Origin of the sequence: Streptomyces daghestanicus, assembly GCF_020521275.1 — a bacterium.
Taxonomy (GTDB): Bacteria; Actinomycetota; Actinomycetes; order Streptomycetales; family Streptomycetaceae; genus Streptomyces; species Streptomyces griseoviridis.
Genome location: NZ_BNDX01000002.1, coordinates 737928 through 791895, shown reverse-complemented (window position 1 = coordinate 791895; position 53968 = coordinate 737928). Strand labels below are relative to the sequence as shown.

57 protein-coding genes, 1 pseudogene and 1 riboswitch (1 of these 59 running past the window's edge) are annotated in these 53968 nt (G+C 73.8%); of the genes and pseudogenes, 35 read left to right on the top strand and 23 right to left on the bottom strand.

Annotated features, from left to right (window positions below; translation table 11 throughout):
* The 4 genes from Sdagh_RS03830 to Sdagh_RS03815 form a co-directional block, all read right to left on the bottom strand.
* A protein-coding gene (locus Sdagh_RS03830; protein WP_190011030.1) for an acyl-CoA dehydrogenase family protein crosses the window boundary here: on the bottom strand, positions 1–169 show its 5' end (the start). It extends 905 nt beyond the left edge of the window; 169 of the gene's 1074 nt are visible here — the first part of the coding sequence; it begins with the start codon at positions 167–169; its stop codon lies off the left edge, out of view.
* Positions 166–1347 (bottom strand): acyl-CoA dehydrogenase family protein, encoded by a 1182-nt coding sequence (locus Sdagh_RS03825; protein WP_189421558.1) that lies wholly within the window; start codon positions 1345–1347, stop codon positions 166–168. Before Sdagh_RS03825 ends, Sdagh_RS03830 begins: the two co-directional genes overlap by 4 nt.
* Positions 1344–2315 (bottom strand): NADPH:quinone oxidoreductase family protein, encoded by a 972-nt coding sequence (locus Sdagh_RS03820; protein WP_189421557.1) that lies wholly within the window; start codon positions 2313–2315, stop codon positions 1344–1346. Before Sdagh_RS03820 ends, Sdagh_RS03825 begins: the two co-directional genes overlap by 4 nt.
* A gap of 84 nt (positions 2316–2399) precedes the next feature.
* Positions 2400–2972 carry a helix-turn-helix domain-containing protein gene (locus tag Sdagh_RS03815; protein ID WP_189421556.1) on the bottom strand — a complete coding sequence of 191 codons (573 nt, stop codon included), beginning with the start codon at positions 2970–2972 and terminating at the stop codon, positions 2400–2402.
* Positions 2973–3050: 78 nt separating this feature from the next.
* Between Sdagh_RS03815 and Sdagh_RS03810 the strand changes: the two genes are divergently transcribed.
* From Sdagh_RS03810 to Sdagh_RS03790, 5 genes are all read left to right on the top strand, one after another.
* The gene (locus Sdagh_RS03810; RefSeq protein WP_226534505.1) at positions 3051–4007 is read left to right on the top strand and encodes an NAD(P)/FAD-dependent oxidoreductase; all 957 of its coding nucleotides are present in this window, start codon (positions 3051–3053) and stop codon (positions 4005–4007) included.
* 143 nt (positions 4008–4150) lie between these two features.
* Complete coding sequence (locus Sdagh_RS03805) at positions 4151–5689, top strand: ATP-dependent DNA ligase (RefSeq protein ID WP_189421555.1); 1539 nt, start codon at positions 4151–4153, stop codon at positions 5687–5689.
* Positions 5690–5828: 139 nt separating this feature from the next.
* Complete coding sequence (locus Sdagh_RS03800; RefSeq protein WP_189421554.1) at positions 5829–6317, top strand: NUDIX hydrolase; 489 nt, start codon at positions 5829–5831, stop codon at positions 6315–6317.
* 76 nt (positions 6318–6393) lie between these two features.
* The gene (locus tag Sdagh_RS03795; RefSeq protein WP_190011028.1) at positions 6394–7779 is read left to right on the top strand and encodes an NADP-dependent succinic semialdehyde dehydrogenase; all 1386 of its coding nucleotides are present in this window, start codon (positions 6394–6396) and stop codon (positions 7777–7779) included.
* Between the two features lie 26 nt (positions 7780–7805).
* Complete coding sequence (locus tag Sdagh_RS03790) at positions 7806–8045, top strand: DUF6213 family protein (protein WP_189421552.1); 240 nt, start codon at positions 7806–7808, stop codon at positions 8043–8045.
* On the opposite strand, the gene Sdagh_RS03785 is transcribed toward Sdagh_RS03790, so the two are convergent.
* Positions 8033–8719 (bottom strand): thiaminase II/PqqC family protein, encoded by a 687-nt coding sequence (locus Sdagh_RS03785; RefSeq protein ID WP_190077888.1) that lies wholly within the window; start codon positions 8717–8719, stop codon positions 8033–8035. The genes Sdagh_RS03790 and Sdagh_RS03785 overlap by 13 nt on opposite strands.
* Here Sdagh_RS03785 and Sdagh_RS03780 point away from each other — a divergent pair.
* Genes Sdagh_RS03780 through Sdagh_RS03770 form a run of 3 tightly spaced genes read left to right on the top strand, consistent with a single transcriptional unit; the run spans position 8699 to position 11719 of the window.
* Positions 8699–9979, top strand: a complete 1281-nt coding sequence (locus tag Sdagh_RS03780) for a type III polyketide synthase (RefSeq protein ID WP_264201178.1) — start codon at positions 8699–8701, stop codon at positions 9977–9979. The genes Sdagh_RS03785 and Sdagh_RS03780 overlap by 21 nt on opposite strands.
* A complete protein-coding gene (locus Sdagh_RS03775; protein ID WP_190077887.1) occupies positions 9976–11190 on the top strand; it encodes a cytochrome P450 in 1215 nt (404 codons plus the stop codon). Before Sdagh_RS03780 ends, Sdagh_RS03775 begins: the two co-directional genes overlap by 4 nt.
* A gap of 7 nt (positions 11191–11197) precedes the next feature.
* Positions 11198–11719, top strand: coding sequence for a cupin domain-containing protein (locus Sdagh_RS03770; protein ID WP_189421548.1), 522 nt, complete (start codon positions 11198–11200; stop codon positions 11717–11719).
* A 40-nt stretch (positions 11720–11759) separates the two neighbouring features.
* Here the strand turns inward: Sdagh_RS03770 and Sdagh_RS03765 are convergent, their stop codons facing one another.
* Positions 11760–12986: an acyl-CoA dehydrogenase family protein gene (locus Sdagh_RS03765; protein ID WP_189421547.1), complete on the bottom strand. Its 1227-nt coding sequence runs from the start codon at positions 12984–12986 to the stop codon at positions 11760–11762.
* Positions 12987–13157: 171 nt separating this feature from the next.
* Between Sdagh_RS03765 and Sdagh_RS03760 the strand changes: the two genes are divergently transcribed.
* Positions 13158–13799, top strand: coding sequence for a TetR/AcrR family transcriptional regulator (locus tag Sdagh_RS03760; protein WP_189421546.1), 642 nt, complete (start codon positions 13158–13160; stop codon positions 13797–13799).
* A 15-nt stretch (positions 13800–13814) separates the two neighbouring features.
* On the opposite strand, the gene def is transcribed toward Sdagh_RS03760, so the two are convergent.
* Positions 13815–14360 (bottom strand): peptide deformylase, encoded by a 546-nt coding sequence (gene def / locus Sdagh_RS03755; protein WP_189421545.1) that lies wholly within the window; start codon positions 14358–14360, stop codon positions 13815–13817.
* Positions 14361–14523: 163 nt separating this feature from the next.
* Here def and Sdagh_RS03750 point away from each other — a divergent pair, with 163 nt between their 5' ends.
* From Sdagh_RS03750 to Sdagh_RS03730, 5 genes are all read left to right on the top strand, one after another.
* Positions 14524–15762 carry a MurT ligase domain-containing protein gene (locus Sdagh_RS03750; RefSeq protein WP_189421544.1) on the top strand — a complete coding sequence of 413 codons (1239 nt, stop codon included), beginning with the start codon at positions 14524–14526 and terminating at the stop codon, positions 15760–15762.
* Positions 15763–15791: 29 nt separating this feature from the next.
* Positions 15792–16520: a type 1 glutamine amidotransferase gene (locus Sdagh_RS03745; protein ID WP_189421543.1), complete on the top strand. Its 729-nt coding sequence runs from the start codon at positions 15792–15794 to the stop codon at positions 16518–16520.
* A 179-nt stretch (positions 16521–16699) separates the two neighbouring features.
* The gene (locus tag Sdagh_RS03740) at positions 16700–17725 is read left to right on the top strand and encodes a 6-phosphofructokinase (protein WP_189421542.1); all 1026 of its coding nucleotides are present in this window, start codon (positions 16700–16702) and stop codon (positions 17723–17725) included.
* Positions 17726–17903: 178 nt separating this feature from the next.
* Entirely contained in the window at positions 17904–18857 is a 954-nt protein-coding gene (locus tag Sdagh_RS03735) for a cytochrome c oxidase assembly protein (RefSeq protein ID WP_190077886.1), read from the top strand.
* Positions 18858–18912: 55 nt separating this feature from the next.
* Entirely contained in the window at positions 18913–19083 is a 171-nt protein-coding gene (locus Sdagh_RS03730) for a hypothetical protein (RefSeq protein WP_189421540.1), read from the top strand.
* Between the two features lie 6 nt (positions 19084–19089).
* Here Sdagh_RS03730 and Sdagh_RS03725 read toward each other — a convergent pair whose 3' ends face one another.
* Genes Sdagh_RS03725 through Sdagh_RS03710 form a run of 4 tightly spaced genes read right to left on the bottom strand, consistent with a single transcriptional unit; the run spans position 19090 to position 23168 of the window.
* Positions 19090–20283: a sensor histidine kinase gene (locus Sdagh_RS03725; protein WP_189421539.1), complete on the bottom strand. Its 1194-nt coding sequence runs from the start codon at positions 20281–20283 to the stop codon at positions 19090–19092.
* A complete protein-coding gene (locus tag Sdagh_RS03720) occupies positions 20280–22013 on the bottom strand; it encodes a sodium/solute symporter (RefSeq protein WP_189421538.1) in 1734 nt (577 codons plus the stop codon). Before Sdagh_RS03720 ends, Sdagh_RS03725 begins: the two co-directional genes overlap by 4 nt.
* A gap of 27 nt (positions 22014–22040) precedes the next feature.
* The gene (locus Sdagh_RS03715) at positions 22041–22400 is read right to left on the bottom strand and encodes a hypothetical protein (protein ID WP_189421537.1); all 360 of its coding nucleotides are present in this window, start codon (positions 22398–22400) and stop codon (positions 22041–22043) included.
* 3 nt (positions 22401–22403) lie between these two features.
* Positions 22404–23168, bottom strand: a complete 765-nt coding sequence (locus Sdagh_RS03710; RefSeq protein ID WP_190077885.1) for a LytR/AlgR family response regulator transcription factor — start codon at positions 23166–23168, stop codon at positions 22404–22406.
* Positions 23169–23245: 77 nt separating this feature from the next.
* On the opposite strand from Sdagh_RS03710, the gene Sdagh_RS03705 reads away from it, so the two are divergent.
* The 3 genes from Sdagh_RS03705 to rocD all read left to right on the top strand — a co-directional run bounded on the left by Sdagh_RS03705 (position 23246) and on the right by rocD (position 25916).
* Positions 23246–23749, top strand: coding sequence for an Lrp/AsnC family transcriptional regulator (locus Sdagh_RS03705; protein WP_189421535.1), 504 nt, complete (start codon positions 23246–23248; stop codon positions 23747–23749).
* 125 nt (positions 23750–23874) lie between these two features.
* Positions 23875–24699 (top strand): dimethylargininase, encoded by an 825-nt coding sequence (gene ddaH, locus Sdagh_RS03700; RefSeq protein ID WP_189421534.1) that lies wholly within the window; start codon positions 23875–23877, stop codon positions 24697–24699.
* Positions 24696–25916, top strand: coding sequence for an ornithine--oxo-acid transaminase (rocD, locus tag Sdagh_RS03695; RefSeq protein WP_189421533.1), 1221 nt, complete (start codon positions 24696–24698; stop codon positions 25914–25916). Before ddaH ends, rocD begins: the two co-directional genes overlap by 4 nt.
* A gap of 382 nt (positions 25917–26298) precedes the next feature.
* Here rocD and Sdagh_RS03690 read toward each other — a convergent pair whose 3' ends face one another.
* On the bottom strand, positions 26299–26754 hold the full coding sequence (locus tag Sdagh_RS03690) for an RpiB/LacA/LacB family sugar-phosphate isomerase (RefSeq protein ID WP_189421532.1): 456 nt from the start codon (positions 26752–26754) through the stop codon (positions 26299–26301).
* A 116-nt stretch (positions 26755–26870) separates the two neighbouring features.
* Between Sdagh_RS03690 and Sdagh_RS03685 the strand changes: the two genes are divergently transcribed.
* The 3 genes from Sdagh_RS03685 to Sdagh_RS03675 are packed head-to-tail and all read left to right on the top strand — an operon-like array spanning position 26871 to position 28939.
* On the top strand, positions 26871–28391 hold the full coding sequence (locus tag Sdagh_RS03685; protein WP_189421576.1) for an MFS transporter: 1521 nt from the start codon (positions 26871–26873) through the stop codon (positions 28389–28391).
* Positions 28392–28394: 3 nt separating this feature from the next.
* The gene (locus tag Sdagh_RS03680) at positions 28395–28616 is read left to right on the top strand and encodes a helix-turn-helix domain-containing protein (RefSeq protein WP_190077884.1); all 222 of its coding nucleotides are present in this window, start codon (positions 28395–28397) and stop codon (positions 28614–28616) included.
* The gene (locus tag Sdagh_RS03675; protein ID WP_189421531.1) at positions 28583–28939 is read left to right on the top strand and encodes a hypothetical protein; all 357 of its coding nucleotides are present in this window, start codon (positions 28583–28585) and stop codon (positions 28937–28939) included. Before Sdagh_RS03680 ends, Sdagh_RS03675 begins: the two co-directional genes overlap by 34 nt.
* 8 nt (positions 28940–28947) lie before the next feature.
* On the opposite strand, the gene Sdagh_RS36400 is transcribed toward Sdagh_RS03675, so the two are convergent.
* Positions 28948–29307: a flavin reductase family protein gene (locus Sdagh_RS36400; protein ID WP_229879888.1), complete on the bottom strand. Its 360-nt coding sequence runs from the start codon at positions 29305–29307 to the stop codon at positions 28948–28950.
* Positions 29308–29687: 380 nt separating this feature from the next.
* On the opposite strand from Sdagh_RS36400, the gene Sdagh_RS03665 reads away from it, so the two are divergent.
* The 4 genes from Sdagh_RS03665 (at position 29688) to Sdagh_RS03650 (ending at position 33824) form a co-directional block, all read left to right on the top strand.
* The gene (locus tag Sdagh_RS03665; RefSeq protein ID WP_189421529.1) at positions 29688–30725 is read left to right on the top strand and encodes an SPFH domain-containing protein; all 1038 of its coding nucleotides are present in this window, start codon (positions 29688–29690) and stop codon (positions 30723–30725) included.
* Complete coding sequence (locus Sdagh_RS03660) at positions 30722–31633, top strand: NAD(+)/NADH kinase (RefSeq protein WP_190077883.1); 912 nt, start codon at positions 30722–30724, stop codon at positions 31631–31633. The genes Sdagh_RS03665 and Sdagh_RS03660 overlap by 4 nt, the downstream gene beginning before the upstream one ends.
* Positions 31634–31808: 175 nt before the next feature.
* A complete protein-coding gene (locus tag Sdagh_RS03655) occupies positions 31809–32537 on the top strand; it encodes a lysophospholipid acyltransferase family protein (RefSeq protein WP_190077882.1) in 729 nt (242 codons plus the stop codon).
* A gap of 249 nt (positions 32538–32786) precedes the next feature.
* Positions 32787–33824 carry an NAD-dependent epimerase/dehydratase family protein gene (locus Sdagh_RS03650; protein ID WP_226534501.1) on the top strand — a complete coding sequence of 346 codons (1038 nt, stop codon included), beginning with the start codon at positions 32787–32789 and terminating at the stop codon, positions 33822–33824.
* Positions 33825–33872: 48 nt separating this feature from the next.
* Here the strand turns inward: Sdagh_RS03650 and Sdagh_RS03645 are convergent, their stop codons facing one another.
* The 7 genes from Sdagh_RS03645 to Sdagh_RS03615 all read right to left on the bottom strand — a co-directional run bounded on the left by Sdagh_RS03645 (position 33873) and on the right by Sdagh_RS03615 (position 40190).
* Positions 33873–35480 (bottom strand): alpha/beta hydrolase, encoded by a 1608-nt coding sequence (locus Sdagh_RS03645; protein WP_189421526.1) that lies wholly within the window; start codon positions 35478–35480, stop codon positions 33873–33875.
* A 154-nt stretch (positions 35481–35634) separates the two neighbouring features.
* A complete protein-coding gene (locus tag Sdagh_RS03640) occupies positions 35635–36402 on the bottom strand; it encodes an urease accessory protein UreD (protein ID WP_190077881.1) in 768 nt (255 codons plus the stop codon).
* On the bottom strand, positions 36399–37076 hold the full coding sequence (gene ureG, locus Sdagh_RS03635) for an urease accessory protein UreG (RefSeq protein WP_189421524.1): 678 nt from the start codon (positions 37074–37076) through the stop codon (positions 36399–36401). Before ureG ends, Sdagh_RS03640 begins: the two co-directional genes overlap by 4 nt.
* A gap of 97 nt (positions 37077–37173) precedes the next feature.
* The gene (locus tag Sdagh_RS03630; protein WP_189421523.1) at positions 37174–37851 is read right to left on the bottom strand and encodes an urease accessory protein UreF; all 678 of its coding nucleotides are present in this window, start codon (positions 37849–37851) and stop codon (positions 37174–37176) included.
* On the bottom strand, positions 37851–39572 hold the full coding sequence (locus tag Sdagh_RS03625) for an urease subunit alpha (protein WP_189421522.1): 1722 nt from the start codon (positions 39570–39572) through the stop codon (positions 37851–37853). Before Sdagh_RS03625 ends, Sdagh_RS03630 begins: the two co-directional genes overlap by 1 nt.
* The gene (locus Sdagh_RS03620; protein WP_190011013.1) at positions 39565–39876 is read right to left on the bottom strand and encodes an urease subunit beta; all 312 of its coding nucleotides are present in this window, start codon (positions 39874–39876) and stop codon (positions 39565–39567) included. The genes Sdagh_RS03625 and Sdagh_RS03620 overlap by 8 nt, the downstream gene beginning before the upstream one ends.
* 11 nt (positions 39877–39887) lie before the next feature.
* The gene (locus tag Sdagh_RS03615; protein ID WP_189421520.1) at positions 39888–40190 is read right to left on the bottom strand and encodes an urease subunit gamma; all 303 of its coding nucleotides are present in this window, start codon (positions 40188–40190) and stop codon (positions 39888–39890) included.
* Between the two features lie 529 nt (positions 40191–40719).
* Here Sdagh_RS03615 and Sdagh_RS03610 point away from each other — a divergent pair.
* From Sdagh_RS03610 to Sdagh_RS03600, 3 genes and pseudogenes are all read left to right on the top strand, one after another.
* Positions 40720–41085: pseudogene (locus tag Sdagh_RS03610) on the top strand (IS110 family transposase); the annotation flags it as partial.
* Positions 41086–41538: 453 nt separating this feature from the next.
* Positions 41539–41675: riboswitch (cyclic di-AMP (ydaO/yuaA leader) on the top strand.
* 3 nt (positions 41676–41678) lie between these two features.
* A complete protein-coding gene (locus tag Sdagh_RS03605) occupies positions 41679–42152 on the top strand; it encodes a C40 family peptidase (protein WP_189421519.1) in 474 nt (157 codons plus the stop codon).
* 121 nt (positions 42153–42273) lie between these two features.
* The gene (locus Sdagh_RS03600) at positions 42274–42939 is read left to right on the top strand and encodes a DUF6328 family protein (protein ID WP_226534498.1); all 666 of its coding nucleotides are present in this window, start codon (positions 42274–42276) and stop codon (positions 42937–42939) included.
* 41 nt (positions 42940–42980) lie between these two features.
* On the opposite strand, the gene Sdagh_RS03595 is transcribed toward Sdagh_RS03600, so the two are convergent.
* Positions 42981–43457, bottom strand: coding sequence for an ATP-binding protein (locus tag Sdagh_RS03595; protein WP_226534496.1), 477 nt, complete (start codon positions 43455–43457; stop codon positions 42981–42983).
* A gap of 213 nt (positions 43458–43670) precedes the next feature.
* Between Sdagh_RS03595 and Sdagh_RS03590 the strand changes: the two genes are divergently transcribed.
* Entirely contained in the window at positions 43671–44534 is an 864-nt protein-coding gene (locus tag Sdagh_RS03590) for a helix-turn-helix domain-containing protein (RefSeq protein ID WP_189421518.1), read from the top strand.
* Positions 44535–44543: 9 nt separating this feature from the next.
* Positions 44544–44777 (top strand): DUF397 domain-containing protein, encoded by a 234-nt coding sequence (locus Sdagh_RS03585; RefSeq protein WP_190011011.1) that lies wholly within the window; start codon positions 44544–44546, stop codon positions 44775–44777.
* 49 nt (positions 44778–44826) lie between these two features.
* Here the strand turns inward: Sdagh_RS03585 and Sdagh_RS03580 are convergent, their stop codons facing one another.
* Positions 44827–45954, bottom strand: a complete 1128-nt coding sequence (locus Sdagh_RS03580) for an 8-amino-7-oxononanoate synthase (RefSeq protein ID WP_189421516.1) — start codon at positions 45952–45954, stop codon at positions 44827–44829.
* A 198-nt stretch (positions 45955–46152) separates the two neighbouring features.
* Between Sdagh_RS03580 and bioB the strand changes: the two genes are divergently transcribed.
* The 4 genes from bioB (at position 46153) to Sdagh_RS03560 (ending at position 50092) form a co-directional block, all read left to right on the top strand.
* Positions 46153–47244 (top strand): biotin synthase BioB, encoded by a 1092-nt coding sequence (gene bioB, locus Sdagh_RS03575; protein WP_190077892.1) that lies wholly within the window; start codon positions 46153–46155, stop codon positions 47242–47244.
* Complete coding sequence (locus Sdagh_RS03570) at positions 47237–48541, top strand: adenosylmethionine--8-amino-7-oxononanoate transaminase (RefSeq protein ID WP_190077880.1); 1305 nt, start codon at positions 47237–47239, stop codon at positions 48539–48541. Before bioB ends, Sdagh_RS03570 begins: the two co-directional genes overlap by 8 nt.
* A gap of 7 nt (positions 48542–48548) precedes the next feature.
* On the top strand, positions 48549–49277 hold the full coding sequence (bioD, locus tag Sdagh_RS03565) for a dethiobiotin synthase (protein ID WP_190077879.1): 729 nt from the start codon (positions 48549–48551) through the stop codon (positions 49275–49277).
* A gap of 128 nt (positions 49278–49405) precedes the next feature.
* Positions 49406–50092 (top strand): class I SAM-dependent methyltransferase, encoded by a 687-nt coding sequence (locus Sdagh_RS03560; RefSeq protein ID WP_189421513.1) that lies wholly within the window; start codon positions 49406–49408, stop codon positions 50090–50092.
* A 132-nt stretch (positions 50093–50224) separates the two neighbouring features.
* Here the strand turns inward: Sdagh_RS03560 and Sdagh_RS03555 are convergent, their stop codons facing one another.
* On the bottom strand, positions 50225–51454 hold the full coding sequence (locus Sdagh_RS03555) for an MFS transporter (protein ID WP_190077878.1): 1230 nt from the start codon (positions 51452–51454) through the stop codon (positions 50225–50227).
* 251 nt (positions 51455–51705) lie between these two features.
* On the opposite strand from Sdagh_RS03555, the gene Sdagh_RS03550 reads away from it, so the two are divergent.
* Both Sdagh_RS03550 and gap read left to right on the top strand, forming a co-directional pair.
* On the top strand, positions 51706–52701 hold the full coding sequence (locus tag Sdagh_RS03550; RefSeq protein WP_370594867.1) for a GlxA family transcriptional regulator: 996 nt from the start codon (positions 51706–51708) through the stop codon (positions 52699–52701).
* Between the two features lie 144 nt (positions 52702–52845).
* Positions 52846–53841, top strand: coding sequence for a type I glyceraldehyde-3-phosphate dehydrogenase (gap, locus tag Sdagh_RS03545; protein ID WP_189421511.1), 996 nt, complete (start codon positions 52846–52848; stop codon positions 53839–53841).
* Positions 53842–53968: the final 127 nt, after the last annotated feature.

Below are 53968 nucleotides of genomic sequence, written 5' to 3'. Positions count from 1 at the left end.
GGCCGGCCAGGCCCATGGCCTCGGTGAGGGACTTCCACGCGGTCAGGTCGTGCGGGGTGTCCGTCTCGGTGCGGGCGATGACACCGGCCGCGTCACAGTGGTCGGTGAGCAGGTCCCGGACGGCGGCGCGCAGCGCCTCCTCTTCCTCCGAGTACAACAGGTCGCTCATCGGGCGAGGTCCTTCCAGGCGACGTCCTTGTCGGTGCGCGGCTCGGCGGGCAGGCCGAGGACGCGTTCGGCGACGATGTTGAGCAGGATCTCGCTGGTCCCGCCCTCGATGCTGTTGCCCTTGGAGCGCAGGTAGCGGTAGCCGGCCTCGCGGCCGGTGAAGTCGACCAGTTCGGGGCGGCGCATGGTCCAGTCGTCGTAGAGGAGGCCCTCCTCGCCGAGGAGATCCACCTCCAGGCCGCTGATCTCCTGGTTGAGGCGGGCGAAGGCCAGTTTCATGCCGGCGCCCTCGGGGCCGGGGTGGCCGACGGCGAGCTGCTGGCCGAGGCGTTCGCCGGTGAGCCGGGCGACCTCGGCCTCCACCCAGAGGGTGAGCAGGCGCTGGTGCAGGTCGTGGGTGCGCAGCTCGGGGCGTTCACGCCACGTCCGGGCGACCGGGCCGATCATGCCGCCCTCGCGGGGCAGGCGCCGGCCGCCGATGGCGACGCGTTCGTTGTTCAGGGTGGTCTGCGCGACACGCCAGCCGTCGCCGACCTCGCCGAGGCGCCGGGTGTCGGGGATGCGCACACCGGTGAGGAACACCTCGTTGAACTCGGCCTCGCCGGTGATCTGCCGCAGCGGCCGGACCTCGACACCGGGGTCGGTCATGTCACAGACGAAGTAGGTGATGCCCCGGTGCTTGGGCAAGTCCGGGTCGGTGCGGGCGATGAGGATGGCCCAGCGGGCGAGATGGGCGCTGGAGGTCCACACCTTCTGCCCGTCGACCACCCAGTCGTCGCCGTCCCGCACCGCGCGGGTGCCGAGCGCGGCGAGGTCGGAGCCGGCGCCGGGCTCGCTGAACAGCTGGCACCACACCTCCTCACCGGTCCACAGCGGGCGCAGGAAGCGCTGCTTCTGCTCGTCGGTGCCGTACTTCAGGAGGGTCGGGGCGGCCATGCCGAGGCCGATGCCGATGCGCCGGGGGTCGTTGTCGGGGGCGCCCGCGGCGGCCAGTGCGGTGTCCACGACGGGCTGGAGGGTGCGGGGCGCGCCGAGGCCGCCGAGGCCCTCCGGGAAGTGCACCCAGGCGAGTCCGGCGTCGAAGCGGGCCCGCAGGAAGTCGAGGCGGTCGGTGGACGCGGGCGGGTGCGCGGCCAGCAGATCCCGGGTGCGCTGCCTGAGTTCCGCTGCGTCGGTCATGCGCCGGCTCCCTTCTCCAGGACGACGGCCACCCGGCCGGTGGTCACACCGTCGGCGACCCGCTGGACGGCCCCGGCGGCGCCGTCCAGCGGCACCCGCTCGCTGACCAGCGGCTTGACCGTGCCGCGCGCGGCCAGTTCGGTGAGCCGCTCGTGGCACTCCAGGACGAGGCCCGGGTTCCTGGTGTTGTACAGACCCCAGTGCAGGCCGAGCACGGCGTAGTTCTTCACCAGGGCGTGGTTCAGGGCGGCGGCGGGGATCTCGCCGCTCGCGAAGCCGACGACCACGATCCGGCCCTCGAAGGCGACGACCTTCGTGGACTGCTTGAAGGCGGCGCCGCCCACCGGGTCGTAGATCACGTCGGCACCGCGCCCGCCGGTGGCCTCCTTGACGGCGGCGATGACGTCCTCGTTCGTGCGGTCGATGACCAGGTCGCAGCCGAGCGCGCGGGCGACGGCGGCCTTCTCCGGGCCGCCGACCACGCCGATGACCGTGGCCCCGGCGGCCTTGCCGAGCTGCACGGCGGCGCTGCCGACCCCGCCGGCGGCGGCATGCACCAGCAGGGTCTCGCCGGCCGCCAGGCGGGCCCGGCGGTGCAGTCCGAACCAGCCCGTCTGGTAGCCGATGTGCAGGGCGGCGGCCTCGGCGTCGTCCAGGGCGTCCGGCGCGGGCAGCAGCGCGGCGGCGTCCGCGACGGTGTACTCGGCGAAGCCGCCGCGCGGCAGCAGCGGGGTGGCGATGACCCGGCGGCCGTCCTCGGTCTCGGCGCAGACCTCCACGCCCGGGGTGAACGGCAGCGGCGGCCTGACCTGGTACTGGCCCCGGCACAGCAGCGCGTCCGGGAAGTTGACGTTCGCGGCGCGGACCCGGAGCAGGACCTGTCCCTCGCCCGGGGCCGGCGGGGGGACCTCCGCGAGGCGCATCACCTCGCCCGGCTCGCCGTTCTCGTGCACCTGCCATGCCTGCATGCGGGGCCTCCACCGACTGCGTCGTCCGTCCGGGTCCACCGCATACTAAGCGGTCGCTTGCCGATCAGGGAACCGTCCCGGGCGTCACGATCGGGTGGACCGCGCCCGGACGTGCACCCGCTCGCCCTGCGACCCGAAGAGGCTGAGGAACTCCACCGGCTCCGGCCCGGCCGTCCCGAACCAGTGCGGAACCCGGGTGTCGAACTCGACGGCCTCCCCGGCACCGATCACCAGATCGTGCTCGCCCAGCACCACGCGCAACCGCCCGGACAGCACGTAGAGCCACTCGTATCCCTCGTGGGTCTGCGGGACCGGTTCCTCCTGCCGGGGCGGCACCAGCACCTTGAACGCCTGGAGGCCGCCGGGCTGGCGGCTGAGCGGCCAGTAGGTGCGGCCGTGGCGCTGGAGCGGCTTGGCCCGGACCCGCGGGTCGCCGACCGGCGGGGCGCCGACCAGCTCGTCGAGCGGCACCTGGTGGGCCTGGGCGATCGGCAGCAGCAGTTCCAGACTGGGCTTGCGCAGCCCCGACTCCAGGCGGGAGAGGGTGCTCAGCGAGATGCCGGTCGCCTCGGAGAGCGCGGCGAGGGTCACCTCGCGCTCCTTGCGGATCTGCCGCAGCCGGGGGCCCACACCGGCGAGAACGTCGTCCTTGGTCATGCACTTATTGCAGAACCGGCAAACGCATTTGTCAATCGGCTGCCGTCCGGGCGACTCTCGGTCACGGAGGTGGTCACCGTGACCGAAGCACAGAAGAAGCAGCGGAACGAGGCGTACGACGTGGTCGTGGTGGGGGGCGGGGCGGCCGGGCTGTCCGCCGCGCTGGTGCTGGGCCGGGCCCGGCGGCGGGCCCTCGTCGTGGACGCCGGGGAGCCGCGCAACGCGCCGGCCGCCCACATGCAGGGCTACCTGTCCCGGGACGGGATGCCGCCCGCCGAGTTCCTGGCGGCCGGCCGCGAGGAGGTCGCGTCGTACGGCGTCGAGCAGGTCCGGGACCGGGCGGTCACCGTGACCCGGGACGACGGCGGCTTCGCCGTGGAGCTGGCCGGCGGACGGTGCGTGCGCGCCCGGCGGCTGATCGTCACCACCGGGCTGAAGGACGAACTGCCGGAGATCCCCGGGGTGGCGGAGCGGTTCGGGCGGGACGTGGTGCACTGCCCGTTCTGCCACGGCTGGGAGGTGCGGGACGAGCGGTTCGGGGTGGTCGCGAGTACGCCGCTGAGCGTGCACCAGGCACTGATGGTGACGGGCTGGTCCGACGACGTCACTCTGTTCCTGCACACCGTCGAGGAGTCCGGGCTGTCCGACCAGGACCTGCGGCGGCTGGCCGCGGCCGGGGTCAAGGTGGTGCCCGGGGAGGTCGCCGGGCTGGTGGTCGACGACGACCGGATCACCGGCGTACGGCTGGCGGACGGCTCGGTGCACGAGCGGTCGGTGGTGTTCGTCGCGCCGCGGGCCGTGCCGCGGACCGGGCTGCTGGAGCAGCTCGGCGCGGAGCTGACGGAGACCCCGTTCGGGTCGTATCCGGTGGTGGACGCGAGCGGGCAGACCAGTGTGCCGGGGGTGTACACCGCGGGCAACGCGATGGGCTTCGGCGAACAGGTCGTACACGCGGTGAGCGGCGGCTACCGGGCGGCCTCCGCCGTCGTCGGCGACCTGATCATGTCGGACGTGGACGCGACGCTGGAGGGATGAGGGGCCGTTCCCCTCTCCGGCGAGGTCCGGCTCGGACGGCCGCCCGTCCGGACCCGGCCGCGCCTCGGAGGGATTCCGGTGAGAAACCCCGGGAGCCCGAGCCGGAGGTGTGAGCCCGCCCCTCCCGGTGCACCATGAAGGGCATGCTGCTCGCCCGGCTGGCCCAGGTGTCCCGGGAGGTCGCCGCCACCTCGGCGCGGTCCCGGAAGACCGCCCTGCTCGCGGAGTTGTTCCGGGAGGCGGAGGCGGCGGACGTCCCCGTGGTCATCCCGTACCTGGCGGGCCGCCTGCCGCAGGGGCGGATCGGCGTCGGCTGGAAGGTGCTGGGCCGGCCGGTCGCGCCCGCCGCCGAACCGGCGCTGACCGTGCGCGAGGTCGACGCCCTGCTCACCCGCCTCGCCGCCGTGTCCGGGCCCGGCGCGCTGGCCGAGCGGACCCGGCTGGCCGGGGAACTGATGGGCGCGGCCACCGAGGACGAACAGCGCTTCCTGCTGGGGCTGCTCACCGGCGAGGTCCGGCAGGGCGCCCTGGACGCGGTCGCCGTCGAGGGCCTGGCCCAGGCCACCGGGGCGGCCCCGGCGGACGTACGGCGGGCGGTGATGCTCGCCGGTTCGCTGCGGACGGTGGCCGAGGCCCTGCTCGCCGAGGGCCCGCAGGCGCTCGGCCGCTTCCGGCTCACCGTGGGCCGCCCGGTGCTGCCGATGCTGGCGCACAGCGCCTCCTCGGTGGCCGAGGCGGTCGGCAAGCTGGGCGGCTGCGCGGTCGAGGAGAAGCTCGACGGCATCCGCGTGCAGGTGCACCGCGACGGGGACGCGGTACGGCTGTACACCCGCACCCTGGACGACATCACCGACCGGCTGCCGGAGGTGCGGGCGGCGGCGCTGGGCCTGCCCGGCGAGCGGTTCGTGCTGGACGGCGAGGTCATCTCCTTCGGCCCGGACGGGCGTCCCCGGTCCTTCCAGGAGACGGCCGGGCGGGTCGGTTCGCGCACGGACGTCGCCACGGCCGCGCGGGCGGTGCCCGTCTCCCCCGTGTTCTTCGACGCCCTGCTGGTCGACGGCCGCGACCTGCTCGACCTGCCGCTGTCCGAGCGGCACGCGGAGCTGGCGCGGCTGGTGCCGGAGCCGATGCGGGTGCGGCGCCTGGTGACGGCGGGCCCCGAGGACGCGGGCGCGGCGGAGGAGTTCCTCGCCCGGACGCTGGCGCGAGGCCACGAGGGCGTCGTGGTCAAGGGCCTGGACGCCGCCTACAGCGCCGGGCGGCGGGGCGCCTCCTGGCTGAAGGTGAAGCCCGTGCACACCCTGGACCTGGTGGTGCTGGCCGCCGAGTGGGGCCACGGCCGCCGCACCGGCCGGCTCTCCAACCTGCACCTGGGCGCCCGTGCCGCCGACGGCTCCTTCGTGATGCTCGGCAAGACCTTCAAGGGCATGACCGACGCGATGCTGGCCTGGCAGACCGGGCACCTGACCGCGCTGGCCGTCGAGGAGCACCGCTGGGGCGTGACCGTCCGCCCCGGCCTGGTCGTCGAGATCGCCTACGACGGCCTCCAGCGCTCGACCCGCTACCCGGCCGGCGTCACCCTCCGCTTCGCCCGCGTGGTCCGCTACCGCGAGGACAAGCGCCCCGAGGACGCCGACACCGTCGAGACCCTGCTCGCCGCCCACCCGGAGATCGCGCCGTGAAGCCACCGGCGGCCGGCCGCCGGGTGCCTCCTGCGACCGGCCGCCGGTCCTCCCCGGGAACCGGCCGGCCAGTCCCCGCGGAGACCGCCCCGCCGGTCCTGCCGGACATCACCCGCCGCATCCCCCCGGAGACCCCCCGATGACTCCCCGCCAAGCCCGGCCCGTCAAGCGCAGCGCCGGTCTCCTGCTGTACCGCCGGGACCCGGAGGGCCGCCTCGAGGTCCTCCTCGGCCACATGGGCGGCCCGTTCTTCGCCCGGCGCGAGCAGGGCGCCTGGACGGTCCCCAAGGGGGAGTACGAGGACGGCGAACCGGCCTGGGACGCGGCCCGGCGCGAGTTCGAGGAGGAGCTGGGGCTGCCGCCGCCCGGGACCGCCGACGCCGTGCCCCTCGGGGAGGTGCGGCAGTCCGGCGGCAAGCTGGTCACGGTCTGGGCGGTCGAGGCCGACCTCGACCCGGCGACGGTCGTGCCCGGCACGTTCCGGATGGAGTGGCCGCCGCGGTCGGGCCGGGAGCAGGAGTTCCCGGAGCTGGACCGGGTGGCCTGGCTGCCGCTGGACCGGGCCCGCGAGGTGGTCGTCACCGCGCAGGCCGCGTTTCTCGACCGCCTGGCGGAGCACTCGCACTGACGACGGACCTCCGCGTTGCGGCGCCCGGCGCCCCGCGCGAAGGTCGAAGCACGACCCGCCCCCAGGGAGGCCAGCCATGCCCATCGCCACGGTGAACCCGGCCAGCGGCGAGACGGTCCGGACGTACCAGGCCATGGGCGAGGAGGAGATCGAACGCCGTCTCCAGCTCGCCGAGGCCACGTTCCGCACGTACCGGACGACCACGTTCGAGGAACGGGCCCGGCTGCTGCACCGGGCGGCGGACCTGCTGGAGGCCGACAGGGACGAGATCGGCCGGGTCATCACCACCGAGATGGGCAAGCCGGTCACACAGGCCCGCGCGGAGGCCGCCAAGTGCGCGAAGGCGATGCGCTGGTACGCCGACCACGCGGCGGAGCTGCTGGCCGACGAGGAGCCGGCCGAGGCGGACGTGAAGGACTCCGGCGGCTCCCGCGCGCTGGTGCGCTACCGGCCGCTCGGCCCGGTGCTGGCGGTCATGCCCTGGAACTTCCCCCTGTGGCAGGTCGTCCGGTTCGCCGCGCCCGCGCTGATGGCGGGCAACGTCGGTCTGCTCAAGCACGCCTCGAACGTGCCCGGGACCGCCCTGTACCTGGAGGACCTCTTCCACCGCGCGGGCTTCACCGAGGGCTGCTTCCAGACCCTGCTGATCGGCTCGGCGGCCGTCGACGACATCCTGCGCGACGAGCGGGTGAAGGCCGCCACCCTCACCGGCAGCGAGCCGGCGGGCCGCGCGGTCGCCGCCACCGCCGGGGAGATGATCAAGAAGACGGTGCTGGAGCTGGGCGGCAGCGACCCGTTCATCGTGATGCCGTCCGCGGACATCGACCGGGCCGCCGAGGTCGCGGTCACCGCGCGGACGCAGAACGCCGGGCAGTCCTGCATCGCCGCCAAGCGCTTCATCGTGCACGCCGATGTCTACGACGCCTTCACGGAGCGGTTCGTGGCGGGCATGAAGGCGCTGAGGGTCGGCGACCCGATGGAGGAGGACACGCAGGTCGGCCCGCTCTCCAGCGAGCGGGGCGTCGAGGACCTGGTGGAGCTGGTCGAGGACGCCGTGCGCGGCGGCGCGACGGTGCTCTGCGGCGGCGAGCGGCCCGACGGGCCCGGTTGGTTCTACCCGCCGACCGTGCTGGCCGGCATCGACCGGGAGATGCGCATCCACCGCGAGGAGACCTTCGGCCCGGTCGCCACGCTGTACCGGGTGGCCGACCTGGACGAGGCCGTCCTGATCGCCAATGACACCGACTTCGGCCTCAGTTCTAACGTCTGGACGCGTGACGAGGCGGAGGTCGACCGGTTCGTGCGGGACCTGGAGGCGGGCGGCGTGTACGTGAACGGCATGACGGCCTCGCACCCCGCGTTCCCGTTCGGCGGCGTCAAGCGGTCGGGTTACGGACGTGAGCTGTCCGGGCACGGAATCCGGGAGTTCTGCAACATCACCACCGTATGGCACGGAGCGTGACCCGTCCGCGACTACGATCCGTTCCTGTGACCCGCGAAGTGACCCTCCCCCTGATCGTCGACTCCCGCGGCACCCTCCAGGTGGCCGCGGCCGACGTGAGCAAGCTGCTGCGCACGGTCGGCGGGCGGTGGCTGCGCCTGGTGGAGACCGGCGAGGACGGCCGGCTGGACGAGGACACCGTGGCCGCCCTCACCATCGAGCTGGCCAAGCTCGCCGACCGGATCGACGTGGCCTGCATCGCGCACAGCAGCGGTCAGTCGACCTGACCTTCCCCAGGCCGCTCCAGCTCCCACAGGCTGTGCCAGAACAACGCCTCGTACGCCTGGAGCAGCCGCCCGTAGCGGTGCACGAGGTCCTCGTTGAGATGGCCGCCGTCCAGTCCCGCCTGGACGGCGGCCGTCGCCTTGTGTTCCAGGGCGGGGTCGGGCGCGGCGAAGAAGTCGAAGAAGGCGCACGCCTCGTCGGTGAAGCCGTAGTGGCGGCGCAGGGCGTCGGCGACGGTGGCGCAGTAGCTGCCCCAGGCGGAGAAGTTGGCGTGCACGGCGAGGACCGTCTCGGCGGGTGAGCCGTTCAGCGCGAGCCAGGCCACGTACGCGGGGTAGGACTGGCAGCCGGGCAGCGGCTCGTGGGCGACGGACCGGCTCTCCCCCACGCCGCAGGCCGCGGCGAACGCCTCCAGCTTCCCGGCGGCGACCGCCTCGCCCTCCGCGAGCGCGGTGAACCAGTCGGCGAGCGGCGGGGTCCCGGCGGTGCGGTGCGCCAGGTACGCGAAGGCCCGGCGGTCGGCGGCGATCACCCAGCGCTGCTCCAGGGCGAGCGCGGCGAGCGTGTCCCGGCTCGCCGCGCCCCGCGCGAGCAGCGGCACGAACCGGTTGGCCCGGGGGTCTGGGGCCAGCTTCCCGGTGGTCGTCTCCAGCAGCTGCCGTGCCGTCCGGGCCATGGTGTCCTCCGTCTTCCGCGCCGCGCCGCGCCGCCTCCACTCTCCCAGGCTCCCCGGGATGGAGTAACCCCGCGAGAGATCGGCGTCCCGCCGGGTGATCGTTGGAGGAACACCCCCAGGGGTGGACCACTTTCTGACCGGGGGGCGCAAGGGCCTTCCGGGAGGCGAAAGCAGGCACGGTTCATGGCGACTTTGTGCAGACCCTCGGTGTCCGTCCCAGAGCACGTGATCACGATGGAGGAGACGCTGGAGCTGGCGCGTGAGCGTCACGCCGACCACCCCCAACTGCCGCTGGCCCTCCGGCTGATCGAGAACACCGGCGTGCGCACCCGGCACATCGTGCAACCCATCGAGGAAACCCTGAAGCACCCGGGGTTCGAGGACCGGAACAAGCTCTACGAGGCCGAGGCCAAGGCCCGCGTCCCGGCGGTGATCCAGCGGGCGCTGGACGACGCGGAGGTGCTGCCCACCGACATCGACGTGATCATCTACGTCTCGTGCACGGGTTTCATGATGCCCTCGCTCACCGCGTGGCTGATCAACGAGATGGGCTTCGACAGCACGACCCGGCAGATACCCATCGCCCAGCTCGGCTGCGCGGCCGGCGGCGCGGCGATCAACCGGGCCCACGACTTCTGCACGGCCTACCCCGAGGCCAACGCGCTGATCGTGGCCTGCGAGTTCTGCTCGCTGTGCTACCAGCCCACCGACATCGGCATCGGCTCGCTGCTCTCCAACGGCCTCTTCGGCGACGGCATCGCCGCCGCGGTGGTCCGCGGCCGGGGCGGCACCGGCGTGACGCTGGAGCGCAACGGCTCGTACCTGATCCCCAAGACCGAAGAGTGGATCATGTACGACGTGAAGGCGACCGGCTTCCACTTCCTGCTGGACAAGCGGGTGCCGGCCACCATGGAGCCGCTGGCGCCCGCGCTGGTGCGGCTGGCCCGCGACCACGGCTGGGACGCCACCGACCTCGACTTCTACATCGTGCACGCGGGCGGCCCGCGCATCCTGGACGATCTGAGCAAGTTCCTCCAGGTCGAGCCGCACGCGTTCCGGTTCAGCCGGGCGACGCTGACCGAGTACGGCAACATCGCCAGCGCCGTCGTCCTGGACGCGCTGCGCCGCCTCTTCGACGAGGGCGGCGCGCCGGAACGGGCCCGCGGACTGCTGGCCGGGTTCGGTCCCGGCATCACCGCGGAGATGTCGCTGGGCCGCTGGGGGACCGCCGACAAGAAACAGGGCGTGAGACGAACGTGAGCGAAGAGACGATTCCGCAGACCGCGCCGCCCGTGCGGGAGTGGCCGGTCCCGGACCTGCCCGGCACGGAGTTCGACCCGGTGCTGCGCGAGCTGATGGCCGAGGGGCCGGTGTCCCGGATCTCGCTGCCCAACGGCGAGGGCTGGGCCTGGCTGGTGACCCGGTACGACGACGTGCGGATGGTCACCAACGACCCCCGGTTCGGCCGGGAGGCGGTGATGGACCGGCAGGTGACCCGACTGGCCCCGCACTTCATCCCGGCCCGGGGCGCGGTCGGTTTCCTCGATCCGCCGGACCACACCCGGCTGCGCCGCTCGGTGGCCGCGGCCTTCACCGCGCGGGGCGTGGAACGGGTCCGCGAGCGGTCCCGGGCGATGCTGGAGGAGCTGACCGACGCGATGCTGGCGCAGGGCCCGCCCGCCGACCTCACGGCGGCGGTGCTCAGTCCCTTCCCCATCGCGGTGATCTGCGAGCTGATGGGCGTCCCCGCGGCCGACCGGCACGGCATGCACACCTGGACCCAGCTCATCCTGTCCTCCTCGCACGGCGCCGACGTCAGCGAACGCGCCAAGCAGGAGATGGGCGCCTACTTCGCCGATCTCATCGGGCTGCGCGAGAACAGCGCCGGCGAGGACGTGGCGTCCCTGCTGGGCGCGGCCGTCGGCCGGGAGGAGATCACCCTCCAGGAGGCGGTGGGGCTCGCGGTGCTGCTCCAGATCGGCGGCGAGGCGGTCACCAACAACAGCGGGCAGCTCTTCTACACCCTGCTGACCCGTCCCGAGCTGGCCGAACGGCTGCGCGCCGAACCGGAGATCCGGCCGAAGGCCATCGACGAACTGCTGCGCTGGATCCCGCACCGCAACGCGGTCGGGCTCTCCCGGATCGCCCTGGAGGACGTCGAGGTCCGGGGGGTGCGCATCCGGGCGGGCGACGCGGTCTACGTCTCCTACCTGGCCGCCAACCGCGACCCCGAGGTGTTCCCCGACCCCGAGGCCATCGACCTCACCCGCGATCCCAACCCGCACGTCTCCTTCGGGTTCGGCCCGCACTACTGTCCGGGCGGCATGCTGGCCCGGCTGGAGTCGGAGCTGCTGGTGGACGCCCTGCTGGACCGGGTGCCGGGGCTGCGCCTGGCGGTGGCGCCGGAGGACGTGCCGTTCAAGAAGGGCGCGCTGATCCGTGGGCCCGAAGCGCTGCCGGTCGCCTGGTGAGCCGACGATGACGGCGACCGAGGGGCTGCTGGTGCCGCCGGGGCACGGCCGGGTGGTCGAGGCCCCGGCCCAGCACGTGACGTTCAAGGTGACCGGTTCGCATTCGCGGATGGCGTCCACCTTCGAGGTGATCGTGCCGCCGGGCTTCGACGTCGGCGCCCATGTGCACACCCGCAGCGAGGAACTGTTCTACGTGCTCGACGGCGAGCTGGACGTGCTCGCCTTCGAGCCGCGCGTCCGCACCCCCGACAACTGGCAGCGCTGGGAGTCGAGTGCGGGCAGCCGGGTGGTCCGTGCCACCCCGGGCACGGTCATCGTCGTGCCGCCCGGCTGCCCGCACGCGTTCGCGAACCCGACGGACACGCCGGCGAAGATGTTCTTCCAGGCGAGCCCGCCACCGGATCACGAACGCTACTTCGAGGAACTCCTGGAGATCCTCCAGGACGGCGGCGAACCGGACCACGCCGCCATCGAGGCCCTCCGCGCCAAGTACGACATCCAGCAGCTCACACCGCTGAGACACCGGTGAGAGCACCGCACCCGGGGGCACGGGGGAACCGCGCGCGGCCCTACCGGATCGGCATCCCCGACAGCGTCCTGGCGATGACCAGCCGCTGGATCTCGCTCGTGCCTTCGAAGATCGTGTAAATGGCGCTGTCCCGGTGCATCCGCTCCACCGGGTACTCCCGCGTGTAGCCGTTGCCGCCCAGGATCTGGACCGCCTGGGCGGTCACCTTCTTCGCCGTCTCGCTGGCGAAGAGCTTGGACATCGAGCCCTCGGCCGCGGTGAACGGCTTGCCGTTGATGGCCATCCAGGACGCCCGCCACACCAGCAGCCGCGCCGCGTCGACGGCGGTGCGCATGTCGGCGAGCTGGAAGGCGACGCCCTGGTTGTCGATGATGGGCCGGCCGAACTGCTCACGGGTCCTGGCGTAGTCGAGGGCGACCTCGTAGGCGGCGCGGGCGGTGCCGACCGCCATCGCGCCGACGGCCGGGCGGGACGCCTCGAAGGTGGCCATCGCCGCGTTCTTCACGCGCTCGCCGCCCTTCCTGGCCTTCTCCCGGGCGCGGGCGAGACGGGCGTCCAGCTTCTCCTTGCCGCCGAGCAGGCAGGAGCCGGGGACGCGCACGTCGTCCAGGATGACCTCGGCGGTGTGCGAGGCGCGGATGCCGTGCTTCTTGAACTTCTGGCCCTGGGAGAGGCCCTTCGTGCCCGGCGGGACGATGAAGGAGGCGTGCCCCTTGGAGCCCAGCTCCGGGTCGACGACGGCGACGACCACGTGGACGTTGGCGATGCCGCCGTTGGTCGCCCAGGTCTTGGTGCCGTTGAGGACCCACTCGTCCTTGGCCTCGTCGTAGACGGCACGGGTGCGCATGGAGGCGACGTCGGAGCCGGCGTCGGGCTCGGAGGAGCAGAAGGCGGCGACCTTGACGTCGTTGACGTCGCCGTACATCTGCGGGATCCAGGTGCCGATCTGCTCCTCGGTGCCGTTGGCGAGGACGCCGACGGCGGCGAGGCCGGTGCCGACGATCGACAGGGCGATGCCCGCGTCGCCCCAGAACAGCTCCTCCATCGTCATCGGGATGCCGAGGCCGGTGGCGTCGAAGTACTGCTGGGCGTAGAAGTCGAGGGAGTAGATGCCGACCTTGGCGGCCTCCTGGATGACCGGCCAGGGAGTCTCCTCACGCTCGTCCCATTCGGCGGCGGCGGGACGGATGACGTCGGCGGCGAAGCCGTGCAGCCAGTCCCGCACCTCCTTCTGTTCGTCGTTGAGCTCCATGGTGAACTCGGCCATGTCCCCTCCAGTGACGCACCTGCGTGTTACTAACGGTAACAGCGAGTCTGTTACCGATGGGTAAGAAAAGTCAACTCCCCTCCGGGGGGTCGGCAGCCCGTTCGATCGCCGAGGGGCGGTGAATGCTAGTTTGCGCAGGCGTCACCGAATCGGCACAGCTGGGGAGAGCACATGGAGACCAGGCAGCGGACCGGTCAGCAGCGGTCCGCCGACCGCCGGCGGCGAGAGCTGCTGGAGGCCGCCGACCGGGTGGTGCTGCGCGACGGGCCGCATGCCTCGATGAACGCCATCGCGGCCGAGGCGGGCATCACCAAGCCCATCCTCTACCGGCACTTCGGCGACAAGGGCGGACTCTACGCCGCTCTCGCCCAGCGCCACACGGACGCCCTCCTCGCCTCGCTGCGGGCCGCCCTGGACGCCCCGGCGGAGCGGCGCCGGCGCGTCGCGTCCACCCTGGACACCTATCTGGCGGCCATCGAGGCCCGCCCGCAGGTGTACCGCTTCCTGATGCATCCGGCCGACAGCCCCCAGGGCGAGGCGGGCTTCGACGTCGGCAAGCACTCGGCGCCGCTGCTGCGCCGCATGGGCGAGGAACTGGCCCAGGTGATCGAGGAGCGGCTCGACCTCGGCCCCGGCAGCGAGCGGCTGTCCCGGGTGTGGGGGCACGGGATCGTCGGGATGATGCACGCCGCCGGCGACTGGTGGCTCGGTGAACGCCCCTGCGACCGCGCGGAGTTGGTCGAAGGACTGACCGACCTGCTGTGGGGCCGGCTGGCGGCGGCGGACGACCGGACCGGCGGCCCCGGTTTCTGATGCCCGCCGGGCTCGCTAGGAAGCGCCGCCCCAGGAGGTCCGGGCGGCCCGCCGCAGCACCCGGCGCCGGCGCCATCCCGTCAGGTGGTCGACGTACAGGCGACCGTCGAGGTGGTCGCTCTCGTGCTGGAGGCAGCGCGCGAAGAAGCCCGAGCCGTGCACGGTGACCGGCGCCCCGTCCGCAGTGAAGCCCTCGACGACGGCGTGGTCGTACCGCTCGGTCCCGGCCTCCAGGCCCGGCAGCGACAGACAGCCCTCCGGACCGCGCACCACCACCCCGTCGGCCGCCACCAGCCGCGGATTGACCACGTGACCCAGGTGGCGCACGTCCTCGTCGTCCGGGCAGTCGTACACGAAGACCCGCAGCGGCTCGCCGATCTGGTTGGCGGCCAGGCCCACGCCCCGGGCGGCGTACATGGTGGCGAACAAATCCTCCACGAGGACGGCCAGTTCGGGGCCGAAGTCGGTGACCTCGCGGCACGGCTCGCGCAGTACCGTGTCTCCGAGCAGGGTGAGGGGCCGGACGCGCCCGCGGGCGCCCGGGATCGGGCCGTGTCGCATGGCCGCAAGCGTACGGGTCCCTCGCACCCCCTTCCGGCCCCGCCCGCGCGGGCCGCGATTCGGGAGTGTTCATGGATCTCGATAGGCTGAGGTCCACACCACGTGGCCGTCAGGCTTCCCAGGCTTCAGGCGCGGCGCGTACGGCAAGGAGGATCGAGAACTGATGGCAGGCAACTCGGACCCGCTCACGCCGCGGGCCAAGCTGGCCGTGACCGCGGGCAAGGCGGTCGCGGCGGCGTCCCGTGCGGCGGGACGCGGCAGCGGTTCGGTGATCGGCGGCCGGGTCGCGCTGAAACTCGACCCCGACCTCCTCGCCCGGCTCGCCCAGCACCTGGACGTGACCCTGGTCTCGGCGACCAACGGCAAGACCACCACCACCCGGCTCATCGCCGAGGCGCTCAAGGCGGCCGGCCCGGTCGTCTCCAACGCGCTCGGCGCCAACATGCCGGCCGGCATCACCTCGGCGCTGGCCGGCGGCGCGGACGCCCGGTACGGCGTCATCGAGGTCGACGAGAAGTACCTCGTCGGCGTCGCCCAGGCCACCGAGCCCAAATGCATCGCCCTGCTCAACCTCTCCCGCGACCAGCTCGACCGCGCCGCGGAGACCCGCATGCTCGCGGAGAACTGGCGGGAGGGCCTGGCCGGCACCAAGTCCGTCGTCGTCGCCAACTGCGACGACCCGCTGGTGGTCTGGGCCGCCTCCTCCTCGCCCAACGTGGTCTGGGTGGCCGCCGGGCAGATGTGGAAGGACGACGCCTGGTCCTGCCCGTCCTGCGGCGGCGTGATGCAGCGCCCCGGCGACGACTGGTTCTGCGGCGAGTGCGGCTTCCGCCGCCCCACCCCGAGCTGGGCGCTCTCCGGCGACCACGTCATCGACCCGAACGGCTCCGCCTGGCCGATCCACCTCCAGCTCCCCGGCCGCGCCAACAAGGCCAACGCCGCCTCCTCGGCGGCCGTGACCGCCGTCTTCGGGGTGCCGCCGCAGGTCGCGCTGGAGCGGATGTACCAGGTGCAGGCGGTCGCGGGACGGTACGACGTCGTCCAGTTCCAGAACCGGGACCTGCGGCTGCTGCTCGCCAAGAACCCGGCCGGCTGGCTGGAGACCTTCTCCCTGATCGACCCGCCGCCCACGCCGGTGATCCTTTCGGTCAACGCGCGCGGCGCCGACGGCACCGACACCTCGTGGCTGTGGGACGTCGACTACACGCGGCTCACCGGCCACCCGATCTGCGTGATCGGCGACCGGAAGCTGGACCTCGCGGTCCGCCTGGAAGTGGCGAACCAGCAGTTCCAGGTCTGCGACAACCTCGACCAGGCGGTGCAGCAGTGCCCGCCGGGCCGGATCGAGGTCATCGCCAACTACACCGCCTTCCAGGACCTGCGCCGCCGCGTCGGCAACTGATCCACGAGACACCTGTAGGGGACTTGAGAGTGAGCGACAATCAGCTGCGGGTCGTGTGGATCTACCCCGACCTGCTCAGCACCTACGGCGACCAGGGCAACGTCCTCGTCGTCGAGCGCCGGGCGCGCCAGCGCGGCCTGGACGTGGCCAGGCTGGACGTGCGCAGCGACCAGCCGATCCCGACCTCCGGCGACATCTACCTGATCGGCGGCGGTGAGGACCGGCCGCAGCGGCTCGCGGCGGAGCGGCTGCGCCGCGACGGCGGGCTGCACCGGGCGGTGGGCAACGGCGCGATCGTCTTCTCGGTCTGCGCCGGCTACCAGATCCTCGGCCACGAGTTCGTCAACGACCTCGGCCAGCGCGAGCCCGGCCTCGGCCTGCTCGACGTGGTCTCGGTGCGCGGCGAGGGCGCGCGGTGCGTCGGCGACGTCCTCGGCGACATCGACCCGCGCCTCGGCCTGCCCCCGCTGACCGGCTTCGAGAACCACCAGGGCGTCACCCACCTGGGTCCGACCGCCCGCCCGCTCGCCCAGGTCCGCTTCGGCAACGGCAACGGCACCGGGGACGGCACGGAGGGCGCGTACAACGACACGGTCTTCGGTACGTACATGCACGGGCCGGTGCTCGCGCGCAACCCGCTCATCGCGGACCTGCTGCTGAAGCTGGCCCTCGACGTGAACGCGCTGCCGCCGACCGACGACCGCTGGTACGAGGCGCTGCGCACCGAGCGGATCGCGGCGGCGGAGCAGCCCGCCTGACGTCTCTCCCAAGGGGAGGCGCGGGGCCCGTCTGATGGGACATACGCACAGGTGAGCGGGCTCGTCCAGCAAGCGGACGCCCGGTGCGGGCCCGCCCCCCGGTGCCGCTAGGGTGGCGGGGATCGAGCCGGACAGGGCGGTCCGGTCCCGTGTCCCCCTTCGAGAAGGTGTTCCGTGCTATGCGCATTGGTGTCCTCACCTCCGGCGGCGACTGCCCCGGCCTGAACGCGGTCATCCGGTCCGTCGTACACCGTGCCGTCGCCGATCACGGCGACGAGGTCATCGGTTTCCGGGACGGCTGGAAGGGCCTCCTGGAGTGCGACTACCTCAAGCTGGACCTCGACGCGGTCGGCGGCATCCTCGCCCTCGGCGGCACGATCCTCGGCTCGTCCCGGGTCCGTCCCGAGCACCTGCGGGACGGCGTGGAGCGGGCCCGGGGGCATGTCGCGGAGCTGGGGCTCGACGCGATCATCCCGATCGGCGGCGAGGGCACGCTGAAGGCGGCCCGGCTGCTGTCCGACAACGGGCTGCCGATAGTCGGGGTGCCCAAGACCATCGACAACGACATCGCCGTCACGGACGTCACCTTCGGCTTCGACACCGCCGTGACGGTCGCGACGGAGGCGCTGGACCGGCTGAAGACCACCGCCGAGTCGCACCAGCGGGTGCTGATCGTGGAGGTCATGGGCCGGCACACCGGCTGGATCGCGCTGCACTCCGGCATGGCGGCCGGCGCGCACGCCGTCGTCGTCCCCGAGCGGCCCTTCGACATCGAGGAACTGGCCGCGAAGGTCGGCGAGCGGTTCTCGGCGGGCAAGCGGTTCGCGATCGTGGTCGCGGCGGAGGGCGCGAAGCCGAAGCCGGGGACCATGGCGTTCGACGAGGGCGGCAAGGACGTCTACGGGCACGAGCGGTTCGCGGGGATCGCCCGGCAGCTCTCCGTCGAACTGGAGCGGCGGCTCGGCAAGGAGGCGCGGCCGGTGATCCTCGGGCATGTGCAGCGGGGCGGGACGCCCACGGCGTACGACCGGGTGCTGGCGACGCGGTTCGGGTGGCACGCGGTGGAGGCCGCGCATCGCGGGGAGTTCGGGAGGATGACCGCGCTGCGGGGGACGGACATCGTGACGGTGCCGCTGGCGGAGGCGGTGGAGACGCTGAAGACCGTGCCGGACGAGCGGTACGCGGAAGCGGAGTGCGTGCTTTGACCTGCGGGGCGTCGGCGGGTCGGCTGTGGTTGCGCGCGCCCGCCCGGCGAGCCGCGTGTCGAGTCGGCCCCGCGCCCCTGTGGCGCGCTGCTCCGCCCCCGGTGACGTCAGGTGCCGGGGGCGGTTCTAGTCTTGGGGCGGACAGACCGCGGCAATCAGCACGAAACAGGAGCCGGTGATGGATCACAGCGGGCACGGCATGACCATGGATCTGCCGCCGTTCACGCTGGGGCGGGGGTTCGCGTGGTCGACGGACCCGTTCTTCCTCGTCGCCTGTCTGCTGGGGCTCGCCCTCTACGGCTGGGGGGTCGTGCGGCTGGTGCGGCGCGGGGACGCCTGGCCGGCCGGGCGGACGACCGCGTTCGCCGCCGGTGTGCTGAGCATCGCGCTGATGATGTGCACCAGGCTCAATGACTACGGCATGGTCATGTTCAGCGTGCACATGGTGCAGCACATGGTCATCAGCATGGTGTCGCCGATCCTGATCCTGCTCGGCGCGCCGGTCACCCTCGCGCTGCGCGCGCTGCCGCCGGCCTCGGTGCGCGGCAGCAAGGGGCCGCGGGAGCTGCTGCTGATGCTGCTGCACAGCCGGTACATGCGGGTGGTCACCCACCCGGTCTTCACCATCCCGCTGTTCATCGCGAGCCTGTACGCGCTGTACTTCACGCCGCTGTTCGACTTCCTGATGGGCTCGAAGGTCGGGCACGTGGCGATGATGGTGCACTTCCTCGCCGTCGGCCTGGTCTTCTTCTGGCCGATCATGGGCGTGGACCCGGGGCCGCACCGGCCGGGCTACCTGATGCGGATGCTGGAGCTGTTCGCGGGCATGCCGTTCCACGCGTTCTTCGGGATCGCGCTGATGATGGCGTCCTCGCCGATGGTCTCCACGTTCGAGAACCCGCCCGCCTCGCTCGGCATCGACGCGCTCTCCGACCAGAACGCGGCCGGCGGGATCGCCTGGGCGTTCAGCGAGGTGCCGTCCGTGCTGGTGCTGATCGCGCTGCTGTTCCAGTGGTACGCCTCCGACCAGCGGCAGGCCAGGCGGAAGGACCGCGCCGCCGACCGGGACGGCGACAAGGAGCTGGAGGCGTACAACGCGTATCTGGCCTCCTTGCAGACGCGCGGGAGCTGAGCGGGCGCTCCCGGGGCACCATGGAGGGGAACGGACCCTTGAGGAGGGTGTCGCGATGCCCGGTTCCACGGACGGTTCCACGAAGACGATGGGGGCGCTCACCATCGGCGCCCTGGTGGCCGTGACGGCCTACACGGTGGCGCTCGGCAGCAACGGCTGGCTGTGGTTCGGCTGGGTCGTGCTGGGGCTGATCACCCTGGGGATGGTGGCCACGCGCAGCGCCTAGCCGGGGTCACGCGCGCGATGGCCGGACGCCCGGCTGGTACTTCGGGAGCCGGACGGTGATCTTCATGCCGGCGCCGACGGCGGTCTCGATGACGAGGCCGTGGTCGTCGCCGTAGACCTGGCGGAGCCGGTCGTCCACGTTGGACAGGCCGATGCCGCCGGACGGGCTGGCCTCGCGGGCGAGGATGGCCCGGAGCAGGCCGGGGTCCATGCCCGCGCCGTCGTCCTCGATGACGACGAGCGCCTCGGCGCCCGCGTCCTGCGCGGTGATCTGGATGTGGCACCGGTCGGACTTGCCCTCCAGACCGTGTTTGACGGCGTTCTCCACCAGGGGCTGGAGGCAGAGGAAGGGCAGGGCGACCGGCAGTACCTCGGGGGCGATCTGGAGGGTGACCGCGAGGCGGACGCCGAAGCGGGCGCGGACCAGGGCCAGGTAGTGGTCGATGGCGTGCAGTTCGTCGGCGAGGGTGGTGAAGTCGCCGTGCCGGCGGAACGAGTAGCGGGTGAAGTCGGCGAACTCCAGGAGCAGCTCGCGGGCGCGCTCGGGGTCGGTGCGGACGAAGGACGCGATCACCGCGAGCGAGTTGAAGATGAAGTGCGGGGAGATCTGGGCGCGCAGGGCCTTGATCTCGGCCTCGATGAGGCGGGTGCGGGAGCGGTCGAGGTCGGCCAGTTCCAGCTGGACCGAGACCCAGCGGGCCACCTCGCCCGCCGCCCTGACGAGGACGGCGGACTCGCGGGGCGCGCAGGCCACCAGGGTGCCGAGGACGCGGTCGTCGACGGTGAGCGGGGTGACGACGGCCCAGCGGACCGCGCAGTCGGGGGTGGCGCAGGTGAGCGGGAATGCCTCGCCGCGGCCGGTCTCCAGCGGCCCGGCGAGCCGGTCCATGATCTCGGTGCGGTGGTGGGCGCCGGCGCCGTCCCAGACCAGGACGCCCTCGGTGTCGGTCAGGCAGAGCGCGTCGGTGCCGAGCAGGGAGCGGAGCGTGCGGGCGGACTTGCGGGCGGTCTCCTCGGTCAGGCCCGCCCGGAGCGGGGGCGCGGCGAGGGATGCGGTGTGCAGGGTCTGGAAGGTGGCGTGCTCGACGGGGGTGCCGAGCCCGCCGAGGCTCTCGGGGCGGGCGGTGCGCCGGCCCAGCCAGAAGCCGGCCGCGAGGAGGGGGAGCACGGCGACGCAGAGGCCGGCCAGGAATCCGCTCATGACGCCGCCGCCTCCCGGCTCAGGTCCTGGGTGTGCAGTTCCTCGGGCAGGTGGAAGCGGGCCAGGATCGCCGCCGTGCCGGCCGGGACCCGGCCCGGGGTGGCCAGGGAGACCAGGACCATGGTGAGGAAGCCGAGCGGCACCGACCAGAGCGCGGGCCAGGCCAGCAGGGCGTGCGGCGCGCCGGGGCCGGGTGAGCCGGCCATCGTCGCGGCCACGGCGAGCAGGGCCGAGCCGCCGCCCACCAGCATGCCGGCGGCGGCGCCGGGCGGGGTCAGCCGCCGCCACCAGATGCCGAGGACCAGCAGCGGGCAGAAGGAGGAGGCGGAGACGGCGAAGGCGAGGCCCACCGCGTCGGCGACCGGCAGCCCGCCCACGAGGACGCTCGCGGCGAGCGGCACGGCCATGGCGAGGACGGTGCCGAGCCGGAAGTGACGCACCCCCCGGGTGGGCAGCACGTCCTGGGTGAGGACGCCCGCGACGGCCATGGTCAGGCCGGAGACGGTGGACAGGAACGCGGCGAAGGCGCCGCCCGCGACGAGGGCGCCGAGCAGGTCACCGCCCACTCCCCCGATCATGCGGCCGGGCAGCAGCAGGACGGCGGCGTCGGCGTCGCCGGTGAGGGTCAGCTCGGGGGCGTAGAGGCGGCCGAGGGCGCCGTAGACGGGGGGCAGCAGATAGAAGGCGCCGATCAGGGCGAGGACGGCGACGGTGGTGCGGCGGGCGGCGACGCCGTGCGGGCTGGTGTAGAAGCGGACGACGACGTGCGGCAGGCCCATGGTGCCGAGGAAGGTGGCGACGATCAGGCCGTAGGTGGCGTACAGCGGGCGTTCGGTCCGGCTCTCGGCGCGGGACGGGGAGAGGGCGTCGTCGGCGCCGTGCGCGGTGGCCGCCGGGACGGAGGTGCCGGCGGCGAAGGTCAGGCGGGTGCCGGCGGCGATGCGGTGGGGGCCGGCGGGCAGATGGAGCCGGGTGCCGGCGTGGCGGCGGCCGTCCACGGTGCCGTGGGCCTCGACGGTCAGGGGTCGGTCGAGTCTCAGGGTGAGGCCGTCCTCGACGCGTACGGTGCGCTGCTCGCGGAAGGCGGCGGGTTCGTCGAAGGCGCGGCTGGGGGCGCCGTCGGCCTGCCAGGCGAGGATCAGGAAGAGGGCGGGGACGAGCAGGGCGGTGAGCTTGAGCCAGTACTGGAACGCCTGGACGAAGGTGATGCTGCGCATGCCGCCGGCGGCGACCGTGGCGGTGACGACGGCGGCGACGATGACCCCGCCGAGCCAGTCGGGCGCGTCGGTGAGCACGGTCAGGGTCAGACCGGCGCCCTGGAGCTGGGGCAGGAGGTAGAGCCAGCCGACGCCGACCACGAAGGCGCCCGCGAGGCGCCGTACCGCCTGGGAGGCGAGCCGGGCCTCGGCGAAGTCGGGCAGCGTGTAGGCGCCGGAGCGGCGCAGCGGAGCGGCGACGAAGAGGAGGAGCACCAGGTAGCCGGCGGTGTAGCCGACCGGGTACCAGAGCATGTCGGGGCCCTGGACCAGGACCAGGCCGGCGATCCCGAGGAAGGACGCGGCGGAGAGGTACTCGCCGCTGATGGCGGCGGCGTTGAGGCGGGGGCCGACGGTGCGGGAGGCTACGTAGAAGTCGCTGGTGGTGCGGGAGACGCGCAGGCCGAAGGCGCCGACGAGGACGGTCGCGACGACGACGAGGGCGACGGCGGGGACGGCGTAACTGGAGTTCACGGCGGGCGGTTTCCGGTCCTGGTGTTCCTAGCGGTCCTCGACCAGGCGGACGAAGTCGCGTTCGTTGCGTTCGGCGCGGCGGACGTACCAGCGGGCGAGCACGACCAGCGGGGCGTACAGGGCGAAGCCGAGGACGGCCCACTCCAGGCGGCGGGCCCCGGGCAGCGCGGCGAACAGCAGCGGGAGCGGGCCGATGAGCAGGGCGAGCACGGCGAACCCGGTGAGCGCGGCGCGCAGTTGGGTGCGCATCAGTGAGCGGACGTAGGTGTGGCCGAGGGTGGTCTGCTCGTCGATCTCGGTGCGCGGGCGGTAGTAGGCGCGGGGGCGGGGGCCGCGGCGGGGCGGACCGGTGACGGTGACGCGGCGTTCGGCGGGGTCCTGGGGCACGGCTCAGGCCCTCCTCATCAGCAGGTCGCGCAGTTCACGGGCGTGGCGGCGGCTGACCTGGAGTTCCTCGCCGCCGGCGACGACGCTGACCGTGCCGGCGTCCAGGCGGAGTTCGCCGACGTGGCGCAGGGCGACCAGGTGGCGGCGGTGGATGCGGACGAAGCCGCGGGAGCGCCAGCGCTCCTCCAGCGTGGACAGCGGGATGCGGACGAGGTGGCTGCCCTGCGCGGTGTGCAGCCGGGCGTAGTCGCCGCGGGCCTCGACGTGGGTGATGTCGTCGACGGCGACGAACCGGGTGACGCCGCCGAGTTCGACGGTGATGTGGTCGGGGTCGGGTTCGTGCACGGGGATGTCGGGCACGGGGATGCGGGGCAGGGCGCCGCTCAGGTCGGCGGCGCGGCGGACGGCCTCGGCGAGGCGTTCGCGGCGGACGGGTTTGAGGACGTAGTCGACGGCCTTCAGATCGAAGGCCTGTACGGCGAAGTCCTCATGGGCGGTGACGAACACGACCAGCGGCGGCCGGGCGAAGCCGGTCAGCAGCCGGGCCAGGTCCAGGCCGTCCAGGCCGGGCATCTGGATGTCGAGGAAGACCACGTCGAGGGCGTCCGGCCCGTCGGGGCCCGACTCCAGCGCGCGGTTGACGCGGCGCAGCGCCTCGGTGGCGTCGCCGGCGCCCTCCACGGCCGCGATCCGCGGGTCGGCATCGAGCAGGTACACCAGCTCCTCCAGCGAGGGGCGTTCGTCGTCGACGGCGAGGGCGCGCAGCATGGACGTGGAGTCTAGGTGCGATCCGCGTGGGTGAACACGGGCCCGACGTGGACGTATGCGATGGATACAGTGCCCGCATGAACAGCAGGCCGACCTCCTTCGACGAGCTGGACCGGAAGATCGTCACCGCGCTGATGGCCAACGCCCGGACGTCGTTCGCCGAGATCGGCGCCGGCGTCGGGCTGTCGGCGACGGCGGTCAAGCGCCGGGTGGACCGGCTGCGGGAGACCGGGGTGATCACCGGGTTCACGGCGACGGTGCGGCCGTCCGCGCTGGGCTGGCGGACCGAGGCGTACGTGGAGGTGTACTGCGAGGGCGCGGCGCCGCCGCGGCGGCTGGCGGAGGTGGTGCGCAACCATCCGGAGATCACGGCGGCGATGACGGTGACCGGGGGCGCGGACGCGCTGCTGCACGTGCGGGCGCGGGACGTGGAGCACTTCGAGGAGGTGCTGGAGCGCATCCGGGTGGAGCCGTTCATCCGGAAGACGATCAGTGTGATGGTGCTGTCGCACCTGATCCCCGACAGCCCGGAGGCGGGAGCGAGCCACCCGGTGCCGGAGCACGCAGCGGACGTGCGCTGAAGCACCGGACGACGCACGATCGCTGCGCCGACACGCAGCTTTCCGCGCTTGTCGGGCATCTCCGCCCCTTCTTACCGTGGTGATACACCCCGTCACCCATCGTGAGCGAAGCGGAGGACCCCGCTGTGCCCGAATCCCGTGTGCCGCGCCGTGTGCCGCGCGGGCGGCGCTTCCTCGTCTGCGAGCCCCGGTACTTCGCCGTGCGGTACGCGATCAATCCGTGGATGAGCCCGGACCGGCCGGTGGACGTGCTGCGCGCCCTGGACCAGTGGCAGGCGCTGGTCGACGCCTACCGGGCGCACGGCCACGTCGTGGAGCGGGTGGCGCCGGTGCCGGGCCTGCCCGACATGGTGTTCGCGGCGAACGCGGCGGTCATGGTCGGCGGCCGGGTCCTCGGCTCCCGGTTCCGCGCGCCCGAGCGGCGCGCCGAGTCACTGCCGTACGAGGCGTGGTTCAAGGCGCGGGGTTTCGACGTGCGGCAGCCGGAGGCGGTGTGCGAGGGCGAGGGCGATCTGACGCCGGCGGGCCGGTGGGTGCTGGCCGGCACGGGGTTCCGCACCGCGCCCGAGGCGCACCGCGAGGCGCAGGAGTTCTTCGGGGTGCCGGTGATCTCGCTGACGCTGGTGGACCCGTACTTCTACCACTTGGACACGGCGCTGTTCACACTGGACGACGAGAACGTGGCGTACTACCCGGAGGCGTTCAGCCCGGGCAGTCGTGAAGTGCTCGGCCGGCTGTATCCGGAGGCGGTGCTCGCGACCCGCGAGGACGCCCTGGCGTTCGGTCTGAACTCCGTCTCCGACGGGCGTCACGTCTTCGTCTCCCCGGGGGCGACCGCCCTCGCCGGCCGGCTCGCCGAGCGCGGCTATGTCCCCGTCCCCGTCGACCTGTCGGAGCTGCACAAGGCCGGCGGCGGCATCAAGTGCTGCACCCAGGAGATCCGTTCATGACCGCGTCCCCGCAGACCCGTACCTCCGCCGAGCTGATCCGCGCCGAGGAGCCCGTCCTCGCGCACAACTACCGTCCGCTGCCCGTGGTCGTCGCCCGCGCCGAGGGCGTCTGGATGGAGGACGTGGAGGGCCGCCGCTACCTCGACCTGCTGGCCGGCTACTCGGCCCTGAACTTCGGGCACCGGCACCCGGCGCTGGTCGAGGCCGCGCACCGGCAGCTGGACCGGCTGACGCTGACCTCGCGGGCCTTCCACAACGACCGGCTCGCCCCGTTCGCCGAGCGGCTCGCCGCGCTCACCGGCACGGACATGGTGCTGCCGATGAACACCGGCGCGGAGGCGGTGGAGAGCGGCATCAAGGTGGCCCGCAAGTGGGCGTACGACGTGAAGGGCGTCCCCGAGGACCGGGCGACGATCGTGGTGGCGGCGGACAACTTCCACGGCCGTACGACGACGATCGTCGGCTTCTCCACGGACGAGACGGCGCGGCGCGGCTTCGGCCCGTACGCGCCGGGGTTCCGCATCGTGCCGTACGACGATCTGGCGGCGCTGGAGGCGGCGGTCGACGGGACGACGGCGGCGGTGCTGATCGAGCCGATCCAGGGCGAGGCGGGGGTGCTGATCCCGGGCGACGGCTATCTCGCCGGGGTGCGGGAGGTGACCCGCCGGGCGGGCTGTCTGTTCGTCGCGGACGAGATCCAGTCGGGCCTCGGCCGCACCGGGCGCACCCTGGCGGTGGAGCACGAGTCGGTCGTCCCGGACCTGGTGCTGCTCGGCAAGGCGCTGGGCGGCGGCATCGTGCCGGTCTCGGCGGTGGCCGGGCGGCGCGAGGTGCTCGGGGTGCTGCGCCCCGGTGAGCACGGGTCGACGTTCGGCGGGAATCCGCTGGCCGCGGCGGTCGGTACGGCGGTGGTGGAGCTGCTGGAGACCGGCGAGTACCAGCGGCGGGCGGCCGAGCTGGGCGGGCTGTTGCGCGAGGGGCTCCAGGCGCTGGTGGGGCGGGGCGTGGTGGGGTTCCGGGCGCGCGGGCTGTGGGCGGGCGTGGACGTCGACCCGGCGCTCGGCACCGGGCGTGAGATCAGCGAGCGGCTGATGCGGGAGGGGGTGCTGGTCAAGGACACCCACGGCTCCACGATCCGGATCGCCCCGCCGCTGACCATCACCGCCGACGAGCTGCGGGGGGCGCTGGGGGCACTGGAGAAGGTGCTCACCGCGTAGGCCGGGTCCGCGAAGCCTCCTGCTCCGCGACGCCCGGCACGCCCTCTCGGCGCACCGGACACGCCCGAGTACGAGGGACTGCGTCCGGCACGGCGGGTCACGCACCGGACGCCGCCTGACCCGCCCTCCGGGCGGACGGAGGGACTTCGCGGACACGGCCCCGCGCCGGACGGTGGGTGTACGGGCCGGTGGGTATAGGGCCTGTCGTTCGGGTCAGGTCGCGGGGAATCGGCTGCGTCTTCCCCGCGCCGGTGAGCGGGGCCTGGTGCGTGCGGATGCGAGGCGGAGGAGGGAGTCGACGCGGAGCGTCGGCGAGTGACGACAACGCGGCAGGTGCGCGTGCCGGGCCCCGCGTCCGCGGCGTGATCCGAACGACAGGCCCTTAGCGCGCGCCGCGGTCCGCGTCGAGGCGGTCGACGTGGGCCATGCTCTCCCGGTCCTCGGCGTCCTCGCTGGGCTCGCCCGCGAACCAGGCGTCGAGGATCTCCTTCAGCACCGGGCCGGAGGTCAGCCGCAGGCCGAGGGCGAGGACGTTGGCGTCGTTCCAGCGGCGGGCGCCGTCCGCCGTGCGGGCGTCCGCGCACAGGGCGGCGCGTACACCGGGGACCTTGTTCGCGGCGATCGACGCGCCGGTCCCGGTCCAGCAGCACACGACGGCCTGGTCGGCCGTGCCGGCGGCGACCTCGCGCGCCGCCCGCTCGGAGCACACCGCCCACGAGGTGTCCGCGCCGGGCCGCAGCGCCCCGTGGGTCACCACCTCGTGGCCGCGCGCCCGCAGCTCCTCGACGAGGAGGCGGGCCACGGGTTCGTCCAGGTCCGAGGAGACGGCGATCCGCATGTCCGGCACCTTACCGGGTGATCCATGCGACACGGACTCGTAAGAGTGAGATCCGCGTGGTGTGGCAGGCGCTGTTGGAAAGCATGTGCACGAGCATGAGTTCCGTTTGGAGCGGTATGCCCCCGGAAAGGAACGCAGTCACGTCTCCCACCGACAACGGCCCCGCGCCCGACTCCGCGGCCCGCAAGCGTCACCCGGCCCTCTTCCGTGCCGTAAGACGCCGGCAGAACCCGAGGTTGCGCCGGTCGGACATCACGGTGACGGACGAGGCGGCGGTCAAGCGGGCGGTGAAGGCGGCCGCCCTCGGCAATGCCATGGAGTGGTTCGACTTCGGCATCTACGCGTACCTGGCCGGCACCATCGGCCGGGTCTTCTTCCCCTCGGGGAGTGAGACCGCGCAGTTGCTGTCGTCGTTCGCGACCTTCGCCGTCGCCTTCCTGGTGCGGCCGGTCGGGGGCATGGTGTTCGGGCCGATGGGCGACCGGATCGGCCGCAAGAAGGTCCTCGCGCTGACCATGATCCTGATGGCGGTCGGCACATTCGCGATCGGCCTGCTGCCGGCCTACGCCGCCGTCGGCTTCTGGTCGCCGCTGCTGCTGATCCTGTTCCGGCTGCTCCAGGGCTTCTCGACCGGCGGCGAGTACGGCGGGGCGTCGACCTTCATCGCGGAGTACGCCCCGGACAAGCGGCGCGGCTTCTTCGGCAGCTTCCTGGAGCTGGGCACGCTGGCCGGCTACACCGGCGCGGCCGGCCTGGTGACGGCGCTCACCGCCTGGCTCGGCACGGACACGATGGACGCGTGGGGCTGGCGCGTCCCGTTCCTGGTCGCCGGCCCGCTCGGCCTCGTCGGCCTCTACCTGCGGATGCGGCTGGACGACACTCCGGCCTTCCTCAAGCTGGAGGAGGGCAATGTGCACGTCGCGGAGGCGGCGAACGCGGTCGAGAAGACCGCCCGGGGCGATCTGGCGAAGATCTTCCGGCAGCACTGGCGGATGCTGGTGCTGTGCATCGCCCTGGTCGGCGCGTACAACATCACCGACTACATGCTGCTGTCGTACATGCCGACGTACCTCTCCGACGAGCTGCACTACTCGGAGACCCACGGGCTGCTGATCCTGGTGGTCACCATGATCGTGCTGATGCTGGTCATCAACCAGGTGGGGCGGATCTCCGACCGCTACGGCCGCAAGCCGGTGCTGATGACCGGCATGCTGGGCTTCCTCGTGCTGTCGGCGCCCTCCTTCCTGCTGGTCCGGCAGGGCAGCCCGGCGGCGGTGGCGGGCGGCATGCTGATGCTCGGCCTGTCGCTGGTCTGCCTGCTGGGCACGATGTCGGCGGCGCTGCCGGCGATGTTCCCCACCTCGGTGCGGTACGGCTCCCTGTCGGTCGGCTACAACCTGTCGACGTCCCTGTTCGGCGGCACCACTCCCCTTGTCATCACCGCGCTGATCGGCGCGACGGGCTCCGAGATGATGCCGGCGTACTACGCGATGGCCGCGGCTCTGGTCGGTGTGGTGGCGGTGGCCTGCATGAAGGAGACCGCGCGGCAGCCGCTGGAGGGCTCGCCGCCCTCGGTGCAGAGCGAGGAGGAGGCGGCGGCCCTGGTGGAGGAGCGGGCGCCGGTGCCGAAGTTCTAGGGCGTGGCCGCGACGTCCCTCCGTCCGCCCGGAGGGCGGGCCGCGCGGCGTCCGGTGCCGGTGACACGTGTCCTCGTCGCCGACGACGGGCATCTGATCCGGGCCGCCCTCATCGAGCTGCTGCGGACCGAGGGCGACGTGGAGACCGTCGCCGACACCGGCGACGGACGGCAGGTGCTCCCGCTCGTCCGGTGGCCGGTGCCCGCCGGGCCGTCGCCGCCCTGAAGGCCCTGGGGGCGCGCACGGTGGTCGCCGGGCACGGTGCCGTCACCGGGCCCGAGGTGCTGGAGGACACCGACGCCTGCCCGGCGTTCCTCCAGCGTCCGGCCCGGGAGGGGCTCGCGGCCGGCCGTACCCCGCTGGAGGCCGCCCGCGCCGCCGGCCTGGGCCGTTTCGGCGTCTGGCCCGACGCCGAGCGGCTGGTGCCCAACCTGCACCGGGCGTACGCCGAGGAACGCGGCCAGGCCGTCGGTGACGCCGCCGAGACACCCGCGCTCTTCGCCGGGACGGTGGAGTTCCGCGGTGGGCTCCCCGCCTGCCACGCCTGACCGCTCGTTCACGCGCGGACCCCCTCCTCGGCGGCGTGCGGCCAGGCCCGGAAGGAGCCCCGCTGGTGCAGGGCCGGCCGCCGGGGGTGGACGCGCAGGCTCTCCGTCCGGCCGACGAGCAGGGTGTGGTCGGCCACCTCCACGCTGCGCGCGAGCGTGCACTCGGTGTGCGCCGGGACGCCTTCCTCCAGGACCGGCACGCCCGGCACGGTGCGCGCCGGCCGCCAGGGCAGCCCCTGGAACGTGTCGGGGCCCCGGCCGGCGAACACCCCGGCGACCCGTTCGCCGTCCTCGGCGAGCAGGCGCACGGCGAAGGCGCCGCGCAGCAGCAGCGCCAGCAGGGTGCGGGACGCGTTGCCCGCGCACACCGGCGGCAACGGCGGTTCGGGCGAGACCGCCGAGAAGCGTTGCAGGTGAACCCGAGGGACCTGCTCTCGGGATCGGCTGTCGTCACCACGGCCACCGCCGTGGGGATCGCGCCGAAGAACGCCCGGAACCCTGTGGCATCCGCCTGTGTCATGCCGCCTCCGTGGCAGGGGGGAAGCCGTCCGGGCCTCTTCCCGGCCGGCACACCGCAGAGCCCGGCCCCGGTCGATCGACGCGTGGTGGAGGGGTACTGGGGCGGGCGCACCCCGGGCACCGCACCGGACGGGGGTCTCGGCGAGGCACCCCACCCCTCTTTCTCGTCCCCTTGACGATAACGGCACTCCCGCCTTATCGTCGTCGAGACGAGAAAGAGGGAGCCCTCATGGCCGACATCACCCGGCGCCTGGGCTGGCGCCACCTGCGCGCCACGCCCACGGCCCACATCCGGCACCACCGCGACGGCAGGCTGGTGCACGACGGTCCCGGACTCGGTTTCTGGTTCCGCCCGTTGAGCGCCGCGCTCTCCGAGGTGCCGATCGAGGACCGGGAGCTGGCCATGACCTTCCGTGCCCGCACCGCCGACTTCCAGGACGTGTCGGTGCAGGCGACCGTCACCTACCGGATCGCCGACCCGGCGCTCGCCGCCGCCCGGCTGGACTTCTCCGTCGACCCCGACACCGGGGCCTGGCGCGGGGCCCCGCTGGAACAGCTGGGCACGCTGCTCACCGAGACGGCCCAGCAGCACGCGCTGGACGTGCTGGCCCGCACCCGGCTCGCGTCGGCGCTGGTCGACGGGGTGGCCGCGGTGCGCGACCGGATCGCGGCGGGCCTCGGCGCCGAGCCGCGGCTGCCCGCCACCGGGGTCGAGGTGGTGGCCGTACGGGTCATGGCGGTGCGGCCCGAGGCGGAGGTGGAGCGCGCGCTGCGGACGCCCGCCCGGGAGCTGATCCAGCAGGAGGCCGACCGGGCGACGTACGAGCGGCGGGCCGTCGCCGTGGAGCGGGAGCGCGCCATCGCCGAGAACGAACTGGCCAGCCAGATCGAACTGGCCGCACGCGAACACCGGCTGGTGGAACAGCGCGGCGCGAACGCCCGCCGGGAGGCGGAGGAGGCCGCGGCGGCGGACGAGGTGCGGGCGCGGGCCGAGGCGGCGCGCACGGTCAGGCTCGCCGAGGCCGAGGCCACCCGTTCGGTGACCCTCGCCCGCGCCGAGGCCCAGGCGGCGCGCGAGGTCGGCGAGGCCCGCGCCGAGGCCCAGGCGGCCTGGCTGCGGGTGCACGGCGAGGCCGACGTGGCGACGCTGCACGCGCTCACCGGGACCCGGCTGGCGGAGAACCTGCCGCACATCGACAGCCTGACCGTCTCGCCGGACGTCCTGACCGGACTGCTGGCCCGGCTCGGCGGCGGGGACCGGGGATGAGCCTCGCCCCGCGGGCCGTCCTGGTCCACCGCACCACGGAGTACCAGGAGCTGGTGGCCCGGCACGGCACCCACGGGCAGGCCGCCTTCTTCCTCTCCTCCCGGGGCCGCGACCTCGGGGAGATCGCCGAACGCCACCGCCGCGCGCACCGGGCGCTGGCCGAGGTGGCGGCGGCGGTCCCGGCGACCTGGCGGCAGGCCCGCGTGGAGCGGGGCGACCTGGACCGCTTCCTGTTCGCCCCGGAGGACGTCGTGGTCGTGGTGGGCCAGGACGGACTGGTGGCCAACGTGGCGAAGTACCTCGCCGGGCAGCCGGTGATCGGCGTGGACCCCGAGCCGGGACGCAACCCCGGTGTCCTGGTGCGGCACCGGGCGTCCGCCGCGGCGGCGCTGCTGCGCGGCGCGTCCGCCGCCCGCGCGGAGGAGCTGACCATGGTGGAGGCCGTCGCCGACGACACCCAGCGGCTGGTCGCGCTCAACGAGATCTACCTCGGCGCCGTCGGACACCAGACGGCCAGATACCGCCTGGGCCTGGAGGGCGACGGGGGTGTCGTCGAGGCCCAGGCCTCCTCCGGGGTGCTGGTGGGCACCGGCACCGGCGCGACCGGCTGGCTCCGGTCGGTGTGGCAGGAGCGGGCCAGCACCCTGCGCCTGCCGCACCCCACGGAGGACCGCCTGCTGTGGTTCGTCCGCGAGGCCTGGCCCTCGCCGGCCACCGGGACGTCCCTGGTGGCCGGCGAACTCGCCGCCGCCGGCCGGCTGCGCCTCACCGTCGAGTCCGAGCGCCTCGTCGCCTTCGGGGACGGCGTGGAGGGCGACGCCCTGGAGCTGACGTGGGGGCAGACCGTGCGGGTGGGCCGGTGCGAGCAGCGGCTGCGGCTGGTGACCGGGGTCCCGGGGCAGCGGTGACCCGGCGCCGCCCGCGCCCCTCGGACGCCCTCGCGGCGGATCGACCGCTCGCCACCGGCCGCACCGCCTGACAGACTGTCAGTGAATCCGGCACCCGGCCGGGCACCAGGCGTTCACGCGCCGGCCCGGGGTAGACGCCGGTACCGGACGCGCCCGGCGGAGTAGGAGACGAGCCGTGTTCTACCACCTGCTCAAGTACGTGCTGCTGGGCCCCTTGCTGAGACTGGTCTTCCGGCCCCGCATCGAGGGGCTTGACCACGTGCCCGCGTCGGGGGCGGCCATCATCGCCGGGAACCACCTGTCGTTCTCGGACCACTTCCTGATGCCCGCGGTGCTCAGGCGCCGGATCACCTTCCTCGCCAAGGCCGAGTACTTCACCGGTCCCGGCCTCAAGGGACGGCTGACCGCGGCCTTCTTCCGCAGCGCCGGGCAGATCCCGGTGGACCGCTCCGGCAAGAAGGCGGGCCGGGCCGCGATCCGGGAGGGACTCGGCGTGCTCGGACGGGACGAGCTGCTCGGCATCTATCCCGAGGGCACCCGCTCGCACGACGGCCGGCTGTACAAGGGGAAGGTCGGGGTCGCGGTGATGGCGCTGACGGCGGGGGTGCCGGTGGTGCCGTGCGCGATGATCGGCACGTTCGAGGCGCAGCCGCCCGGCCGGCGCCTCCCGCGGGTGCGCCCGGTGGCGATCCGGTTCGGCGAGCCCCTCGACTTCTCCCGGTACGCGGGCATGGAGCACGAGAAGACGGTCCTGCGGGCCGTCACCGACGAGATCATGTACGCGATCCTGGCCCTGTCCGGGCAGGAGTACGTCGACCGCTACGCCGCCGAGGCCAAGGCCGAGCAGGAGGCGGAGGCCAGGGCCGTACGGGGGCGGCGGTTCCCCCGGATGCCGCTCGGCTAGGGCCTGTCGTTCGGATCAGGTCGCGGGGAATCGGCTGTGCCTTCCTCTCCCTGGTGAGCGGGGCCTGGTGCGTGCGGATGCGAGGCGGAGGAGGGAGTCGACGCGGAGCGTCGGCGAGTGACGACAACGCGACAGGCGCGCGTGCCAGGCCCCGCGTCCGCGGCGTGATCCGAACGACAGGCCCTGGCCGGGTTCTGCCCTCGGCAGACGGGCGGGGCGGGGCGGACCCGGCGCGTCTACGGTCCCCGTATGACACGTGCTGTGGTGATCGGGGCGACGGGACAGATCGGGCGGGCGGCCGTGCGGGCGCTGGCCGGGGACGGCTGGGAGGTGACCGCCGTCTCGCGGGGCGGCGGACGGGACCCGGGCTGGCCGGAGGACGTGCGCGCCGCGCGGGCCGACCGGGAGGACGACGACGCGCTGGCCGCCGTGGTGGGCGACGGCTGTGACGTGCTGGTGGACATGGTGGCGTTCGGTCCGGCGCACGCCCGGCAACTGACCTCGCTGGCCGGGCGGATCGGCTCGGCGGTGGTGCTGTCCAGCGTGTCGGTGTACGAGGACGACCGGGGGCGGAACTTCGACACGCAGTCCGAGCCCGACGGTTTCCCCCGGTTCCCGGTGCCGCTCACCGAGGAGCAGCGTACGGTCCGGCCGGGCGACTCCTCGTACAGCACCCGCAAGGCGGCGCTGGAGCGGGACCTGCTCGCCGCGGGCGACCGGCTGCCGGTGACGCTGCTGCGGGCGGGCGCGGTGCACGGGCCGTACTCCCCCATGCCGCGGGAGCTGTACTTCGTGAAGCGGAACCTGGACGGCCGGCGGCGCCGGGTGCTGGCGTACGGGGGCCGGAGCCGTTTCCATCCGGCGGGGGTGCGCAATCTGGCCGAGGTGATCCGGCTGGCCGCGGCGCGGCCGGGCAGCCGGGCGCTCAACGCCGTGGACCCGGACGCCCCGACGGTCGCCGAGATCGCCGCCGCGATCGACGCGGTGATGGGCGTCGAGGCGGAGGACGTCCTGGTGGACGGCGCGCCGCCGGCGCCCGGCGTGGGCCTGACCCCCTGGTCGGTGCCGGCGCCGGTGGTGTGCGGCACGGGCGCGGCGGAGCGGGAACTGGGCTACCGCCCGGTGGCGCGGTACGCGGATGCCCTGCCGGAGACGGTGGCCTCCATCGAGGAGCGGCTGGCCGGGGCCCCGGACTGGCGGGCGGCGTACCCGAAGATGGCCGAGGCGTACGGCGACCTCTTCGACTACGCGGCGGAGGACGCCTGGCCGGCGGGACGGCACGCGTGAGCCAGGGGGCGGCCGGGAGTACCCGGCCGCCCCCCGGAACGGGACGCGTTACGGCTTCGGCGTGGCGTGCGGGGCGCAGGTCACGTCCCGGCGGTCCACCTCACCGGTGAGGAGATAGGCGTCGACGCGGTCGTTGACGCACGGGTTGGTGAGCCCGGTGACGCCGTGCGAACCGGCGTCCCGCTCGGTGATCAGGCGGGAGCCCCTGAACCGCTGGTGCAGTTCCACGGCACCCTCGTACGGGGTGGCCGCGTCCCGCTCCGACTGGACGATCAGCACGGGCGGCAGACCCTTGCCGCTCCTCACGTCCACCGGGGTGCGCTGCTTGGTGGGCCAGGTGGCGCAGGGCAGGTTCATCCAGGCGTTGGACCAGGTCAGGAACGGGTGGTCCCGGTGCAGCCGGGTGTTGTCCCGGTCCCAGGTCTTCCAGTCGGTGGGCCACTTGGCGTCGGCGCACTCCACGGCCGTGTAGACGGCGTTGCCGTTCTCCGAGGAGGCGTTGCCCGCGGTGTCGGACAGGTCCGGGGCGGCGGCGTCGACCAGGGCCTGGGTGTCCCCGCCGGCGTAGGCGCTGAACACCGAGGCGACGGAGGCCCACGCGGAGTCGTAGTACGGGGCGCTCTGGAAGAAGGAGAGGAGTTCGGCCGGGCCGACGACGCCGCCGATCGGGGCCTTCTTGGCGGTGGCGCGCAGCTTCAGCCACTGGGCCTGGACCTCGGCGCGGGTGTCGCCGAGGTGGTACGTCGCGTCGTTCTCCGCGACCCAGTCCTGCCAGTCCTTCCAGCGGGTCTCGAAGGCGACGTCCTGGTCCAGGTTGGCCTGGTACCAGATCTTCTCCCGGGACGGGTTGACGACGCTGTCGACGACCATGCGCCGGACGTGGCCGGGGAAGAGGGTGCCGTAGACGGCGCCGAGGTAGGTGCCGTAGGAGACACCGAGGTAGTTGAGCTTCTTCTCGCCGAGGGCCGCGCGGATGACGTCCAGGTCGCGCGCGGTGTTCGGGGTGGTCATGTGCGGCAGCATCTCGCCGCTGCGCTCGGCGCAGCCCTCGGCGTACTCGCGGGCCAGCTTGCGCTGGGCACGCTTGTCGGCCTCGGAGTCGGGGACCGGGTCCATCTTCGGCGCCTTGACGAACTCCTGCGGGTCGACGCAGGAGATCGGTGTCGACTTGCCGACACCGCGCGGGTCGAAGCCCACGAAGTCGTACGCCTCGGCCGTCTTCGCCCAGATCGGGTTCTTGCCGGTGACGCGGGCCGGGAAGCGCAGGCCGGAGCCGCCGGGACCGCCGGGGTTGTAGATGAGGGCGCCCTGCCGCTGGGCCTCGGTCCCGGTGTTGCCGATACGGTCGACGGTGAGCGTGATCTGCTTGCCGTACGGCTTGGCGTAGTCGAGCGGGACGGTGACGTGGCCGCACTGGATCGGCGCGGGCAGGTTCCAGTCCGCCGGGCAGTCCCGCCAGTCGATCCCGGCCTTGGCGGCACGTGCCGCGGCGACGGCGGTGCCGTACGCCTCCAGGTCCCGCGGCTGCCCGTGCCGGGCACCCGGGCTGGCGTTGGCCGCGGGCGCGGTGACGGCGCCGGCCGCCAGCGTCGCGGAGACCAGCGCCACGGCGGTGCCGAGCGCGGCCGTGCTCCGCTTCAGTCGTGTCGTCCTCACGTGGACCCTCCCCGTACATCCTTGCGATGGGTACGGGGATCCTCCCGGCTGTGGGCCGCCTGAGAACAGGGGCGGTCCCACTTCTTTGCCAATCCGATAAACGGGACGGCCCGTTCGGTCGGCGGGGCGGGTCAGTCCCGCTCCAGAACGCGGGTCAGTCCCGCTCCAGAACGGCGAGGGCCTCGTCCAGCAGACGGCGCAGGCACAGGGCGTCGGGGGCCAGCGCCGTGACGAGGACCGCGGGCCCGGCGAGCGGCAGCACGGCCGCGCCCTCCCCGAGCATCCGCGCCTCCGGCATGCGCTCCCCGTACCGGGGGTGTACGACGACGACCTGCCCGACGGCGCGGTGTCCCGCCAGCACGGCGGGGCCGTCCCAGCCGCCGGGGGCACCGGGACCGCAGGACAGCTCCTGGTCGAGGACGCACCCTCCGCCGATCCGCACGGTCAGCCGGCTGGTGAGGCGGCCCGGTTCCTCGCCGGTGCGGCCGAGCACCTGCTCCTCGCGGAGCACCAGCCGGGCTCCCGGGGCGAGGTCGGCACGGGTGGTGACGTACAGGTCGCTGCCGCCGGCGGAGATCAACTGCTCGGGCAGCCAGCGCAGTTCGCCGTCGTCGGCGACGGTGATCCGGACGTCGTAGCGGGCCTCCTCCTTGGTCTGGCCGGGCAGGGCGATGGTGGCGGCGGCCGAGCCGACGCGCAGCCGGGCGCCCTCCCCGACCTCGGTCTCGACGGTGAGGCGGTCGCCGCCGAGCGGGCCGCTCATCGCGCCGACCAGCGTCACCCGGGCCTCGTCCCCGGTGCCGCGGGTCCGGCGCGGCGCGAGCGGGCCCTCGCCGTCCAGCACGGGCAGGCAGGTGCCGCCCCGTCCGTCGCGGCGGGCGTGGACGCGGGCCGTGGCGCGGACGCCGGACGTCGTCCTCATGCGGCCCACGCGGCGAGCCGGCCCCGCACCCAGTCGGCCACGTCCCGCACGCCGGCCTCCTGGCGCAGCGACTGCAGGACGACGGGGAGTTCGCCGCGCTGCGCCTCGGCGTCGGCGGCCATCCGGGCGAGGTCGGAGCCGACGTACGGGGCGAGGTCGGTCTTGTTGACGACGAGCAGGTCAGCGGTGGCGACGCCGGGGCCGCCCTTGCGCGGGATGTCGTCGCCGCCGGCCACGTCGATGACGAAGATCTGCGCGTCGACCAGCCCCTTGGAGAAGGTGGCGGTCAGGTTGTCCCCGCCGGACTCGACGAGGATGAGGTCCAGCGGGCCGACCTCGTCCTCCAGGTCCTCGACGGCTTCGAGATTGGCGGAGATGTCGTCGCGGATCGCGGTGTGCGGGCAGGCGCCGGTCTCCACGGCGGCGATCCGCTCGGGCGGCAGCACCGCCTCGCGCAGCAGGAACTCGGCGTCCTCGCGGGTGTAGATGTCGTTGGTGACGACGGCGAGGGACAGTTCGTCGCGCAGCGCCCGGCAGAGCGCGGCGACGGTGGCGGTCTTGCCGGATCCGACCGGTCCGCCGAGTCCGACCCGCAGGGCGCGGCGGGTGCCGTCGGGACGGTGCGCGTCGGCGCTGACGGCGGCGGGTCCGGAGTGGGTGTGGTCGAGGTGCATACGGGCGGCTCCAAGTCGTCTTTCCACCGGGGCGCGGGAGGCGTCGGGGGCACGGAAGGCATGAGGGGCATGGGGGGTCCGGGAGGCGCGGGGGTGCTCACGACGCGAAGAGCCGGACCGGCCAGCCCGCGTGGGCCTGGGCCGTCAGCTCCAGCAGCGGCGCGGAGGCCGCGGGCAGCGCGTCGAGGCGGCCCTCGTCGCGGACTTCGCGGGCCGCCTCGACGGCCCGGTCGGCCACCCGGTCCAGCTCGGGGGCGAGCCGGGCCAGCACGCCGGTCGCGTCGAACGGGTCGAGGCCGAGCAGCCGGACGGCCGCCGTCGCCGGTCCGCCGACACTCTCGTACGCCGCGCAGTACGCCGCGTCCTGCGGCTCCAGCCCGGCCGACCGGGCGGTGAGGCCGAGCACGACCGGCTGGTGGGCGCCCTTGGGGAACGCGCGGGCGAGGGCGTCGAGTTCGGGGGACGGCCAGGTGGCGCGTGCGGCCCGCATGAGCTGCCGGCCGAGTCTGCGGGCGGCGGTGCGCAGGGCGGGCGCCGGGGTCCGCGCGTCGGCGGCGGCGTCGAGGGCGACGGGGTCCGTGCCGAGGGCCGCCGCCGCGGCGAGGGCGGCGGACACCAGGCCGGTGGTGTGCAGCCGGCCCCGGCAGAACTCCGCGAGGTCGGCCGCCGCGGTGACGCGTCCGGCCCGGACGGCCGCCTCGACGCCCCCGGAGTGCGCGTGCCCGCCGGCGGGGAAGCGTCCGTCGGCCAGGACCAGGAGTGCGGCCCTGGACATCAGAAGAGGAAGTAACGCTGGGCCATGGGCAGTTCGGGCGCCGGGGCCGCCTCGACCAGCTCGCCGTCGATGTGCACGGCGAAACTGTCGGGATCGATCCGGACGTCCGGGCGGGCGGCGTTCTCCCGCATGTCCGCCTTGGTGACGCCGCGCGTCGACTCGATCGCCACGAACTCCTTGCCGAGGCCCAGCCGCTGGGCCAGCCCGTCCTCCAGCGCCGCCGGGGCGACGAAGTTGACCGAGTTGGCGGCCGGGGCCCGGCCGATCGCGCCGTACATGGGCCGGGGCAGGACCGGCTGCGGGGTGGGGATGGAGGCGTTGGCGTCGCCCATCTGCGCGTACGCGATCTGGCCGCCCTTGAGCACGAGGAGCGGCTTGACGCCGAAGAACGCCGGTTCCCACAGCACGAGGTCGGCGAGCTTGCCGGTCTCGACGGAGCCGATCTCGTGCGCCATGCCCTGCGCGAGGGCCGGGTTGACCGTGTACTTGGCGACATAGCGGCGGACGCGGTGGTTGTCGGCCCGGCCGTCGCCGGGCAGCGCGCCGCGCCGGCGCTTCATCACGTGGGCGGTCTGCCAGGTACGCAGGACCACCTCGCCGATGCGGCCCATCGCCTGCGAGTCGGAGGAGATGATCGAGATCGCCCCGAGGTCGTGCAGGACGTCCTCGGCGCCGATGGTGGAGGGCCGGATGCGGGACTCCGCGAACGCGAGGTCCTCGGGGACGGCCGGGTTGAGGTGGTGGCAGACCATCAGCATGTCGAGGTGTTCCTCGGCGGTGTTGACGGTGTAGGGCCGGGTCGGGTTGGTGGAGCTGGGCAGCACGTGCGGCTGGGAGACCACGGTCATGATGTCGGGGGCGTGGCCGCCGCCGGCGCCCTCGGTGTGGTACGCGTGGATGCCCCGGCCGCGGATCGCGGCGAGGGTGTCGCCGACGAAACCGGCCTCGTTGAGGGTGTCGGTGTGGATGGCGACCTGGACGCCGGTGGCGTCGGCGGCGGTGAGGGCGGCGTCGATGGCGGCGGGGGTGGCGCCCCAGTCCTCGTGGATCTTCAGGGCGACCGCGCCGCCCCGGATCTGGGAGAGCATCGCCTCCTGGGAGACGGTGTTGCCCTTGCCCAGCAGGCCGATGTTGAGCGGGTACGCCTCCAGCGCGGCGAACATCCGGGCCAGGTGCCAGGGGCCGGGCGTGACGGTGGTGGCCTTGGAGCCCTCGGCGGGTCCGGTGCCGCCGCCGACCAGGGTGGTGACGCCGGAGGCCAGCGCCTCGTCGGCCACCTGCGGGCAGATGAAGTGCACATGGGCGTCGACCGCGCCGGCCGTCAGGATCCGTCCGTTGCCCGCGATGATCTCGGTCTCGGGGCCGATGACCAGGTCGGGGTGGACGCCGTCCATGGTGTCGGGGTTGCCGGCCTTGCCGATGCCGGTGATCCGGCCGTCGCGGATGCCGACGTCGGCCTTGACGATCCCCCAGTGGTCGACGATCACCACGCCGGTGATCACGGTGTCCGGAGTGCCGTCGGCGCGGGTGGCGCGGGACTGGCCCATCGACTCGCGGATGACCTTGCCGCCGCCGAACACGGCCTCCTCACCGGCGAGCCCGGGGCCGCCGGAACGGTCCTCCTCGATCTCGATCAGCAGGTCGGTGTCGGCGAGCCTGATCCGGTCGCCGGTGGTGGGGCCGAACAGGTCGGCGTAGGCGGGGCGGGAGATCTCAGGCATCGAGGGCACCTCCGGTCTCGCCGCGCAGTCCGGGCACGATCCGGGCGCCGGCGACGGGGACGAGTTCGACCTCGACGGGGATGCCGGGCTCGAAGCGTACGGCCGTGCCGGCGGCGACGTTCAGCCGCTTGCCGCGGGCCGCGGCGCGGTCGAACTCCAGCCCGGGGTTGGCCTCGGCGAAGTGGTAGTGGGAACCGACCTGGACGGGCCGGTCGGCGGCGTTCAGGACCGTCAGCCGGGTGGTGTCGCGGCCCTCGTTGTAGACGATCGGACCGTCGGCGAACAGGATCTCTCCGGGGATCACGGCGGCTCCCCTCAGACGATCGGGTCGTGGACGGTGACGAGCTTGGTGCCGTCCGGGAAGGTCGCCTCGACCTGCACGTCGTGGAGCATCTCGGGGATGCCCTCCATGACGTCGTCCCGGGTGAGCAGTTCGCGCCCGGAGGACATCAGTTCGGCGACGGTGCGGCCGTCCCGGGCGCCCTCCAGGATGTGCGACGTGATGAGGGCGACGGCCTCGGGGTGGTTCAGCTTCAGGCCGCGTGCCCGGCGCTTCTCGGCGACGTCGGCCGCCACATGGATGAGCAGCCGCTCTTGCTCGTGCGGGGTCAGTCGCACGTCCCACCTCACAGTCCTCGCTCCGGACCGTGCGGGTCCGGTTGCCGCAGCCACGGGGCAACGTCGCAGATGGCCGAAGCGGCAGGCTAGTTGCACCGGGTTTCGCTCACGTTAACCCGCCCAAGATCACTTCTCGTTGCCCGAGGCGACTTCTTGGGGGCCCCTTTGCCCGTCCTTGGCCGGGCGGGCGGAGGGGGCGCCCGTCCGGCCCCGCGCGGCCGGGCCGGCCCCGGGCCCGCCGGACCGGGTGCGGAGCGGGCGCCGGCGCCCCGTCAGCTTCTTCACGGTCCCGCAAGAGGGCCGCTGGCCTCCGGGCCCGGCGTGACTGTCGTCCCCTGCCGAACGGATGACCTGGGGGTGGTGTCACCGGGCCCGAGGGGTGCCGTCGGAGACGCTGATCAGAGGTCCGACCACCGCCGCGCGCCGGGCGCAGTGCCCGGCCGTTTGCGGGCGGCAGGTCCGCATGACGTGGATGCGCGAGAACGGCACCCGAGTGTGAGGCCGGCACGCATCGACGCATGGGGGCACGATGGTCGACATCGATGGGGTGGGCGTCTTCCTGGGCCTGGACGTCGGCAGGCACGCGCACCACGGACACGGCCCGACTCCGGCCGGGAAGAGGGTCTTCGACACCCCGCTGCCGAACGGCGAGCTTCACCTGCGGGCCGTGTCCGGCAAGCTGAAGGCCGAGTTCGGCACTGTCCTGGTGGTCGTGGACCAGCCCGCCTCGATCGGCGCCCTCCCGCGCACGGTCGCCCGGGACTCGGGCTGCGAGGTCGCCCGTCCGCCCGGACTGGCGATGCACAGGATCGCCGGCCTCCACCCCGGCGAAGCCAGGACCGACGCGAAGGACGCCGCAGTCATCGCGGACGCGGCCCGCACCATGCCGCACACCCCCGGAGCGGGCGACGCACGGCCCGGACCACCCGGCCGCCGGGGGTGCCGGCCGACGCTCCCGCCCGCCCCCTGCGCGGTCCCCTCCGGACAGGGCGGAACGGACCGAACGGCGTACCCCCCTTCGGCGTAGGAACACGTCCTTCTCCGGACCCGTCCGGCTTGCGCAACGCGCCTGGTCCGGGAGCGGAATGACCTGTTCCGCCGCTGGTCGGACGGTCAGCGGCGCCGTCCCGCCGTCCGGGACGCGGGGCCTTCCACCCGAACGGGTGAGTGGTGAGTAACAACACAAACCACCCGTTCCGTTGGGATTTTCCGACTTCGGTGCGTCAAGATCCCTGTCTGACGACAAGACCCCGCCGCAGTGGCGGGGCGATCCGGGCGGACGCCGAGTCCTGCCGCCGCCCGGATGACCGGTCGACAGGAGTGGATCGGCAGGAGTGGAGGACCCGAGCATGACGGGTCGCCGGAACGGTCACGCCATGGCCGGAGCCGAGCAGCCCTTGGGGTGAAGCCGCGTTCGCGCGGCCGGGCAACTTCGCCAGCCCGAATCCGACAGGTCATCCTTCACAGGCGGCTGACGAAGGGTTGCGCATGACTGCGCTCAATCGTGTCCCGTCGCTGATGGTCCGTGCCGGCACGGCCTCGGCCCTCACCATCGCCGCCGTGGGCGGCTCGATCGTGGTTCCCGGCATCGCCTCCGAGGCCGCCGCGGCCACCCACGCGACCAAGGCGCTGAAGATCGCGGCGTCCAAGAAGGGCGCCCCGTACCGCTACGGGGCCACCGGGCCGTCCCGGTTCGACTGCTCCGGGCTGACGCTGTACTCGTTCAAGAAGGCCGGCAAGAAGCTGCCGCGCACGGCGGCCCAGCAGTACAACCGGACGCGCCACATCACGGCCTCCAGCCGCAAGGCCGGCGACCTGGTGTTCTTCCACTCGGGCCGGAGCGTGTACCACGTGGGGATCTACGCCGGGAAGGGCAAGATCTGGCACGCCCCGAAGACCGGTGACGTGGTCCGGCTCCAGAAGATCTGGACGAAGAGCGTCTGGTACGGCCGGGTGAAGTGAGCCGCCCGAGGGGGTGCCGGCGGCCCCGGCGGGCGGTCGTGACGGCCGGTCACCCCCTCGGATTCGCACGTCCGTGCGCACGGTCGGGAGTGATCCGGGCCCCTCGGGATATCCGTGGGGCATGGCCGACCACCGTCCCTGCACCGCGCGGGGTGAGACCCCGCTGCAGCGCGCCGACCGCAACTTCGGCGAGCTGCTCCAGGAGCTGCGGGTCACCCAGACGGGCGTGCAGATCCTCTTCGCCTTCCTGCTGTCCCTGGCGTTCACCCCGCGCTTCCCCGACCTCGACACGGTCCAGCGGGCCACGTACGTCACCACGCTGCTGCTCGCGGTGCTCGCCGCCATCCTGTTCACCGCGCCGGCCGCGCTGCACCGCTCGCTCTTCCAGCAGGGCGCCAAGGCGCACATCGTGCGGGTGTCCTCGCGGCTCGCCTCGGCCGGCATGGGAGTTCTGGTGTTCGCGTTCACCGGCGCGGTGCTGCTCGTCGTGGACGTGACGGCCGGCCGCGCGGGCGGGCTGGCGGCGGGCGCGACGACGCTGCTGCTCTGCCTGGGGCTGTGGGGCCTGCTCCCCCGCCTGGTGCGGCGGCGTACGGCGGGGCGCACCTCCGAGGAGCCCGCGGGGGACGCCGCCGGCCCCCGGGCGGACGCGGCGGCCGAACCCCTCGGCGGCGCGTACGCCGGTGCCGGGCGGGCGTCCGGCGGGAGCCGGTCCGCGGCGGCCCGGCGGCTCCCGGAGCCCCGGCGCCGGAACCCGGCGCGCACCGGGCCGTCGACGCGGCGCTGACCCGCCGTCCGCCGCGCCGCGCGCCCCCCGCGCCCGGCGCCTCACTCCGGCGGGTCCCGCCGGTTCGGCCGGGAGGCCCTCGCCGCGGCCGGTTCCGGCCGGGTCCGCCAGGGCAGTTCGACGGAGACGGTCTTGCCGCCCTCCCGCGTGGAGCGGACCGTCAGCCGGCCCCCGCACTCGGCGGCGAGCCAGCGGATGATCACCATGCCGCGCCCGTTGTCCTGCTGGACGGCGGCGGGCAGCCGTTTGGGGAACCGCGGATGGCTGTCGGTGACCCCGATCCACAGGTGTTCGTCGTGGTCCAGCGCCAGGTCCACGGTGAAGGTGGGCGACTGCCCGAGGGTGTGCTGCACGACATTGGTGGCCAGCTCCGACACGATGAGCCGGACCGTGTCGGACACGTCCGTGTCCGCGGGCAGTCCCCACTCCGCGAGCGTGCCGACGACATAGGTCCGGGCGGCGGAGACCGAGGCGGGATCGCTCGGCAGAGTGACGGATGCTTCCAGATGATCTGCCATGGCGACGTCGTCCCTTTCCTGCGGGACCGCGGCCCGACACGGAGTGGACGGTTCGAGTACGGTCCCGGACTGTGCTTGGTCGCCAGAGTGCCATCACCCCACTGGTGGAGGAGGCGATCCCCCAAGATATGCATATATCTGTCGCTCGAAGCGGTGAACTCTGCGCCAGCAGACCTTTTCCGGGCGGCTCAAAAGGAGTAAAGGAGTGGGCCCATGCGGCACGGCCCTGTGGTGCGCCGTCGCAAACTCGGCGCCGAACTGCGCGCCCTGCGTACGCGGGCGGGAATCACCAGCGGTGAGGCGGCCCGGCTGGCCGGCTGGCACCAGTCGAAAGTCAGCCGGATCGAGACCGGGACGAGCGGGGCGAAACCCGGCGACGTGGATTTGCTCCTGGACGTCTACGGCGTGGCCGACACCCAGCTCCGCGAAGTGCTCCTGGCCCTGGCCGGCTCCGAGGACGACGGCGGCAGCCGGCAGCACTGGTGGCACCCCTACCGCGGGGTACTGCCGCCCGCCTACCGGGACTTCATCAGCCTGGAGTCGCAGGCCGGCACGATGCGCACCCTGGAGACCACCGTCGTCCCCGGCCTCCTGCAGACCCCGGAGTACGCCCGCGAGGTGACCCGGGCCGCGATGGACGGACTGCCCGAGGAGCGGATCGACGCGCTGGTGCAGGTGCGGCTGACCCGGCAGGACGTGCTGCGTTCGGCCACGCCGCTGCGGCTCAGCGCCGTACTGGACGAGGCCGTCCTGCGCCGGCGGGTGGGCGAGCCCGGCGTCATGGCCCGCCAGCTGGAACGGCTGGTCGACGCGGCCCGGCTGCCCCATGTCCGGCTCCAGGTACTGCCGTTCGCCGCCGGGGCGCACATCGGTGTCACCGGCCCTTTCGTTATTTTCTCTTTTTCGAGCACTTCTGATCTGGATGTAGTTGTTCTCGACCACTTGACGAGTAGCCTCTATCTGGAACGGAAAGAAGACCTGGAGGCCTACACCGAGGCTTTCAAAGCTCTGCAAGGGCACGCCCTTTCGCCCGACGACTCGTTGGATCTCCTCGCCGCGACAGCGGCCGGCGCGTAAGGAGGCACCATGCCAGCAGCACCTCCTCGGCACGTTCCTTCCAGTACCCGACTGCCCGGTGCGCGGTGGCTGCGCAGCAGTTACAGCACCGGAGCCAACAACTGCGTGGAGACGGCCCGTCCGTCGGCCGGCCCCTGGGCCGGACTCCTCGCCGTGCGCGACTCCAAGGACCCGGCCGGACCGGCGCTGCTCTTCTCCCCCGGGAGCTGGGCCGGTTTCACCTCCGGGCTCCGCCTGAAGTGACCTGACGCCTGTGCGGCGGTGCGCGGCTCCACGGCCGTGTCACGCCGACTCATGGCCGCGTTGCGCGGACCGTTCGCACAGCACGTCCGATCTGAGCCTCGGTGAGGTCCGCGCGAGCGGTCAGCCTGAGCCGTGAGATGCCGTCGGGCACGGAAGGAGGACGGAAGCATCCCACGGCCAGGCCGGCCGTACGGCAGTCCGCCGCCCACCGCACCGCCAGTTCCGGAGAGGGGGCGCGCACCGAGACCACGGCGGCGTCCGGACCGGCCGCCGCCAGACCCGCCGCCGTCAGCCCCGTGTACAGCTCCGCCGCCACCGCGCGGGCCCGCGCCGCCCGTTCCGGTTCCCGGCGCAGCAGCCGCAGCGCCGCCAGCGCGGCGCCCGCCGCCGCGGGCGCGAGGCCGGTGTCGAAGATGAACGTCCGGGCGGCGTTGACCAGATGGCCGATCACCCGCGCCGGACCCAGCACCGCGCCGCCCTGGCTGCCCAGCGACTTCGACAGGGTGACCGTCACGACCACGTCGGCCGCGCCCGCGAGCCCGGCGGCGTGCGCCGCGCCCCGCCCGCCGGCGCCGAGCACCCCGAGGCCGTGGGCGTCGTCGACGACCAGTCCGGCGCCCCGCTCCCGGCAGACCGCGGCCAGCGCGGACAGCGGGGCGGCGTCGCCGTCGACCGAGAACACCGTGTCGGAGACGACCAGCGCGGGTCCGTCGTGGGTTCCCAGCGCCTTGCGCACCGCCTCCGGATCGGCGTGCGGCACGACCTGGGTGGTGCCCCGGGCCAGCCGGCAGCCGTCGATCAGGGAGGCGTGGTTGCCCGCGTCGGAGACCAGGAGCGAGCCGTGCGGCGCCAGCGCGGTGACGGCGGCGAGATTGGCCGCGTAGCCGGAGGAGAAGACCAGGGCGGCCTCGAAGCCGCAGAACGCGGCCAGTTCGCGTTCCAGTTCCGCGTGCAGCTCGGTCGATCCGGTGACCAGCCGGGAGCCGGTGGCGCCGGCGCCCCAGTGCCGCGCGCTCCGGGCCGCCGCCCCGGTGATCTCCGGGTGCCGGGCCAGGCCCAGGTAGTCGTTGCTCGCCAGGTCGAGCAGCGGGGAGCGGGCCGGGCGGGGGCGCAGGGTGCGCAGCAGCCCGGAACGGCGGCGCAGTTCCGTCCGCTCGTCGATCCAGCCGAACGCCATGGGGCGGTCCCTCCGGGGTGCGGGGAGCGGCCGCCCGGACAGAGGCCGGCACTCCGGTGTTTTGTAGGCAGTTCACAGACACTAGCGGGGCGGACAGCCGTACACCGTGTGGCAATACCCACACATCGATCGGCCCTCGTTGTACGAAGTCTCTGTGGCCCGGAGCGGTTTCATGCGTCAGGATCGCCTGCCATGGACCTGGACCTGCTGAAGACGCTCGTGGACAAAGGACTGCGGCGCGAGCCGCCGACCCGCGAGGAGGCGCTGGCCGTCCTCGCGTCGTCCGACGACGACCTGCTCGACGTGGTGGCCGCGGCCGGCAAGGTGCGCCGGCACTGGTTCGGACGGCGGGTGAAGCTCAACTACCTCGTCAACCTCAAGTCGGGCCTGTGCCCCGAGGACTGCTCCTACTGCTCGCAGCGGCTCGGCTCGCGCGCCGAGATCCTCAAGTACACCTGGCTCAAGCCCGGTCAGGCGTCCGAGGCCGCCGCGGCGGGCGTGGCCGGGGGCGCCAGACGGGTGTGCCTGGTGGCCAGCGGACGCGGCCCGACCGACCGGGACGTGGACCGGGTCTCCGACACCATCAAGGCCATCAAGGAGCGCAACGAGGGCGTCGAGGTGTGCGCCTGCCTCGGCCTGCTCTCCGCCGGTCAGGCGGAGCGGCTGCGCGCGGCGGGCGCCGACGCCTACAACCACAACCTCAACACCTCCGAGGCGACGTACGGGGACATCACGACGACGCACACGTACGCCGATCGGGTGGAGACGGTGCGCGCGGCGCACGCCGCCGGGCTGTCGGCCTGCTCCGGGCTGATCGCGGGCATGGGCGAGAGCGACGCGGACCTGGTGGACGTGGTGTTCGCGCTGCGCGAGCTGGACCCGGACTCGGTGCCGGTCAACTTCCTGATCCCGATGGAGGGCACCCCGCTGGAGCAGGAGTGGCACCTCACCCCACAGCGGTGTCTGCGCGTCCTGGCGATGACCCGGTTCGTCTGCCCGGACGCGGAGGTGCGGATCGCGGGCGGCCGTGAGGTCCATCTGCGGAGCCTCCAGCCGCTGGCGCTGCACCTGGCCAACTCCCTCTTCCTCGGCGACTACCTCACCAGCGAGGGACAGGCGGGCCGGGCCGACCTGGAGATGATCGCGGACGCCGGGTTCGAGGTGGAGGGCGCCGGCGAGGTGACGCTGCCGGAGCACCGGAGGGGTGACGTCGCCGCCCCGGCGCCGCGGACCGACCTGGTCGCCGTGCGCCGCCGCGGTCCCGGGACGGACCTGGCGCCCAATGCCTGAGCCGACGGCCGCCGGCGCGGGGGGCCTGGCGGTGGCGGAGTTGCTGGAGCTGGACCGGCGGCACGTCTGGCACCCGTACGCGCCACTGCCCGGCCGGACGGACCCCCTGGTCGTCGCCTCGGCGAGCGGGGTGCGGCTGCGCCCGGCGGACGGCTCGCCGGAGCTGGTCGACGGCATGTCGTCCTGGTGGTCGGCGATCCACGGCTACAACCACCCGGTGCTGAACGAGGCGGCGCGCGAGCAGCTCGGCCGGATGAGCCACGTGATGTTCGGCGGGCTCACCCACGAGCCCGCCGTACGGCTCGCGAAGCTCCTTGTCGACATGTCGCCCGATGGTCTGGAGCATGTGTTCCTGGCCGACTCGGGGTCGGTGTCGGTGGAGGTGGCGGTCAAGATGTGCCTCCAGTACTGGCGTTCGCTGGGCCGTCCGGCGAAGCGCCGGCTGCTGACCTGGCGCGGCGGCTACCACGGGGACACCTGGCAGCCGATGTCGGTGTGCGATCCCGAGGGCGGGATGCACGGGCTGTGGGCGGGGGTGCTGCCGCGGCAGGTCTTCGCGGACGCCCCGCCGACCGCGTACGAGGAGGCGTACGCCGAGGAGCTGCGGACGCTGATCGGACGCCACGCCGACGAGCTGGCCGCGGTGATCGTCGAGCCGGTGGTGCAGGGCGCGGGCGGGATGCGGTTCCACTCCCCCGGGTACCTGCGGGTGCTGCGGGAGGCGTGCGACGCCCATGACGTGCTGCTGGTGTTCGACGAGATCGCCACCGGGTTCGGGCGTACCGGAGCGCTGTTCGCGGCGGAGCACGCGGCGGTGACGCCGGATGTGATGTGCGTGGGCAAGGCGCTGACCGGGGGCTATCTGACGATGGCGGCGACGCTGTGCACGGCGCGGATGGCGGCGGGGATCGCCCGGGGCGAGGTGCCGGTGCTCGCCCACGGGCCGACGTTCATGGGCAATCCGCTGGCGGCGGCCGTGGCGTGCGCGTCGATCGGACTGCTCCTCGGGCAGGACTGGCGCGGCGAGGTGAAGCGGATCGAGGCGGGCCTGCGCGCGGGGCTGGCGCCGGCCGTCTCGCTGCCGGGCGTGCGGGACGTACGGGTGCTCGGCGCGATCGGCGTCGTCCAGCTCGACCACGCCGTCGACGTGGCGGCGGCGACGCGGGCGGCCGTGCGGGAGGGCGTGTGGCTGCGGCCGTTCCGCGACCTGGTCTACACCATGCCGCCGTACGTCACGGACGACGCGGACGTGGCACGGATCGGCCGCGCGGTCCGCGCGGCGGCACGGGAGGGGTGAGCGCGCGATGACGGTTGTGGTGATCACGGGGACGGGCACGGAGGTCGGCAAGACGGTGGTGACGGCCGCCGTCGCGGCGGCGGCCGCGGCGGCGGGCCGGTCGGTGGCGGTGCTGAAGGCCGCGCAGACGGGGGTGGCGCCCGGTGAACCGGGGGACGCCGAGGAGGTCGCGCGGCTCGCGGGCGAGCGGGTCACCACCGCCGAGGTCGCCCGCTTCCCCGAGCCGTTGGCGCCCGCCACGGCCGCGCGGCGGGCCGGTCTGACGCCGGTCGCCCCGGCGCGGGTGGCCGAGGCGGCGGAGAGACTGGCCGCCGGGCACGACCTGGTGCTGGTCGAGGGGGCCGGCGGGCTGCTCGTGCGGTTCGACGCGGCGGGCGGCACGCTGGCGGACGTCGCCGGGCTGCTGGGGGCACCGGCGCTGATCGTGGCACCGGCCGGCCTCGGCACCCTCAACGCCTCCGAGCTGACCGCCCGTGAGCTGCGCTCGCGCGGGCTGGTCCCGCTGGGCGTCGTGATCGGCAGCTGGCCGCAGGCTCCCGACCTCGCCTGCCGGTGCAACGTCACGGACCTGCCCGACGTCACCGGCGCCCCGCTGCTGGGCGCGGTACCGGCCGGCGCCGCCGCGCGCCCGCCCACCGCGTTCCGGGCGGCGGCACCGGGGTGGCTCGCGCCGCGGCTGGGGGGCACGTGGGACGGAACGGGGTTCCGGGAGCGGGAGGGGGCGGCGGTTCCCTGAGGCGGGGGCGGAGGCCGGGGCCCCGGTGTCGCCCTCCCCGGACAGGGTGAAGAGGGGCCTGGGCAGGGGTGCGGCGGCCCGGTACGGGGGACACTCGCCGTAACGCGTCCCTTGGCGAGGGGGGTCCCATGCCACTCCGTCCCGACCGTTCCCCGGCCAGGGAGCGGGATGCCGTGCACCATCCCGTGTTCGCCCGCCGGTACGCCCGGTTGAGCGCGGTCGCCGAGACCCGGTTCGGCATGGGGCCGCTCCGCGACCGGCTGCTCGCCGGACTCTCCGGGCGGGTGATCGAGATCGGCGCCGGCAACGGTCTCAACTTCGCGCACTACCCGGGGACCGTCGCCGAGGTCGTCGCGATCGAACCGGAGCGCCTGCTGCGGCAGTTGGCGGTGGAGGCCGCCCTGCGCACGCAGACGCCCGTCGACGTGGTGCCGGGCGTCGCCGAGGCGCTGCCGGTCAAGAGCGAGGGGTTCGACGCGGCCGTGGTCTCGCTGGTGCTGTGCAGCGTCCGGGACGTGCCGCGGGCGCTCGCGGAGCTGCGGCGGGTGCTGCGGCCCGGCGGCGAGGTGCGGTTCCTGGAGCACGGGCGCGGGGGCGGACGGCTGATGACCCTCACCCAGCGCGCCCTGGACCGGACGGTGTGGCCGTCGCTGGCCGGCGGCTGCCACGTCGCGCGGGACCCGCTGGCCGCGCTGCGCGAGGCCGGGTTCACGCTGGGCCCCTGCCGGCGGACGCTGCTGCCGGAGAAGGGGCCCCGGCTGCCGACGTCGTACTGCGTACTGGGCACGGCGTGGCGGGACGGGGAGCCGCGGTGAGCCTTGCCGGGTGACGGCGACAGGTACCGCCGGGAGCCGCGCCGGGTGGTGCGGGGCGCGCGCTGCGGGCACCGGCGGGGACCGGCCCTCACCCCGGCCACGACGCGGACACCCGCCCCGCCGCGCCTCCGCTCAGTCCCGTCGTGCCGGGACCGCCGCCGTCCGCTCGGCCTCCGCAGCGGTCGCCGCTCCGGAGGAGGCCCGTACGCCGGAGTGGCCGCCGCCGCGGTCCATACGGCCGCCGGCGAAGGCGAAGCCGAGGCCGGCGACGGCCAGGGCCGCGCCCACCAGCGCGGGGGACGCCCAGCCCCAGCCCGCCGAGATGACCAGGCCACCGAGCCAGGCGCCCCCCGCGTTGGCCAGGTTGAAGGCGGAGTGGTTGGAGGCCGCCGCCATGGTCGGGGCGTCGTGCGCCTTGGCCATCAGCAGCATCTGGATCGGCGTGGTGATCAGGGAGCCCATGACGCCGATGAAGGTGATCGTCAGCAGCGCGGGCACCGTGCTGTGGACGGTGAAGTAGAAGACCACCAGCGCCACCGCGAGCAGGGCGAGGCCGCCGTACATGGTCGGGCGCAGGGCCCGGTCGGTGAGCGGGCCGGCGATCAGCGTGCCGAGGGTCATGCCGACGCCGTAGAGAGCGAGGACCAGGGTGGTCGAGGAGTCGGACATGCCGGTCAGGTTCGTCAGCATCGGCACCAGGTAGCTGTACACGGCGAAGAACCCGCCGAAGCCGACGACGGCGGTGGCGAGACCGATGGCGACCTGCCGGTTGCCCATCGCCCGCAGCTCGTGCCGGATTCCGGTCTGCCGCCCCCGGGGCTGGTGCGGCACGAACGCGGCCAGCGCCGCCAGGGCGACCAGGCCGATGACGGCGACCGCGGCGTACGCGGCCCGCCAGCCGAACTGCTGGCCGAGGGCGGTGCCGGCCGGGACGCCGACGATGTTGGCGATGGTCAGGCCGAGGAACATCTTCGAGACCGCGCGGGCGGCCCGGTCGGGGGCGACCAGCCGCGAGGCGACGACCGCGCCCACGCCGAACAGCGCGCCGTGCGGCAGACCCGACACGAAGCGCGCCGCGAAGAGCAGGCCGAAGTCGGAGGCGAACGCGGAGGCGAGGTTGCCCAGCACGAACAGCCCGGACAGGAGCAGCAGCAGCCGCTTGTGCGGAAGGCGCGCGCCGGCTCCGGTCAGCACCGGGGCGCCGACGACGACACCGAGCGCGTAGGCCGAGACGAGGTTGCCGGCGTGCGGCACGGACACCCCCACCCCCTCGGCGATCTGGGGCAGCAGCCCCATCGTGGCGAACTCGGTCGTGCCGATGCCGAACGCGACGACGGCGAGGGCCAGCAGAGCAAGTGGCATGGTGCGGGGGAAACCTTTCGGGGACTTCTTGGGCTTCTGGGGTTTTCCGAGACGTCCGAGGGCCGGTTCCCCTCACCAGGGGGCCGGCCTCGCTGGGCACCCTTGCCCGGGGTGTCCCGGAGCGGCCGGGAGCACACGGGGAGTGCAGCCACGGCGGACGGCCGCGCATTCCAAGATCGGGCCGGCCGCCCCGGTGTCGTGCATCACACCGCGGCGCTCTCCCCCGGACCGGGTCCGCCTACCCTGTCCCCGTGTCGTCCGCGCCCACTCCGTCCATCCCGTCCACCCCGCCCGCCGCCCCCCGCCGGCGCCGCGTGGCCGTGCTCGTCCTGGAGGGCGCGAAGCCGCTGGACGTCGGCATCCCGGCACAGGTGTTCACGACGCGCGCGAGCATGCCGTACGAGGTACGGGTGTGCGGGGCCCGGCCCGGCCTCGTGACCGGCGGCGACGGTCTGTCGTACCACGTGGCGGACGGCCTCGACGCGCTCGCCTGGGCGGACGTCGTCTTCGTCCCGGGGTACCGGTTACCGGACCGGGAGGACCCGCCGGCGGCGGTGGTGGAGGCGCTGGTCGCCGCCCATGAGCGGGGCGCGCGGCTGGCCGCGATCTCCACCGGGGCCTTCGCCCTGGCCGCCACCGGACTGCTGGACGGCCGGCGCGCCACCACGCACTGGCACTACACCGAGGCGCTCGCGGCGAAGCATCCGCTGGTCCGGGTCGACGGGAACGTCCTCTTCGTCGACGAGGGCAGCGTCCTCACCTCGGCCGGCGCCGCCTCCGGCATCGACCTGTGCCTGCACATGCTCCGCGGCGACCTCGGGGTGGCCGCGTCCAACCACGCCGCCCGGCGGCTGGTCGCGGCCCCCTACCGCAGCGGCGGCCAGGCGCAGTACGTGCCGCGCAGCCTGCCGGAGCCGCTCGGCGAGCGGTTCGCGGCGACCCGCGAGTGGGCCCTGCACCGGCTCGGTGAGCCGCTCACCCTGGAGATACTCGCCCGGCACGCGGCGGTGTCGCCGCGCACCTTCTCCCGCCGGTTCGCCGAGGACACCGGGTACACGCCGATGCAGTGGGTGATGCGCGCCCGTCTCGACCGGGCCCGCGAACTGCTGGAGCGCTCGCAGCTCAGTGTGGAGCGGATCGCGGCCGTGGTGGGGCTGGGCACCGGCACCAATCTGCGGCTGCACTTCCACCGCGTGCTCGGCACGACGCCCACCGACTACCGCCGCACCTTCGCCCGGGGCGAGTAGCCCCCGCTCACGGGGGCCGGCACGGGCCGGTGCCGGGCCGGCGCGAGACCTGGCGTGATCCTTTCGAACCCTGGCACTCGCGCCGCTGTCCCCGCCCGGCGCCCCGCGCCAGCCTGGTGGCGAACACGGAAAGGGACGTCACTCATGACTCGCATCGCCATCAACGGATTCGGCCGCATCGGACGCAACGTGCTGCGCGCGCTCCTCGAGCGCGACAGCGCCCTCGAAGTCGTCGCCGTGAACGACCTCACCGAGCCCGCCGGCCTCGCCCGCCTCCTCGCCTACGACTCGACGGCCGGCCGCCTCGGCCGCCCGGTCGACGTCGACGGCGACACCCTCGTGGTCGACGGCCGGCGGATCAAGGTGCTGGCCGAGCGGGAGCCGGCCCAGCTGCCCTGGGCCGAGCTGGGCGTGGACATCGTCCTGGAGGCGACCGGCCGCTTCACCTCCGCGAAGGCGGCCCGTGCCCACCTCGACGCGGGTGCGAAGAAGGTCCTGGTCAGCGCGCCGTCGGACGGGGCGGACGTGACCCTGGCGTACGGCGTCAACACCGACGCCTACGACGCCGAGCTGCACACCGTCGTCTCCAACGCGTCCTGCACCACCAACGCGCTGGCGCCGCTCGCCAAGGTCCTGGACGACCTGGCCGGCATCGAGCACGGCTTCATGACGACGGTGCACGCCTACACCCAGGAGCAGAACCTCCAGGACGGCCCGCACCGCGACGCCCGCCGGGCCCGCGCCGCCGCCGTCAACATCGTGCCGACCACCACCGGCGCGGCGAAGGCGATCGGCCTGGTCCTGCCGAATCTCGACGGCAAGCTGTCGGGCGACTCGATCCGCGTGCCGGTCCCGGTCGGTTCGATCGTCGAGCTGAACACCACCGTCGCCCGCGACGTGACCCGCGAGGACGTGCTGGCGGCGTACCGCACGGCCGCCGAGGGGCCGCTGGCCGGTGTCCTGGAGTACTCCGAGGAGGCGCTGGTCTCCTCCGACATCACCGGCAACCCGGCGTCGTCGATCTTCGACTCGGCCCTCACCCGGGTGGACGGCCGGCACGTCAAGGTCGTCGCCTGGTACGACAACGAGTGGGGCTTCTCCAACCGGGTGATCGACACCCTGGAGCTGCTCTCCCGCTGACACGGGAACGTCCGTGGCACCGACGGACGTGGCACGGCTCCCCCTCCCGCCGCGGGCACGGGGGCGCTGGTGTCACGTCCGTTTCCGTCTCCGGCGTCCACATGGCGAAATCCGCTGGCCGGGCCGT

Excerpts from the sequence above, each read along its gene's own strand:
- Sdagh_RS03815 (WP_189421556.1), bottom strand. The coding sequence starts at position 2,972 with ATGACCAAGGACGACGTTCTCGCCGGTGTGGGCCCCCGGCTGCGGCAG.
- gap (WP_189421511.1), top strand. The coding sequence starts at position 52,846 with ATGACTCGCATCGCCATCAACGGATTCGGCCGCATCGGACGCAACGTG.
- Sdagh_RS03760 (WP_189421546.1), top strand. The coding sequence starts at position 13,158 with ATGGAGACCAGGCAGCGGACCGGTCAGCAGCGGTCCGCCGACCGCCGG.
- Sdagh_RS03595 (WP_226534496.1), bottom strand. The coding sequence starts at position 43,457 with ATGGCAGATCATCTGGAAGCATCCGTCACTCTGCCGAGCGATCCCGCC.
- Sdagh_RS03765 (WP_189421547.1), bottom strand. The coding sequence starts at position 12,986 with ATGGCCGAGTTCACCATGGAGCTCAACGACGAACAGAAGGAGGTGCGG.
- Sdagh_RS03820 (WP_189421557.1), bottom strand. The coding sequence starts at position 2,315 with ATGCAGGCATGGCAGGTGCACGAGAACGGCGAGCCGGGCGAGGTGATG.
- bioD (WP_190077879.1), top strand. The coding sequence starts at position 48,549 with ATGACGGTTGTGGTGATCACGGGGACGGGCACGGAGGTCGGCAAGACG.
- Sdagh_RS03710 (WP_190077885.1), bottom strand. The coding sequence starts at position 23,168 with ATGCTGCGCGCCCTCGCCGTCGACGACGAACGCCCCTCGCTGGAGGAG.
- Sdagh_RS03660 (WP_190077883.1), top strand. The coding sequence starts at position 30,722 with ATGAGCCTCGCCCCGCGGGCCGTCCTGGTCCACCGCACCACGGAGTAC.
- Sdagh_RS03600 (WP_226534498.1), top strand. The coding sequence starts at position 42,274 with ATGGCCGACCACCGTCCCTGCACCGCGCGGGGTGAGACCCCGCTGCAG.
- Sdagh_RS03630 (WP_189421523.1), bottom strand. The coding sequence starts at position 37,851 with ATGTCCAGGGCCGCACTCCTGGTCCTGGCCGACGGACGCTTCCCCGCC.
- ureG (WP_189421524.1), bottom strand. The coding sequence starts at position 37,076 with ATGCACCTCGACCACACCCACTCCGGACCCGCCGCCGTCAGCGCCGAC.
- Sdagh_RS03570 (WP_190077880.1), top strand. The coding sequence starts at position 47,237 with ATGCCTGAGCCGACGGCCGCCGGCGCGGGGGGCCTGGCGGTGGCGGAG.
- Sdagh_RS03690 (WP_189421532.1), bottom strand. The coding sequence starts at position 26,754 with ATGCGGATCGCCGTCTCCTCGGACCTGGACGAACCCGTGGCCCGCCTC.
- Sdagh_RS03735 (WP_190077886.1), top strand. The coding sequence starts at position 17,904 with ATGGATCACAGCGGGCACGGCATGACCATGGATCTGCCGCCGTTCACG.
- rocD (WP_189421533.1), top strand. The coding sequence starts at position 24,696 with ATGACCGCGTCCCCGCAGACCCGTACCTCCGCCGAGCTGATCCGCGCC.
- Sdagh_RS03750 (WP_189421544.1), top strand. The coding sequence starts at position 14,524 with ATGGCAGGCAACTCGGACCCGCTCACGCCGCGGGCCAAGCTGGCCGTG.
- Sdagh_RS03585 (WP_190011011.1), top strand. The coding sequence starts at position 44,544 with ATGCCAGCAGCACCTCCTCGGCACGTTCCTTCCAGTACCCGACTGCCC.
- Sdagh_RS03725 (WP_189421539.1), bottom strand. The coding sequence starts at position 20,283 with ATGAGCGGATTCCTGGCCGGCCTCTGCGTCGCCGTGCTCCCCCTCCTC.
- Sdagh_RS03795 (WP_190011028.1), top strand. The coding sequence starts at position 6,394 with ATGCCCATCGCCACGGTGAACCCGGCCAGCGGCGAGACGGTCCGGACG.
- Sdagh_RS03560 (WP_189421513.1), top strand. The coding sequence starts at position 49,406 with ATGCCACTCCGTCCCGACCGTTCCCCGGCCAGGGAGCGGGATGCCGTG.
- Sdagh_RS03705 (WP_189421535.1), top strand. The coding sequence starts at position 23,246 with ATGAACAGCAGGCCGACCTCCTTCGACGAGCTGGACCGGAAGATCGTC.
- Sdagh_RS03730 (WP_189421540.1), top strand. The coding sequence starts at position 18,913 with ATGCCCGGTTCCACGGACGGTTCCACGAAGACGATGGGGGCGCTCACC.
- Sdagh_RS03580 (WP_189421516.1), bottom strand. The coding sequence starts at position 45,954 with ATGGCGTTCGGCTGGATCGACGAGCGGACGGAACTGCGCCGCCGTTCC.
- Sdagh_RS03770 (WP_189421548.1), top strand. The coding sequence starts at position 11,198 with ATGACGGCGACCGAGGGGCTGCTGGTGCCGCCGGGGCACGGCCGGGTG.
- Sdagh_RS03640 (WP_190077881.1), bottom strand. The coding sequence starts at position 36,402 with ATGAGGACGACGTCCGGCGTCCGCGCCACGGCCCGCGTCCACGCCCGC.
- Sdagh_RS03605 (WP_189421519.1), top strand. The coding sequence starts at position 41,679 with ATGACTGCGCTCAATCGTGTCCCGTCGCTGATGGTCCGTGCCGGCACG.
- Sdagh_RS03685 (WP_189421576.1), top strand. The coding sequence starts at position 26,871 with ATGCCCCCGGAAAGGAACGCAGTCACGTCTCCCACCGACAACGGCCCC.
- Sdagh_RS03665 (WP_189421529.1), top strand. The coding sequence starts at position 29,688 with ATGGCCGACATCACCCGGCGCCTGGGCTGGCGCCACCTGCGCGCCACG.
- Sdagh_RS03555 (WP_190077878.1), bottom strand. The coding sequence starts at position 51,454 with ATGCCACTTGCTCTGCTGGCCCTCGCCGTCGTCGCGTTCGGCATCGGC.
- def (WP_189421545.1), bottom strand. The coding sequence starts at position 14,360 with ATGCGACACGGCCCGATCCCGGGCGCCCGCGGGCGCGTCCGGCCCCTC.
- Sdagh_RS03625 (WP_189421522.1), bottom strand. The coding sequence starts at position 39,572 with ATGCCTGAGATCTCCCGCCCCGCCTACGCCGACCTGTTCGGCCCCACC.
- Sdagh_RS03740 (WP_189421542.1), top strand. The coding sequence starts at position 16,700 with ATGCGCATTGGTGTCCTCACCTCCGGCGGCGACTGCCCCGGCCTGAAC.
- Sdagh_RS03650 (WP_226534501.1), top strand. The coding sequence starts at position 32,787 with ATGACACGTGCTGTGGTGATCGGGGCGACGGGACAGATCGGGCGGGCG.
- Sdagh_RS03590 (WP_189421518.1), top strand. The coding sequence starts at position 43,671 with ATGCGGCACGGCCCTGTGGTGCGCCGTCGCAAACTCGGCGCCGAACTG.
- Sdagh_RS03825 (WP_189421558.1), bottom strand. The coding sequence starts at position 1,347 with ATGACCGACGCAGCGGAACTCAGGCAGCGCACCCGGGATCTGCTGGCC.
- Sdagh_RS03800 (WP_189421554.1), top strand. The coding sequence starts at position 5,829 with ATGACTCCCCGCCAAGCCCGGCCCGTCAAGCGCAGCGCCGGTCTCCTG.
- Sdagh_RS03805 (WP_189421555.1), top strand. The coding sequence starts at position 4,151 with ATGCTGCTCGCCCGGCTGGCCCAGGTGTCCCGGGAGGTCGCCGCCACC.
- Sdagh_RS03785 (WP_190077888.1), bottom strand. The coding sequence starts at position 8,719 with ATGGCCCGGACGGCACGGCAGCTGCTGGAGACGACCACCGGGAAGCTG.